Genomic DNA, 57,671 nt, shown 5'->3' with positions numbered 1-57,671 from the left:
CCAAGTTGGCGTGTTAGCCCCATTATTGTTATGTATTTTGCGTATCGGTCAAGGCATCGGCTTGGGCGGTGAGTGGGGCGGTGCAGCCTTGGTCGCTACCGAAAATGCCCCAGAAGGCAAACGTGCTTGGTACGGTACATTCCCACAATTGGGTGCACCGATTGGGCTATTTTTAGCCAATGGCGTGTTCTTCTTGCTCAGCTATTTCTTGGGTAAAGAAGCGTTAGTCGAGTGGGCGTGGCGTATTCCGTTTTTGATTTCAGTTGTGTTGGTTGGTGTGGGTTTGTGGGTGCGTTTGAGCTTGCATGAAAGCCATGTATTCCGCACCGCAGAAGCCGAGGGCAAAAAAGTCGAAGCCCCTGTTAGTAAAGTATTGACCCAACATTGGCGACCTATTTTGCAAGGTACATTTGTGATGGCAATCACTTACGTGGTGTTTTATATTATGACTGCCTTTGTCCAAGCCTACTCAAAAAGCCCTGTTAAACTGTCTGCCGATGGTCATCCGACTGGTCTAGGTATTGCACCAAACACCTTTACAGGTTACTTATTGGTAGCAGCAGTGGTATTTGGTATTTTCACCAGTATTTCAGGTATATTTGCGGATAAAATCGGTCGTAAAAAATGGTTAACCGTGGTGACGATTGCTTGTATGGTCTTTGCTTGCTTTATCCCAACCTTCTTGACGGATGGTACGACCACCAGCGTATTTTGGTTCTTGGTTATCGGTATGGCATTGATGGGCTGTTCATTTGGTCCAATGGCAGCGTTATTACCTGAATTATTCCCTACCGAAGTGCGTTATTCAGGTGCATCATTGGCGTATAACTTTGCTGCTATCGTTGGTGCTTCGATTGCTGCGACCTATGCCATCAAAATCAATGAACAATATGGTATGAAAGGGATTGCGATTTATGTATTCCTAAATGGTGTGGCTTCATTGATTGCATTATTAACCATGAAAGAAACCAAAAATGTGGATTTGATGGATTAGTTGATTGTGTAGCATATTCATGTCAATATAGGCGAATGCTAACAAAAACTTTACAATGCTAACGCTGGCTTCGGTCAGCGTTATTTTTTTGCCAAGCTATTTTCTGCTAATCTACTAAATTGTTTTTGCCAAAAAGGAAAGCCCATGAACCGCTGTACATGGTGTGGCGATAGCCCACTGTATCAAGACTACCACGACAATGAATGGGGCAAGCCCAATTTTGACGACCGCTACCTATTTGCCATGCTGTGCCTTGAGGGTATGCAAGCAGGATTAAGCTGGATAACCGTGCTAAAAAAACGTGAGCATTACTACCAAGTGTTTGCTGATTTTAACCCTGTAAAAATCGCTGATTTTGACCAAGATAAAGTTGACGAACTGATGCAAGACGCAGGGATTATCCGTCATCGTGGTAAAATCGAAGCCATTATCACTAATGCCAAAGCGTATCTAAAAATTGTAGAAACGCAACCCTTTCACGACTATATTTGGTCGATGTCACCGACAGGTACAAAACAGCCGTTGCTTAATCGTCCGCAAAATTTAGCCGATATCCCAAGCAAAACCGAAGCCTCGGATAAAATGTCAAAACGGCTGAAAAAAGACGGATTTAAATTTGTTGGCTCGACCATTTGCTATGCCTTTATGCAGGCTGTGGGGATGGTCAATGACCATGTGGTAGATTGTGATTTTGGTGGAAGTCCTAAAATTATAGTGAGTTAAATCAAAAATAAGACTTTAAAATTTTGGGCGTATTCAATACGCCCCTACAAAACTGTATTATCTCTAGTTTAAACGACCATATAAAAACCACTACCCTTCAATAAGTTTAGGGCAAGTGGTCTTCACTGCCATATCGGATTTGCTATAAACCGCTTCCACCACCATCACTGCCACGCCCACCCATATCAAGCCAAAGCTTAATAGTTTCTCGGTTGTCACCACTTCATGCAGTACCAGTAGTGATAACATAAACAGCAAGGCAGGCTCAAGATAACTTAACATCCCAAACACATTGACGGGCAATAGGTTGCTCGCTTGCATATTACTTTGCAATGCCACTGCACTGATTACCCCCAACCCGACCACCAGCCCTATCATCACCCACGACCCTGTCACCACTGCCATCGAGTTACCCTGTAGTATCAGCACCACCAAGGCAATCGGTGCAATAATGGATAAATCCACAAACAGCCCCAACAAGGCAGGTATACCTTGCCACCGCCGAATCACATAATATGTCGGATAGGTCAAACACACCCACGCTGTCGCCCATGATAGCGACCCTGCAAGCCAAATCTGCAACATCACCCCCAATCCTGCCAGCCCTATCGCCAGTGTTTTGAGGCGGTTGAGTCGCTCACCAAACACCACACACCCTGCCAACACCATCATCAATGGAAATAAAAAATAGCCAATCGCCACATTCACCGCTTGTCCATTGACAGGTGCCCACATAAATAACCAAAGCTGACTGGCTAAAATTGGCGTGGGTAGCAACAGCCACAGTTTTTGTGACAGCGTGGGTAAACTGGCAAAAAATTGTTTTAACTTAGCAAAACCACCTGTCATCAGCATAATTAAACATAGACCAAACCACATTGCTAACATTCGCCACAAAAACACCTGCGTGCCTGTCAAAGGCGTGAGCCAGTGACTATACAAATATAGCACACCAAACAGCACGTTAGATAAGACTGCCAATCCAATGCCAAATCCGACATTAAGTCTAATTGCAGAGTGATTGGATGATAAGGCTTTGGGGGAAAGTTGTTGAGTCGTGGTCATGGCGTTGCCCAATAATTGATGCAATAGTTAGTGATTTATTGGCAATTAGTATAAGCAAGATTTATGATAAATTATTTCAATTTTTATAAATTTATGATAAATTAAGCAGTTATATGCTTTTTAAAATAACTTTTTTTGCAAAAATCAACCAAGAGCTACCCATCATGCAACACGAAATTGATGACATTGATAAACGTATTTTAAATATCCTTCAAGAAGATGCCACACTACCCCTCAAAAACATTGCCGAACAAGTCCACGCCTCAGTTGCCACTTGTCAACGCCGTATCCAATACCTCATGGATAGTGGGGTAATTACCAAACAAGTGGCTATTGTAAACCCCAAACAACTGGGCTATGATTTGACTGCTTTTGTGTTGATTGAAATGGAAAAGCAAAACAACAGTATGCAGGACGGCTTTGAACGCTTGATGAATCGCTTGCCAAATGTGATGAGTTGCTATGAAATTTCGGGAGATTTTGATTTTTTATTGTTGGTACATAGCAAAAATATGTCGGATTATCATCAGTTTACACGTGACCATTTGACCTATGAAAACAACGTCAGACGCTTTAAAAGCCAGTTTGTGATGAATTTTGCAAAAGTCGGGACAAAAATTAGCCTATAAACCTTTCTAACATTCATCATCAAAATATGACCGTCCAGTCTTGTTTTGACCTTTCACTTGTCATTTTTTTGACTTATTATTTTGCTACATTTTTGTTTTTAAAAAATTATTAACCCCTTAAAAACACTATAATTTTATCAAAATATTGACAATTGGAAGTCTATTTTATGCCTCGTATGCTCGTTTGCACCTCAACTGCCTGTTTAGATTATTTAAACAAACCCTATAATGTTCGTATACTACGTATGCACGTAGGGTTTGGTAATCAGCAATATTGGGATGGTGACAACATCAATCCAGCGATGATGGCGAATTTAATGCAAAACAACCCCCAAATTATGCCAACTTCTGCACCACCAAGCGAAGAAGAACTAATCGACTTTTTCTACGACTTAATCAAAGAGGGGATTGATGAAGTATTGGTGTTATGCTTATCATCAAAGTTAAGCCTTACTTATCAACGTGTTGAAAATCTTAAAGATTTTTTTAGTAGTCGACTGAAGATTCACGTATTTGATACACGTACCACAGCTTATGGTGAGGCAGTATTAGGGCTTGCGGCCGCCAAAATGCTTCAGAATAACCAACCGATTTCTGCTATTATTCAGCACCTCAATACGTTGCGTGAAGGGCAAATTACCATGTTTGCACTGGATGATTTACGCAATTTGGTACGTACCAAACGCATTTCTGCCCCAGCAGGATTTATTGGTAATCTTTTTGATATCAAACCGATTTTACAAACCAATAACTTAGGTGAAATTATACCTTTTGCAAAAGTACGCTCTATTGAAAAAGCACTGGAAACCATGTGCCAACATGTCCATGAACAGTACCTTTTACGTCCGAATGCCTCGATTTTCTTGCTCAGTCCCACACAAACAGACAATCCGCATTTGTACTATATGCAAGATTATTTTGCCCAACGGGGGATTGATGATTTACCTGTCATGCCAATTTCTACCGTGTCCATAGCCATTGTTGGATATCGTGGTGTTGGCATTGGTATTATATAAACACTTTATTTAAAATTTTATGAAACTAAACAATGGGCTGTTTACGATAAAAAATAGTCGCAGGCAATGACAGCCCAAATACCAACGCAGACGTAACAAACAAGGCTTCAAGGGCATAATTCATCATTTGGGCAAATAACACAGGATGATAGCCTTGAAAGCCTAACTGCACAAACGTCAGCATTGCCTTATACGCAGGCACACCGGGCATCATACACAATAGTGCAGGCACAAGCACGGTTTTTGGGGTAATCAAATAGCGTTTTGCCAAATAGATTGCCAAAAATGCCGTCACTGTTGCCGAAATAAAAGTCGCAAAAGTCAAGTTCGTTCCCACCGCTAACAGCACATTGCGTAAGCCAAAGCCCAGCACCGTCATCAGCACACATTTCCACAAATGCACCCTTGGCACATTCACCATCAAGCTCCACCCCAATGTCATAATGGACGCAAAAAATATCGCTTCAAACCAGTTTATCAGCATTTGTCCGAGCATTATGCAATCCCCCATTGGTCAATGTTAAATAAAAACAATGCCAAACTAATCCCCATCCCTGCGGATAACGTCAATAAAATCACAAACATAAAGCGACCAATACCGATATTCATATAGCCTTTGAGCATATCCGATAATGAATTAATCAACGGAAAACTCGGCACAAGTAGCAAAATACTCGAAGCGATGGCGATATGAGGGTCATTACCAAAATGCCCAAGCAATGCAAAACTACTGAGCATCGAACAACAAAATGCCGTCATCCCTGCCACTACAAAGGTATTGAAATGTTGAGCCACCAAATAATGTCGCACCAACTGCCCAATCATGGCTGACACAAAGGTCATGCCCACGATTGCCAAATCACCGCCTGCGAGATGGGCAAAGCAAGCACACGACACGCCCACCATCACCGCCACGAGCCAAAATGGGTAGGTACGGCGGTCTAGGCTATCAAACCGCTCAATGGCGTGTTCAAGCGTACTGGTGACAGGCATTTGTTCTAAATCTAGCACGATACGTTGGATTTGGATGATAATATTGACGTTAATGACATGGGTGGTCGAGGCTCGAAGCGTGGTGATACAGCGGTCGCTATAGATGGTGGTGATGGTGATGCCATTAAATGCCAAGCTACATTCGACACTCGATGCCCCCAGTGCTAGCCCTAAGCGTTTACATAAATCGACAACGGTGGCGGATTCTGCTCCATATTGCATAAGTAGCAAGCCACACCGCACGCATAGCCGTGTAATTTGCTGTTGGCTTTCGTATGCCATGTAGGGCAAACGCCGTTTGGGGCGGTCGGATGGGGGTTCGACTCTGGGTGGGGTCAAAGGGTCTAGCGGGTCGAGTGCATCAGCGTATGTGGTCATTATGGTAAGTTAGAATTTTGGGGATTCAATTTGAATTAATGGATATATAAAGGCGTTTCTGAGGCTTGAATAGTAATAGTCGCCATAACAATTTCCTTTTATAAACTTAAACACACTATAAATAAACCCAGTAAATTTTACAAATCAATTTTAAACTTGACTATTTTTATCAAGATTACACGGTTTCAACCCCCATTAAATCCAATTCATGATAAAATGAGCCATCTTCATTTTACCGTAAAAAATTGCCATGTCTGCCGAAACCATCGCCCTAAAAGCCTTTAAACAAGGTACAAAAGCCCTTTTTGACTATGATAAATACTGGGCAAGTTGCTTTGAACCTGCCCCATTTTTGCCGATGAGCCGAGCCGAAATGGACTTACTCGGCTGGGATGCGTGCGATGTCATCATCATCTCAGGCGATGCCTACGTTGACCACCCCAGTTTTGGCATGGCGATTATTGGGCGGTTGCTGGAGGCTCAAGGCTTTCGAGTGGGCATCATCGCCCAGCCTGACTGGACGAGCAAAGATGCCTTTATGGCACTCGGCAAACCAACGATTGCTTGGGGCGTATCCGCAGGCAACATGGACAGTATGATTAACCGCTACACCGCCGACAGACGCATTCGCAGTGATGATGCGTATTCGCCCGATAATGCCCCAGACAAACGCCCAGACCGAGCGTCTGTCGTGTATTGTCAGCGTTGCCGTGAGGCGTATCCAGACGTGCCGATTATTTTGGGCGGTATCGAGGGCAGTCTTCGCCGAATTGCTCACTATGATTATTGGTCGGATAAAGTCCGCCGTTCGATTTTAATGGACAGCCGTGCCGATATCTTGCTGTATGGCAATGCCGAACGTGCGATTGTCGAAGTGGTGCATGGGCTTGCCAAAGGCTATTCGCTACAACAACTTGCCAAAGTGCGTGGCTCTGCCTACCTTTCGACCCAAACCAAAAAATCTTGGCAAAGCGACATGATAGAAGTCGCCAGTAACGATGTCGATACCGTGGGGCGAGTTGACCCGATTATCAATCCGTATGTGATGATGGAAGATGTGGGTGATTGTGCCATTGAGCAAGAAAAATCGCTTGAAAATCAATATAAAGGCTTTGTCGCTGATAAAGTCGAAAATAAAATCCTCAATGCCGAACAACTTAATGACGATGTGCAAGTGGTGACTTTCAAAGAATCACCTACAAAAGAAGTCTTTACAAAAGATTCGCCAAAAACCGCCCTAAAACACAAACGCCCACTTCCACCACGAGAAAAAACCGTCATCCGTCTGCCTGACTTTGAGCAAGTCAAAGCCGACCCAGTGCTATACGCCCATGCTAACCGCATTTTGCACCTTGAAACCAATCCGCATAACGCTCGTGCCTTGGTGCAACGGCATGGCGACATTGACGTTTGGCTCAATCCGCCACCAATTCCGCTGACGATGGAAGAAATGGATTTTGTATTTGACCTGCCTTACGCACGCCTGCCCCACCCAAGCTATAACGGTGCGAGAATCCCTGCCTACGACATGATTAAACTGTCGGTAAACATCATGCGAGGCTGTTTTGGCGGTTGTACTTTCTGCTCGATTACCGAACACGAAGGTCGCATTATCCAAAACCGCTCGGAAGAATCTATCTTGGGCGAAATCCAAAAAATCCGTGACACCGAACCTGCCTTTACAGGCGTGATATCCGACTTGGGCGGCCCGACTGCCAATATGTACCGCCTGCATTGTAAAGACGATGCGATTGAAAAAAACTGCCGAAAACCATCCTGCGTGTATCCTGATATCTGCGACAACCTACTGACCGACCATAGTCACCTAACCCAACTGTACCGCAAGGCTCGTGACATCAAAGGCGTGAAAAAAATCCTCATCGCCTCTGGACTTCGCTATGATTTGGCGGTGAAAGACCCCGAATATGTCAAAGAACTGGTGACCCATCATGTAGGCGGTTATCTGAAAATCGCCCCAGAACATTCTGAGCAAAATGTACTGTCAAAAATGATGAAACCGGGTATGGGAACGTATGATGCTTTTAAACAGATGTTTGACAAATTCAGCCGTGAGGCAGGCAAAGAGCAATATCTGATTCCCTACTTTATCGCCGCCCATCCTGGTACAAAAGATGAAGACATGATGAACTTGGCAATTTGGCTAAAACGCAATGGCTTCCGAGCCGACCAAGTGCAAGCCTTTTATCCAAGCCCAATGGCGACTGCCACGACCATGTACCATACTGCCAAAAATCCATTGCATAAAGTCAGCCGTGACAGTGAGGCGGTCGAAATCGTCAAATCGGGCAAACAACGAAAACTGCACAAAGCCTATCTACGCTACCACGACCCAAAGAACTGGGCGTTACTACGTGAGTCGTTAAAGACATTGGGGCGTGAGGATTTAATTGGTCATGGTAGTCAGTGCTTGATACCGCCATATAATCCAAAACTGGAGGGCGAAGACCTATATCAATCAGCGAGAAAGAAAAACAGCTCGGTGCATGGGGAAAAATCGAGTGACTCGGTAAAACGTAATAAATCGGATAATGGCAATCAAAATAAGTCTGGCAAAAAACCCACACCAAGTAGCTTTGGTAAAAAGCCTGCTAATAAGCAACCGAAAAAAGGCAACTTCCAAACCCAACATACAGGCTTGCCACCGAGGAAAATCAAATGATATTCTCAAAGCAAAGCTTGATAAAATGCTATGTCATTCCTAAAAACTGTTAAATACAATGAAAATGCCATCTTGGTTCAATTGAACCAAATGAGCTGTAATTAATATATTCCAGTATTTCATATCAATTTACTGGAAAAAATATCAATGCACACCTATTATAAATATAGTAAGAAACATCGTTTCAAACCTCAATAAAAAGGAAAAATCATGGCACGTCTAACCGTTAATACTGTAGAAACCGCCCCAGAAAAAGCCAAAGAACGTATCGAAGCGGTACAAAAAGCCAATGGCTTTATCCCTAACTTGATTGGTGTTTTAGCTAACTCACCACAAGCATTAGAGATGTACCAAGAAGTCGGTAAAATGAACAGTCGTAATAGCTTAACCGCTGAAGAAATCGAAGTCGTGCAAATCACTGCTGCTGCTCATAATGGCTGTGACTTCTGTGTCGCAGGTCATACCAAAGTTGGTACAAAGCTAAAAATGCCTGAGAATGTATTAAACGCTTTGCGTGAACGCACCGATATCGAAGACAATGCCAAATATCAAGCGGTTGCTCAATTCACCATGCAGTTGATTGACAAGCGTGGTCAAGTATCTGACGAAGAATTACAATCCATCAAAGACGTTGGCTATAATGATACCAATATTTTGGATATCGTTATGGGCGTGGCATTGGCGACCTTGTGTAACTATGCTAACAACGTGGCAAAAAATGACATCAACCCAGAGTTGCAACCATTTGCCCCAAAGAAATAATTGCTTGTTGGGATGTTTCCCTGCCTATTTAGCTAGGGTTAGCTAGGGCAAAGAAAACCGTTTATCTCAACGCAAGGTAAACGGTTTTTAACTTTTTACATAATAACAAAATCTAGGTAAACCCATGACCGCAAATTTTACCGCATACCAAGACCAATTCCACCACACAGGCATATTGCCAACGATTAGCGAATGGCAAACCGTTGATTTACCACAAAGTATTGGCAAGCTTGCTCAAGACATTCTTGACCCTGTGGCGATTGATAAAGGCTATTATCCCAAAGCTGAATTAGCCCAACTTGCCAAAGCAGGGGCATTTAGCCGTCATTTATCCAGTCAAGGTAGTGACTTTATCACCGCTATTGATAGCATGAGTGCGATTAGCCAAGTATGTGGGACGACTGGTTTTGTGGCTTGGTGTCATGATGTATGTGGGCTATATTTGGATGCTTCGGAAAATACCGCCCTTAAATCTCAGCTATTTTCGCACATGATAGGCGATAGCATGGGTGGTACAGCGTTATCCAACCCCATGAAAACTTGGGCGAATATCGAATCGATGATTCTGCGAGCCACGCCTGTGACTGGTGGCTACAAAGTATCAGGCACATTGCCGTGGATTAGTCATATCGCCCCCAATCAATATTGCGGTGCAGTGGCAACGGTGGAAAATGTTGGTGGGTCGAACTTTGATATCTTCTTTTTGCTTGCCTTTGATGAGGAACGTAAAGGTACTTGGAAGCTGAATCCATGCCCGACCTTTAGTGGTATGGAAGGCTCTAGCACTTGGCAGATTGAATTAAATGATTACTTTGTGCCTACAGATACGATTATCGCTGACCCTGCCAAGCCGTTTATTGAGCGGATTCGTGGGGCATTTGTGTTGATGCAGTTGGGGATTGGCATTGGCATTATCCAAGGGGCGATTGATGATATCCGTGCGGTTGAAGGGCAGTTAGGTCATGTCAATCAGTTCTTAGAAGACCAAGCGGACGGCTTGCAACTGGCATTAGACGGAGCGATTGCTCAAACCCATAAACTTGCAAAAACACCGTTTGAACCGTCAAAAGATTATTTGTTGGATGTGTTGGATTTGCGTATTCAAGGGGCGAAGTTGTCGCTTCGTGCGACCCAGTCTGCCATGCTACACCAAGGGGCAAGAGGCTATCTGATGACAGCCAGTCCGCAACGCCGTCTGCGTGAGGCTCAGTTTGTGGCGATAGTCACCCCTGCGATTAAGCATTTACGCTTTTTATCGCATCAGTTAATGTCTGATGTGATGCCGAGGTAATAAAAATGAACATAGACAAAGACGGCAATCCAACTGACGGACGTGGCGACTGGCGACAATACCTATGCCGTGCGTGCGGTTGGATTTATGACGAGAAGCTTGGCGACCCAGATGGTGGCTTACCTGCTGGCACACGTTTTGAAGATATTCCTGATGATTGGGAATGTCCGCTATGTGGCGTGACCAAACGTGACTTTGAACCTTTTACCCCACGCAATATCAATATCATCAAACCGCAAGTCAATCCGCTTGGCGACACAGGTGGGTTGGTCGTTATTGGTGCAGGATTGGCAGGTTGGGCGGTGATTGAAGCGTTGCGTTCGCTTGACCCGCATTATCCGATTACCCTGATTACCGCTGATAGTGGCGATAGATACCACAAACCGCAACTGTCGATTGCCATTAGCCAAAACAAATCAGTAGAACAGCTGATTCACCAAACTGCGATTAGCGAAAGCGAACGCCTTAATATCGGCTTGGTTGCCAATACCTTTGTGCTACATATCGACACCCAAAATCAGCAAGTGCGTACCACAAGGGGTGATTTTGATTATCAAGCGTTGGTTTTTGCGATTGGGGCAAAACCTGCCTTGCCAAAAAGCCTACCACCTAATTTTGTATGGCGGATTAACCATGTGGATATGTTTGCCAAACTCCAAGCCAAACTTGCCGACAAGCCCAATCAAAATGTAGCGATTATCGGTGCAGGGATGATTGGCTCAGAGCTTGCCGAAGATATTGTCAAAGCAGGGCATCATGTCACCTTGATTGACCGTAACGAATTGCCCCTTGCGGAGGTCTTGCCACCCAAGGCAAGCATAATGGTCAAAGATGCGTTAGAGCGTAATGAGATTCGCTTTTTGGGCGGTCATACGGTGAGCAATATTGACAAAAATGCCGATGATACCTATACCATTGCTTTTGCTGATGTGGATACAACCGTCATCGCCGATGAAGTGGTCGCCAGTACAGGGCTGATGGTCGATGGGCGATTGCCACAGCGAGCAGGGATTGAGTTTGTGCCACAGCAAGGCATTATCGTGGATAGTGATACTTTACAGACTTCGCAAGCCAATGTGTATGCGATTGGGGATTGCATGGCGATTGAGGGGCAGGCGTGTCGTTTTGTCGCCCCATTGCGACAGCAAGCCGATACCATTGCACATCAAGTGCTAAACCTTGAGGGCAAAACCTATCAGCACCAAGCCCCAGTTATCCGCCTCAAAACCAAGTCGGTGGCGGTGACGGTGACAGGTAGTCCATGTAAAGATACGGCATGGGAAACGCTGGTGGATGATGGAAAAACACTGATTATGCAACAACCTATAGAGGTTGGTAATGGACGAATTGAAATAACGATTTGATATTAACAACCATTATGCCAAAACTGCCTAATCCTATGGTTAAAAGTCATTAGCAGGTTAATGGTGATTTATTTATGATAAGCACCCAAACCAAATTATTTGATAGAAGCTGCAGAGTTCAGAGTAGCGTGACTCACGAAGCGTCATATTATCATCAAATATGTTTTTTTACTTAACCGAATTTTTCATGATTGGTATCTTGCCAAGTCTTTGGATAACTTTACGTTATGAAACACACCAATATCTTTCGACCATTTGATGCTAATAAACCACTGCATTTGGGTTGCCAATGTGGCAAACACGCCAATCAAGCTGAGTGTGACCATGCCAGTATAGAGATTACCAAGTTTGCTAATGTGCGTACAGACAGCCAAAGCGAGCAAACTACCACTGACATGATTGAAGCGGTGGCAGTCAAGGCATTGTTTCCACATGAGCCGACCAGACGGGCATTCTTAAAATCTGTCGGTACAGGCACAGCGATGACAGCGATTGCAAGCCTTATTCCACTTGCCAGCCTGCAAGAAGCGGCGGCATTGGATAAACTCAACCCTGAAAAGAAGACCGTGGACATTGGCTTTTTGCCGATTTTGTGTGCGACACCGTTAATCATGGCTGACCCATTGGGTTATTACCAAGAGCAAGGCATTAAGGCAAATCTACAAAAGCGTGCCAGTTGGGCGTTGGTGCGTGACCAAATGATGAACCGTGAACTGGATGCGACCCATTTTTTAGCCCCAATGCCCTTAGCAATTAGCATGGGTGTCGGGTCGGCACAGCAAGAAATGCGTGTGGCAGCGATTCAAAATGTCAATGGGCAAGCCTTGGTGATGAGCCTAAAACACCTTAACAACCGTGACCCAAAAAACTGGAAAGGCATGACCTTTGCCATTCCGTTTGAGCATTCGATTCATAACTATCTACTGCGGTATTTTTTAGCGGAACACGGCATTAATCCTGATACCGATGTCAAATTGCAACTGACCTCACCGCCAGATATGATTGCCAACTTAAAGGCAGGCAACATTGACGGTTTCTTTGGTCCTGAGCCGTTTAACCAACGTGCGGTATGGAACAAAGCAGGCTATATCCATACCTTAAGCCGTGATATTTGGAATGGTCATCCGTGCTGTTCGTTTGGGTCGTCACAAGCCTTTATTGATAGCAATCCGCAGACCTTTTTGGCGATGAATCGGGCGATTATCAAAGCCAATGTGATGGCAAATGACCGCAGTATTCGCCGTGATTTGTCAAAATTGCTATCACCGCAAAATTATCTCAATCAGCCAGAGTTGGTGTTACGCCAGTCGCTGATGGGGCGTTTTGCCGATGGGGCGGACAAAATCCAAGACGTGCCAGACCGTATGAACTTTGATGTTATGCCGTGGCAGAGCGTGGCGGTATGGATGCTCACGCAGATGAAGCGTTGGGGCTATGTCAAAGGCGATATTAACTACCGCCAAATCGCCGAAAAGGTGTTTATGCTGACCGATGCCAAAAAACAAATGCAAGCGATGGGCTATCCTATCAAAGATAATTTGAGTAAAGATGAGGCAGGGCTGGCAAGTGGTTATCCGAGTTTTGAGGTGATGGGAAAAGCATTTGACCCGAATCAACCAGATGCGTATTTAAATAGTTTTGCAATTAAACATTGAGAATTTTGATGGGATTTTTTCATGCCTAACCGCTCCATTTCAACCAAAACCAAAGGCTATTTATTATCCTTGCTAATTGTATTGGCAGGGCTAGGCATTTGGCAGTTTGCCACCTTGCCGACCAAAGTCTATGCCCCCACTGACCCCTACCGCCTAGAATATAGCGTTCTTATGGGCGATATCCCAGAGGGGACAAAAGCAGGGGCAATGGTCGCCAGTAAAGCAGGCAATTTCCCCACGCCAACCGACTTTGCCAACACTGCCGTCAAGCATTTATCCGACCCTTTTTATGATAAAGGCATGAATGACAAGGGCATTGGCATTCAGCTTGGCTATTCGCTAGGGCGTGTGTTGTTGGGCTTTTTACTTGCCATGTTGGTGGCGATTCCGTTGGGCTATTTGATTGGGATTTCACCGATTTTAAACCGTGCGTTAATGCCGTTTATACAACTGCTCAAGCCGATTTCACCACTGGCGTGGATGCCGATTGCGTTATATACCATTAAGGATTCTAACGCTTCGAGTATTTTTGTGATTTTTATTTGTTCGGTGTGGCCAATGCTGACCAATACTGCGTTTGGGGTATCATCGGTACGGCGTGAATGGCGAAATGTCGCTCGTACCCTTGAGCTGTCCGCCTTTGATACCGCACGCAAGATTATTTTGCCTGCAGCTGCACCGACCATTGTGACGGGGATGCGAATTTCGATGGGCATTGCGTGGTTGGTGATTGTGGCTGCTGAGATGTTAGTCGGTGGTACGGGGATTGGCTTTTTTGTGTGGAATCAATGGAATAGCTTGTCACTTGCCAATGTATTGTTTGCGGTATTGATGATTGGGGTTGTAGGGATGTTATTGGATTGGTTGTTTGGGTTATTGCAAAAAAGGGTGAGTTATGTCGAATAATTTAATCAACGTTGAGAATCTAAGCAAACGCTTTGGCGATAATGAGCCTGTTTTTGAAAACGTCAATTTTGACATTCGTCAAAATGAATTTATCTGTCTAATTGGACATTCTGGCTGTGGTAAAACCACCATTTTGAATGCCTTAGCAGGGCTAGACAGCGTAAGTAGTGGCACTATCACGATGGATGGTAAGCCTGTTACAAAGCCTAGCCTTGAGCGTGGTGTGGTGTTCCAAGGTCATGCCCTATTACCATGGCTCACCTTAGCGGACAATATCGGCTTTGCCCTAGAAGCTAAGTATAAGAAAGCCAAAACCCCTACTATCAGCCCAACACAGCTAAATCAAGAAATCGACACTTACCTCAACATGGTCGGACTGGCAGGTGTAAAAAGCAAAAAGCCCAGCGAACTATCAGGTGGGATGAAACAGCGTGTTGGTATCGCCCGTGCCTTTGCCACCAAACCAAAGCTGTTGTTAATGGATGAGCCGTTTGGGGCGTTGGATGCCTTGACCCGTGGTGTGATTCAAGATGAACTTGAAGACATTGTGCAAGCCACACAGCAAACAGTGTTTATGATTACCCATGACATTGATGAAGCGATTTTACTGGCTGACCGTATCTTTTTGATGAGTAATGGTCCACGGGCGTTTTTGGCAGAAATCGTGGAAAACACGATTCCTAAGCCACGTCACCGTGATAATATTCATCACCATAGCCATTATTATAAAATCCGTAATCATCTACTGGATTTTCTAGTACATCGTAGCAAAGCGTTGCAAGCCTCGCCTGACCGCCCTAATAAACCTAGAACGGTAAACTTTGACTATGAGGCATGGAGTGAGGGTTTTTAAGGTAAATAACCACTCATCGGTTGGTATTTAGCATGATTTGTTTTTCTATGCCAAATAAAATTTAATCCACCATCATCCGTTTACCAAGCCAAATTTCCGCCAATCCCAACAAGCTATCATGCTCATGCTGTGATACCGTCATATCCTGCAACATCAAAGTATGAACGCTTGACAGCACCGATTGGCGGACAGTTTGTGCCACACCCAAAAACTGCACCATCAACCCCATCAGCGATAATGGCTGAAAAATCAGCACTTGTTTTTGCACTTTTACCAACCAAAGCAACAGCTTAATACATTCTTCCGCAGAAATACCAAACTCATACAGCCGAATTTGCCGACTTAAACACTGAGCCGATGGCATGAGCCACGCTTGGACGTTTTGAGGGTCGAGGTGGTCAATATCTTGGTTTGGGTCGAGGGTCAGTTGTTCGAGCAACACCACGCTAAATAACAGCAAAATCGCTTGGTGCTTGGCACTTAACTGGTGGTTATTGATAAATTGTTGCCAAAAATCATCATTTGCCAAACGGTACAATGGGCTAAGTTTTTGCAAACTTTTTACCGATAATTCTGCCATTTCTACACCTAGCATTTTTTGTAAGCCAATGATGATACGGTACAGTTGCACCGCTTGCCATAGCGTGTGATTGGGTGGTTTTGGCAGTTGATGCGGGCTGAGTTTCTGCTCGTCTTTGGTAGTCGGTAGTTTATCCGTGGCTAAACGGCTAACATCAAACGATTGGCATTGTTCGGCAATAATTTGCGGTGATAGGCTGACCAATTTTGCCAAACCATTGAGATACACCGTCAAGGTTTGACGTTGTTTATCATCAAGTTGTGGGACATTAGCCGTTGGTGTGATGAATTTTTGTAGTTGAATCAAGGCTTTATTTAGCAACAATTCATCAAGGCGTCTATCGAGTTTGGAAGTTTCTAGCAGTAATTGCTTATCAATAGTATGAGCAAGATAGCTGTTATCTGCGGTGGTTGTGGTCGGTACGCCGAGCCATATTTGGGCTAAGTCAAATTTTGCCAGTCTGTCTATCACGATTTGGCTATGGCATAACATCACAGCCTCAATCACGGCAAGGCTTTTAAGGGGATGAAATAGGCTTTCTTCAATCACCAAAGGCGATTCCCAACCTACCAAATGCTGTGCGGTCAAGGCTTGATTCAGATTTTGGGGTAAATTGGGTACTTTAACACTAGGTGACAAAGTTTTTGCCAATAACGGCACAAGCAAAATATCCCAACCACGAATTTCCGCCACTTCCGCTCGAAAATCCCCCACGTCAAGGCGACCATCGACCACCTTGTCAGGCTGTTTCACAAAGTCAACATCGGGGCGTTCAGGCTGATTTTTATCGACCAGTTGTTGCCAAGTGCCTTGCCGTTTCTGCTCATGGATATCGGCAATCATCTGTTCATTAAGGTGTAATTGATGGGCGACTTGCTCGGCAAAGGCTCGATATTCCCCTTTATCAATCGCTTGCATCCGCTCGGCAGTGCTAGGGTGTTCTTGAAATTGACTGCTAAAATCAGCTTGAGCAGGGGCAAAAAACAAATAACTAAACTGCCCCATGCCTGCCCCAGTCAGACGTGAGCCGATACGGTCGGTTTCGATTTCACGCAAGGTCTGCACCACCGCTTTAGAGCGTGTCAACTGAAGCCCAGTCGCATCCGCCAAAAACTTGCGTTGACGAGAAAAGCCTGTTTTTATCAATTTGGCACAAAATAAACTGGAGGCACTGAGCAAATATACCCCCCAGCCCATCACACCTGTTTTGCCAGTATCTCGCCCACTCGATAACTCAAAACTACGGTCTTGTTCACGCAACCTCGCATGGGCTTGGTTTTGCTGTCGCCAATGTTCGACCCATTGCTGTTTATTATAGCCGACCATCTCAGGCGTGACACGGCTTTCGGTTTGAAGCGAGGACATGCTATGGGAGTCTGGATTGGCAATGGCAAACCAGTTGGGGTCAGCCCCATGAGCGACATGTTGTTGGGCTTGATAATCGCCACTAAACCACGCATGCACCATCTCAAGCCCTGCCAACACCACCGCCATTTTGAGGTTAAACGAGGCATCGCCATGGATAATATGGCTATATTCATGGGCAATCAATCCATACAGCCCCTCATCTGACAGCTTATCGACCGCCCCTTGCGTCACCACCATCACGGTATCATTGGCATGATGCCCTGCGACAAAACCATTAATACCTTGCTCACTGGGTATCACAAATAACGCAGGCAACGGCGTACCTGACGCAATCGACATTTGCGTGGCAAATTCATAAAACCGCCGATAATTTAGGGGTAAATCTTTGGCATCATGCACGATGATACTATGGTCGGTGAGTTTATATAAAGGTCGGTTGTTATCATCATGGATGACTTCGCCATTGCCTTGATACCATGCCAATTGATTGTCAATAAATAAGCGTTTGCCACCCAGTCTGCGAGCCAACCCTCGTCCGCCAGCACTCAAATTTTTGGCTTCGGTGACAAACCCAAAACCAAATAAACCCAACACGCCAATCCCAACAATCAGCATCTCGATAAAACGCACACCATGATGGCGATGGCTAGAAAACTTAAACACCAGTTCAATTATAAAAATGCCAACCCAAAAATGTAACGCCACGACCAAAAAAAACAACAAATACAGCCAAAAACTGCGTTGTCGATGGCTACGCTGACGAGCAAAAAAATCCATATTTGCCTCTTATCAGAACTGGCTATCGGCTCATATCCACGACAGGGGCTTGGCTAATCGCCACTTTATCATCAAATTCCAACATACTCATGGTCGGAAAAGTAAACATCCCTGTCACGATATTGTTTGGGAATACCTCACGGTCATTGTTATAGCCCATCACGCTGTCATTATAATGTTGGCGAGCAAAGCCAATGCGATTTTCGGTATTGGTCAACTCTTCCATCACCTCTCGAATGGTGGCATCGGCTTTTAACTCTGGATAGGCTTCCATCGTGGCATAAAAACCGCCCAATGCTCGTGTCAAACCGCCCTCAGCTTGGGCAAGTTGTTGCATTTGTTGGCTAGAATCAAGTTTGCCACTGGCATTTTGTTGAGCAGAAATCGCTTGATTACGTGCAGAAATCACCTTGGTCAAGGTATCTTCTTCGTGGGTGAGATAACGCTTGGCGACATTGACTAGATTGGGAATCAAATCGTGACGGCGTTTTAGTTGTACGTCAATTTGGGCGTAGGCGTTTTGGACTTGGTTTTTACCACGCACCAAACGGTTAAAAATCGACATAAAAAACAACGCAATACCTACGATAAGTGCCAAAAGAATTAAACCAAATACCATGCTATGCTCCTAATTTTTTGTAAAATCCTATTTATGATTTACGCAAAAATGCCATTTGTAGGTTGGGTGGAAGAATGACACCCAACATAAACCATTTAAATTGTTGGGTATCGCAAGCTCTACCCAACCTACGATTTGGTTAAATGCGTAAGTCCTAATCCTATTGTTAAATGATATTAAACCTAGATTTTGACAATAGTATGATATTTCATAAGTTTTAGCTATAGATTTTATCGAATAATTTTTGGCAAATTCGAGGTTTTTACTTACAAATTTTTACTTAACCGAGCTTTAAAATACTGTTATCTTAGCTAAAGATATCTTTTTCACATCTAAAATTTTTAAGTAGGTGGACAATATTAAGTTATAAAAACCGTTCGTGGTGAGCTTGTCGAACCATAACGGTTTTCCGCTACCCTTCGACAGGCTCAGGGCGAACGGAAAACTATATATAATTTTGTCCATTTACTCATGCCTCTAAATAAGTCATAAAAAGGAATATTGCCATGTCATTTTCATCCCACAATACTAAAAACCATCTGTTATCCCTTAGCGTTTTGACTGTCGCCATCAGCACCAGTCTATTAATGACAGGCTGTAGCAAAGCGTCAAAAGAAAGTGCCGAGATGCCAAGCCCAGTGATTGTTGCCCCTGCTCCAATGAATGCCAATGCTCAATCAGCCTCTTATCCTGCCATGATGCAATCGGCAGATATGCAAATGAAACGCAGTGTTAACCCCAATATCGTGATGCCACCAAAAGCCGAAAATCGTGAAAATTATCAAGATAAAAAACCCAATCCAATTCACCAAACTGCCACTGATGCCATCGCTACCTTTAGCATTGACACTGATACAGGCAGTTATGCCAATGTCAGACGTTTTTTAAATCAAGGGCAATTACCACCGACTGATGCCGTGCGTATTGAAGAGTTGATTAACTATTTTAATTACGACTTTAGCCAAGCTAAACGCCTTAATAACGCCCCATTTTTGGTGGATACCGAAACCGTACAAGCCCCTTGGAAATCGACCAATCGTCTGATTAAAGTCGCCATCAAAGCCCAAGATGACAATGTGAAAACCAATCAAGCCTTGCCACCTGCTAATTTGGTGTTTTTGGTCGATGTGTCAGGGTCGATGGATGAAGAAAATAAACTGCCATTGGTCAAATCTAGCCTCAAAATGCTGACCAAACAGCTTCGCCCCCAAGATACCATCAGCCTTGTGACCTATTCTGGTAGCACCGAAATTGCCCTACCTGCCACCAAAGGCGACCAAAAAGACAAAATCCTAACCGCCATCGAACAACTCAATGCCAACGGCTCAACCAATGGCGAAGATGCTATCAAACTGGCATACCAGCAAGCTCGTGCCAATTTTAACAAAAACGGCATTAATCGGATTTTGTTGATGACCGATGGTGATTTTAATGTGGGCGTGTCAGACACTGACCAAATGCTAGACCTTATCCGCCGTGAGCGTGACAGTGGCGTGTCGCTGTCGACCTTTGGCTTTGGGCAAGGCAACTACAACGAACACATGATGGAACAAGTCGCCGACCACGGTAACGGCAACTACAGCTATATCGATAGCTTGGGCGAGGCGAAAAAAGCCCTTGTCGATGAAATGTCCGCCACCTTTAACACAGTTGCCAAAGATGTCAAAGTACAAGTCGAATTTAACCCCAACACTGTCAAAGAATGGCGATTGATTGGCTATGAAAACCGTGTGCTTGCCACCGAAGATTTTAACAATGATAAAGTGGATGCAGGGGATTTGGGGGCAGGAAAAGCCGTGGTTGCTCTGTTTGAAATCACCCCTGTGGGTCAACAAGGGGCGATGGATGAACGCCGTTATCAAGTTGACAATAAACAAGCTGACACCAAAAAATTAACAGGCAAAAATAACGAATTGGGCTATCTTAAACTTCGCTATAAAGCCCCTAATGGTACACAGTCGCAACTGCTCGAACTGCCCATTAGCACCCAAGTGAACAAGCCATCCAGTGATTTACAATTTGCCATGTCGGTGGCAGGGTTTGGGGAGTTGTTAAGCCAAAGCAAATATGTCGGCAATTGGCAATTTAGTGACACGCTAAAACTTGCCCAAGCCAATAAAGGCAACGACCCACAAGGTACTCGCTCAGAGTTTATTAAATTGGTGGGATTGGCGGATAGCTTGGCAGGCAAATAATAGGTATCGTGACATCGTTGCAAAATTAAGACAAAGCATAAGCATTACCCACGATATGGGTGTTGGCAAGTGCCAAGAAATGACCCATAAGTCATAGCCATACTGGGCATTCAATGCTAGAATAATCAGATTTTGTATCAAACCCAAAATCTTACCGTCATTCTTGTGAACACAGCAATCCAATGTCTTTTGTATCCGCCTTTATTGACATTTTTTTTAAACAAAAGGCTGATACCATAAGACCTAACCACAAGGTAGATACTGGGTTTGTCATTAGTGTATGTTTTTGATAATTTTACTTTTTTAACCAACAAATGATAAGGACACACGATGCCGATTTATAATGCCCCCATTCAAGACATGAAGTTTATTTTAAATGATGTATTTAATGCCGAAAATTTTTGGCAACAAAACGACCAATTGGCTCATGTTGATAGCGACACGGTCAACATGATTTTGGAAGAAATGGCAAAATTTGCCAAAAACACCCTATTACCCATCAACCGTACAGGCGATGAAGAAGCCGCTCAATACCTAGGCGATGGTAAAGTTGCGACCCCAGCAGGCTTTAAAGAAGCGTTCCAATCTTATGGTGAAGGTGGTTGGATTGGCTTGGGCGGCGACCCCAATCATGGCGGTCAAGGTATGCCAAAAATGGTCACCATGCTTGCCGAAGAAATGATGTTTACCGCCAACCAATCTTTTGCCCTTTACCCTAACCTATCTGGTGGTGCGTGTATGTGTATCTACAACGCAGGGTCAGAAGAGCAAAAAAATACCTATCTTGAAAAAATCTACTCAGGTGAATGGACTGGTACAATGTGCTTGACTGAAGCCCATGCAGGGACGGACTTAGGGATTATCAAAACTAAAGCCGTGCCAAATGAAGACGGTAGCTATAGTATCACAGGTAGCAAAATCTTTATCACTGCTGGTGAGCATGATTTAGCTGAAAACATCATTCACCTTGTACTTGCCAAAACACCAAACGCCCCAGAAGGTTCAAAAGGGATTTCGCTATTTATCGTACCAAAATTTCATGTCAATGCTGATGGTTCAGTCGGTGAGCGTAATGCCGTGACTTGTGGCTCTATCGAGCATAAAATGGGCATCAAAGCCTCAGCCACTTGTGTACTAAACTTTGACGGTGCAAAAGGCTTTATGGTGGGTGCTGAAAACACAGGTCTTGCCTCAATGTTTATTATGATGAACTACGAGCGTTTGACCATGGGCTTACAAGGGATTGGCGGTGCAGAGTTGGCTTACCAAAATGCCGTTGCCTATACCACTGACCGTGTGCAAGGTCGTGCCGATAGCGGTGTCAAAGAGCCAAGCAAACCTGCTGACCCCATCGTACATCATGCCGATGTCAAACGTATGCTATTGAATGCCAAGACCATCAGCGAAGCCTCACGTTGCTTTGCTATGTATGTCGCCAAACAGCTTGACACCTATAAATACAGCGATGATAGCGAAGCCAAAAAACTGGCAAATGACCGTGTTGCCTTGTTGACTCCAGTTGCCAAAGCCTTCTTGACGGATCGTGGTTTGGAAGCTTCGATTGATGCCCAACAATGTTTTGGTGGTCATGGCTATATCCGTGAATGGGGCATGGAACAAATCGTGCGTGACACTCGTATCGCCCAAATCTATGAAGGCACAAACGGTATCCAAGCCCTTGACTTATTGGGTCGTAAAGTGGTGAAAAATGGCGGTGCATTCGTTGCTACTTATCTACAAGAAATGCGTGATTTTGCCAACAATATGCAAGCTGAACACGCTATCAAACAAGCGATTTTGACTTCTGCCGATAAACTGGAAGACTTGACCAAAGCCGTTATCGCTGATGCCAGCACGAGCAAAGATGAAATCAATGGCTGTGCAGTAGACTATTTACAAGCCTTTGGTTTTGTTAGCTTTGCGTATATGTTTGGTCTGATGGTCGAAGCGTCAAATGGTAAAGAGGGCGACTTCTATGCCAATAAAGCTAAACTTGCCGACTACTATATTGGTCGTATGTTGCCACGCCTAGACGCTCATATAGCGATGGTAAAAGCCACTAGCAAACCAATTACTGCATTTGATGCAAGCTACTTTGCAGAGAGTATTGCGTAATACCAAACCCAAAATTGAAAGTTGTAGGGGCGTATTGAATACGCCCCTATTATTTTAGATTTGGTAGGATAATATTAACATCCCCAATTATTTTAATTTCAATCCTGTCGCCAAGCGGTATACGCCCAACAATGCACTCAATACAATCGCCAAAAACCCAAGGTAAGCCAACCACGAGCGTTTACTGCCTTTACCTTGCCAAATTTGCACTTCAATCTCTTCTGCTTCAAAATTGGTCTTTTCAGTTAATAAGGCATTCATCAAATATTCTTTCCCTGCTTGGGGATTATTGGCAACCGAAAAAGGTTCTGATGGTACAAGTAATAACACTTTTTCGCCTGCATCATAGCTTTTGGTGTCATCTTCCAAAATCATTTCAGGTTTAAAACCATTTGACATTTCATTTTGAGCCCCACCCATTAATTTTACTTCAACTTCACCTTGTGATACGGCTTTTCCACGTAAGATAGCGACATAACGATAGGGATTTTTCTCATTTTCTCCCTCAAAACCAATATTTAAACTGACCTTGCTATCCATAAAAGTGGCTTTTTGTGGGGCATTATTAAAGTTTTTGACTTCATCACTGGTCAACCGAATGGCATTCACCATCGTTTCTCCAAACTCTCCTTTTCTAGGGGCGTGTGTTTCTTGCCCACAGCCTGTCAGTGTCGTGATAGCCAGCGAGAACATGGCAACAGAGATAGGTTTAACAAAATACGTCATTCTTTCGTCCTTCATCCTTCTCAATCAATAATTCATTGATTGCATTCATTCCTTTAAAAAATAACCACGGTATCACGACCTTGCATAAACTTACGCAAGGCAGGTGTACGAATATTGTCGGGCATTGAAAGTAAGGTTTCCATTGTACCGATGACCACGTCACAAGGTCGATTTTTATCTTGACTGGTTGCCTCACCAGAGCCATTGAGTAATGACACGTCATCACCAAATTTTTCCTGTAGCTTGGTCACAAATGGCGACCAATACACACTGCTGTCTAATGAATCAATGTTAGTTTTGCTACCTGTTTTATCAGCCAAGGCAAATGCCAATGCTTGCTCAGATTTATGTTGTGTCGAGCTACTCAATAAATCTTGTACCTTTTTGGGGTCAGTGTCATCATTACTTGGAAACGCAAACGTATTACAACTACCTTCTAATTTAGCATCACGAATTTGCTGTAGATAGGCTTCCGCCCATTTGCGTTGCCCTTCATCACTGACATCGTTTTTTAATAGTGCATTCAAGCGATACTTTAACATGCTATGATTGGCAATTTGATTAGCATCTGCTTGTTGAGTGCCGTTGGTTTCTGCTTGTAGCTGTTGAAATAACTTATCATCACCTTGCTTAATGGCTCGGACTAATACTAAGCTATTTAGCACCTGTTCTCGTTGAGCAATCGGTGAGCTATCAGCACTTTCCTGTGCAGACAGCCCCTCCGAGGATGCTCGCTTGCTACTGATTACCCAGTTGAACCCCAGTAATCCAACAAATCCTATGATAATAGCAATGAATAAATACTTCACTGGATATCCCTCACATGGTATTTTTGAACAAAAAAACACCGTTATTATAATACAAATGTGATAAAGATAGCATTAAAGCTTGCTATATTATAAAGATTTTTTGTGTTTTGTTATGATTTGTAGCACATTTATATCAATTGACTTAGCTTAATTGCTCAAACGCCTGTTCGTCAAATCCCACGATGATATCCCCTGTTTGAGTTACCACAACTGGGCGTTTGATGATACTGGGCTTTTCTGTCATGAGGGTGATGGCAAAATCGGTGTCGGCTTTGGCTTGGGTTTTCTGCTCATCGGTGAGGTTGCGGAAGGTTGTGCCTTTGCTATTCATGATTTTGTCGATACCGACTGTTTCGACCCAATCGCTGAGTGTGGCATGGTCAATGGCTTGTTTTTTGTAGTCAAAAAATTCGTAGTCAAGTCCTAATGCGGTGAGTTTGTCAAAGGCTTTTTTCATCGTGCTACAGTTTTTAATGCCGTAAATTTTAATTTGCATTGTTAAAACTCCTTTCGTTTATTTGTCGCAATTTCCCCCATTTTACGCTATTCTATAGGGTCTTAAAACCGCTAATATTAGCCAACTCATATCAAATCCAAAAGTCAAAGTCGTAGGGGCGTAATGCTTACGCCCTTTTTGAGATTTCAAATATTGGGCTTATGCAATAAGCCCCTATAATACGATATTTATTGGGTTTAATATGATTAACCAAATTTTATCCAACGGATAAGCCTATTTACAATTAATTAGTTACAACGAGCCAAGCACCATGAGCCAAAACATCACTTCCCAATACCAACCCCAAAACATCGAAACCGCCCAACAACAACGCTGGGAACAAGACAACCGCTACCAAGTCAATAACGCCAAAAGCGACAAACCTGCCCGCTATATGCTATCCATGTTCCCCTACCCGAGTGGAAAATTGCACATGGGTCACGTTCGCAACTACACGATTTCGGACGTATTAAGCCGTTATTACCGCTTAAAAGGCTATGAAGTCATGCAACCGATGGGCTGGGATGCGTTTGGCTTGCCTGCCGAAAACGCCGCTATCGCTAACGGTGTCGCCCCTGCGACTTGGACGTTTGCCAATATCGACAATATGCGTGGACAGTTGAAGTCATTGGGCTTGTCGATTGATTGGTCACGAGAATTTGCCACTTGTACGCCAGAGTATTACCGTTGGGAGCAGTGGTTATTTTTGCAACTTTACAAAAAAGGCTTGGTGTATAAAAAATTATCAACCGTAAACTGGGACCCGATTGATAATACCGTACTTGCCAATGAGCAAGTGGTGGATGGTCGTGGATGGCGGTCTGGGGCGTTGGTCGAAAAACGTGAAATCCCCATGTACTACTTTAAAATCACCGATTACGCTCAAGCGTTATTGGATGATTTGGACAAGCTTGAGGGGCATTGGCCTCAGCAAGTCATCACCATGCAACGCAACTGGATTGGGCGTTCGGAGGGGATGGAGTTGCATTTCCCCTACACGCTTGACGGTGAGCAAAAAACCCTAGACGTATTTACCACTCGTCCAGATACCTTAATGGGCGTGACTTATGTGTCGGTGGCAGGTGAACACCCGCTTGCTCAATACGCCAGTCAAAACAACCCTGCCTTGAAAGATTTTATTGCTGATATCAAAAAAGGCTCGGTTGCCGAGGCAGACATTGCCAAAGCCGAAAAATTGGGTATGGACACAGGTTTGACCGTCACGCATCCATTAACAGGCGAAAGTATCCCTGTTTGGGTCGCCAATTATGTGTTGATGAGCTACGGCTCAGGTGCGGTGATGGCTGTACCTGCGCATGATGAGCGTGATTTTGAATTTGCTAATAAATATGGCTTGCCGATTAAACAAGTGATTGACGTACAAGGGCAAGAGTTTGACCCAAGCACTTGGCAAGACTGGTATGGCGACAAACAAAATGGCGTGGGCATTAATTCTGACAAGCTAAATGGCAAAAACTTTTCCGAGTCATTCCAAGCGATTTTGGACGAATTAGAGCCAAAAGGACTTGCCAACAAGACCATTAATTACCGTTTGCGTGATTGGGGTGTGTCACGCCAGCGTTATTGGGGCTGTCCGATTCCTGTGATTAACTGCGAGCATTGTGGCACTGTGCCTGTGCCAGAGAGCGATTTGCCTGTAGTATTGCCGACTGATGTCGTGCCTGATGGTCGTGGTAATCCGCTAAATAGTTTATCGTCATTTACCGATGTGGCGTGTCCGCAATGTGGCTCGCCTGCCAAACGTGAAACTGATACTTTTGATACCTTTGTTGAGTCAAGTTGGTATCAAGCACGCTTTGCCTCGCCTGACTTTACAGGTGGTATGGTCGAAAAAGGGGCGGTCGATAAATGGCTACCTGTTGACCAATATATCGGCGGTGTCGAACACGCTGTCATGCACTTGCTTTACGCTCGCTTTTTCCACAAACTCATGCGTGATGAAGGCTTGGTCAGTGGCGATGAGCCGTTTGCCAACTTGCTTACTCAAGGCATGGTGTTGGCAGGGACGTTCTTGCGTGAAAATGAAGACGGTAGCAAAACGTACTACTTCCCAGATGAAGTTGAACTAGAATTTAATGACAAAGGTCAGCCAATTTCTGCCAAACTCAAAGCCGATGGACAACCTGTGACGATTGGCAAAATCGAAAAAATGTCAAAATCCAAAAACAACGGTATCGACCCACAAGCCACCATTGACGAGTACGGTGCGGACACGGTGCGACTTTACACCATGTTTACTGCCCCTGCCGACCAAACGCTTGAGTGGATTGATGATGGCTTAAAAGGTCCATTTAACTTCTTGAAAAAAGTATGGCGTTATGCGGTCGAACATGGCGAAACCTTAAAAGCCAAAGGTTTAAACGCTAAAGATTTGGCAGTAACTACCGAAAATCTATCAAAAGAGGCTAAAAACTTACGCCGTAAAACCCATGAAACCATTGCTAAATTGGATGATGATTTGGGCAAGCGTTTGGCATTGAACACGCCTGTGTCTGCCTTGATGGAACTTGCCAATGAATTGACCAATTTTAAAGTGGTTAATGATAGTGATTTGGCAGTGGCGAATGAATCAGTGGTGAATTTGCTGACTTTGCTTGCGATGTACGCCCCGCACATGGCGGAAGTGTTACTAGAAAACTTGGGCTTAAATCCGCTAGAACTTGCCTATCCAAGCGTGGATAAATCGGCATTAGTGCAAGATACCATTACGATGGTGGTGCAGGTAAATGGCAAAAACCGTGGTGAGATGGAAGTCGCTCCAAATAGCGATGCGGAAATGTTAAAAGCCGAAGCCAAGAAAATTGAAAGCGTGGCGAAATTCTTGACAGGCGATATCGTGAAAGAAATCGTTGTGCCGAATAAACTCGTTAATATTGTCGTGAAAGGTTAAATGCACCACTTTAATATTAAGCCCCTTAAGGCTCAAGACAAACAAGCATGGCTAGTTTTATGGCAAGGTTATTTGGATTTTTACCAAACAACTTTGCCACAAACCACCATTGACAGCACTTGGCAACGTATTATTGACGAACATAGCCCAATTTTTGGCTTTGGGGCTTGGCATCATAATGCGTTGGTGGGATTTGTCCATGTCGTGTTGCACCCTAATACATGGAACACGACAGATTGCTGTTATCTTGAGGATTTATACGTTAGCGATAGCGTTCGAGGGAAAGGCGTTGGTCGGCAATTAATTGAATTTGTTTATGATTTTGCCAAACAAAAAGACTGTAACCGTGTGTATTGGGTGACGAATAAAACCAATATCACAGCTCAACGGTTATATGATAAAGTGGCAAAAAAAATGGATTTTATTCAATACCGTTATAATATTGAATAATGGCGTAAAAATTGCAACTCAATCTAATTTGATTGCGAGAAAAAACAATGAAACTAAAAACCATCAACCTTATCGGCAATATCTTATTAGCCCTTAACCTTATCGCAGGTTTATTATGGCTACATTGGGCGGTTGTCATCGTGTTTGCCGTACTGCACACCCTTGTCCGCCTACAATACCTTAAAGCCGAACAACAGCTTCAAGCCCAAAACGCCGACACCACCCAAACCAGTATCGCCCCACCGATGATACGCAATGTCGCTAGCGTGATTTCTGCCGTCATCATGGCAGGGCTGATTTATGCCGTGGGCTATGGCATTCGCTACGGTGCTAACCTAATGATGGGATAAACTATGAATAATATGAAAAAAATATTACTTGCCGTGGTCGTACCCACACTTTGTTTGAGTCAATTGACCGCTTGCGGTTTTGCGTTGCGTGGCTATCAAAATACCTCTCAAACTGGCACAAGCCAAACGCAACAGCGACCTGTGACCCAACTGGCATTTGGTAATAGCGTGGAAGATATCGCCGTCAAAAATGCCTTGATAAAGCAATTTGACCAACTGTCGATTAAAACCCACGACACCGCCCCAGTTGACCCACTTAAACCCAAAAACACCCCAACCGCTACCACCCTTAGCACACCCTATATTCAAGTCAAAAATATCCGTTTGCAAACTTACCGTTTGCGTGGGATTTTGACCGAAATTCGCATGGTGATGTCGGCAGATGTCAGCTATCAAATCAAGGATAGCACAGGCAACCCCAAGAATATTACCAATAACATTCAAGTACAACGTAGCTATCAATACGACCAAGCCACGGTTGCCACAGATAATCCGCAATCCGAGCAGATTAAAGTTTGGTTATATGACAATCTTGCTCAACGTATCGCTGACCAATATGTCGCTTTAAACTTGCCAAAATAGCATTTGTCAAAATACCAAATGAACCACGCTTTTTTGACCGCCTTTAACCATGCCAAAACCCTGTCCCACCCTGCGACAGGGCTTTGGTTATTGCATGGTGATGAAGACTTGTTGGCTCAATGGCTGATTGAACGCTTACAACCGCAATGGCAAGCACATGGCATGGCGGTACAACGCATGGATATCGTGTCGGCAAAGTCTTGGCAAGAGGTTTTGGCAGAACTCAATAGCCTATCGCTATTTGATGATAGCAAGGTCATCATCGCCCAAGGCAACCACAAGCCCGACAAAGACAGTCTTGCTCAACTGCAAGACTTTGCCACCCAAAATCCCACCAACTGTCTAATTATCATCAGTGATAAATATGACAAAAAAGCTCAAACGTCAGCTTTTTTCCAGTTATGTGACAAACATGGTCAAGTGGTGGATTGTCACTTATATCAAGAAAGTCAACGAGAAGCCTTACTCAAGCAACACGCCCAAGATTTTGGCATTGATTTGCATACCGAAGCATGGCAAATGCTGATGGCTCAAACCCAAAACAACTTGCTCACCGCCTATCAAACTTTATGGCGATTGTCCTATCTATACGCCCCTACGCCCAATCAAGCCTTGGTAAGAATTGACACCCAGCAACTACAAGATGGCTTGGTCAATCAATCGCACTTTACTACCTTTGATTTATCCGATGCGATGCTGATGGGCGATGTGGCAAAGGTCGTGACGATTTTACAAGCCCTCAAACACGCTGAAGAACCCGAAAGCCTTGTGTTATGGGTGATTGCCAAAGATATGCGAAATGTGCAAAGCTTGCTGACTGGGGCAAGTTTTCAGAGTTTGGGGATTTGGTCAAGTAAGCAAGGCTTATATAATCAAGCGGTTCGGCGACATACGCCACAAACTACGCACGATTGGGCGAATTTGCTATATGATTGTGACCGTGCCATCAAAGGCTTGAGCCAAACCCCTGCTTGGGAATTGCTTTACCAAACGGCATTGGCGTTGGCTGGGGTGAGGTTGTTTTATCAACAAATATTGGGCGTATACAATACGCCCCTACAAAATCTGTCTTATTGCCAATTTAAATGACTATAAGTAAGTGAACAAAATTAAATATGGTTTTCCGTTCGCCCTGAGCTTGTCGAAGGGTAGGAAAACCGTTATGGTTCGACAGGCTCACCACGAACGGTTTTTTTATAATTTAAAATTGTTCACCTACTTATTAAACATTTTCTACTTGTTCTGTGGATGTATTGCTCTCCGCAACAAGGGTCAAGGCATCTTTTTCGGCATTCATTCGCACGGATACCACACCCCCATCAACCAATTCACCAAATAAAATCATCTCTGCCAATGGCTTTTTGATTTCATCTTGAATCAGACGGCTCATCGGTCTTGCTCCCATCAGGCGGTCGTAGCCTTTTTCTGCCAAATACTCACGCACGTCATGGTCAATTTCTAGTACGACTTTTTTATCATCGAGTTGGGCTTGCAGTTCGACCAAGAATTTATCCACCACAGATACGATGACGTTTTTATCCAATGGGTTAAACTGGATAATCGCATCAAGACGATTGCGAAACTCTGGGGTAAACATCCGCTTCATCGCCTCACCATTATCACGGCTGTGGTCTTGGGTGGTAAAGCCCATGCTATTACGGCTGATGCTATCCGCCCCCACGTTGGTGGTCATAATCAAAATCACCTGTTTAAAACTCGAAGTGCGTCCGTTATTATCGGTCAATGAACCATGATCCATGACTTGTAATAGTAGGTTAAACACGTCTGGATGGGCTTTTTCGATTTCGTCCAGTAGTAGCACACAATACGGAAATTGGTTGATTTTTTCGGTCAATAATCCGCCTTGGTCAAAGCCGACATACCCTGGAGGAGCCCCAATCAAACGTGAAGCGGTGTGGGCTTCCATATATTCGGACATATCAAAGCGTATCAACTCAATGCCCAATAGATTGGCAAGTTGGCGACTAACCTCGGTTTTACCCACGCCTGTTGGGCCTGCCAACATAAATGAACCAATTGGCTTATCATCAGGCTTTAGCCCTGCTCGTGACAGCTTGATAGCATCGGCAAGGGTTTTGATGGCTTCATCCTGCCCAAATACCAAATGCTTGAGATTGGTTTCCAAATCTTTTAAGGTCGCTTTATCATCGCTTGACACCGATTTTGGTGGAATACGAGCAATTTTGGCAACAATATGCTCAATTTGAGGCACATCAATCAAGGTCTGCGGTGTGGGTGCTTTGTCTATAGATACCGCTTCTGGGGACAAAGTTTGACTGGAGGTGGTTTTAATACCCTGTTGTTTGCTGTCATGTTGTTGCGATTCGGTTGCTTTAGTATCATCATTGCGTTGTAAACGGATAAATGCCCCAGCTTCATCAATGACATCAATGGCTTTATCGGGCAAAAAACGCTCATGGATATGTTTAACAGCCAAATGTACGGCAGTTTTTAGAGCCTCATCGGTATAACTGACTTGGTGAAACGCTTCATATTGTGACTTCAGCCCACGCAAGATTTCAATGCTATCCTCAATACTCGGCTCATTGACATCGACTTTTTGGAAACGGCGACTTAACGCATGGTCTTTTTCAAATACTTGTCGATATTCAGTAAAAGTCGTTGAGCCAATACAACGAAGCTCACCACTGGCAAGGGCAGGTTTGAGCAAATTCGACACGTCCATATTACTACTCATGGACGAGCCTGCCCCAATAATCATATGAATTTCATCAATAAATAAAATTGCATTGGGTTTGGCTTTTAGGGCATCGAGCAACACTTTCATGCGTTTTTCAAAGTCGCCACGGTACTTTGTGCCTGCCACCAACGCCCCAATATCCAAGCTATACACCACGCAACCTTGTAGCGGTTTTGGGGCTTTATTATTGATAATCAGCCACGCCAGCCCCTCAGCAATCGAAGTTTTACCAACCCCCGGATCACCCACCAATAATGGGTTATTTTTACGGCGGCGGCATAAAATTTGGGCGGTACGTTCGATTTCGGCTTGACGACCAATCAAGGGGTCAGTATTGCCTTTGGCGGCTTTTTGGTTGAGATTGACGGTATATTCGCTTAACGGGTCTTTGCTTGGACGGCTACCACTATCTTCTTCACCTGCGGTTTCGGTGGGTTTGTTTTTTGGGGTTTTATCTTGACCATGCGATAAATATTGGGTCAACTCCAAACGTGTCATCCCTTGCTTTTTAAGCAGATAAACCGCATAGGTATCATGCTCTGAAAACATCGACACCAATAAATCCGAACCTTCAACAAGGCGGGTATTGGCAACGGATTGCACATGAAAAATCGCACGTTGTAAAATACGGTCGAAACTGCGAGTTGGCTGTGGTGAATAATCATCTTTTTCATTGACCGTGGGCGTATGTTCATCAATATAGACAGTCAAATCTTGTGCCAACTGCTCAACATTCACCGCACACGCCACCAATGCCTCGACTGCGGTATCATTTTCTAATAACGCAATTAATAAATGTTCAACCGTTAGATACTCATGTGAACGCTTTTTTGCCAATTCCACCACTAAACGCAGGGTGACTTGTAATTGTAAACTTAACATAAACTTTCCTTATCATTCTGCCAAACTGAGCCGACACATAGGTACTTATTGTTTTAAAAATAGCTAGGCAGTCGGTTGCGGTTCGATTTGGGTCAGCAAAGGAAACCCCGCTAATCGAGCCTCACGATTGACGATTTGGGCTTTGGTTTCGGCAATATCTTTGGGATACACCCCTGCGATGCCCTTACCTTCGTGGTGAATCGCTAGCATAATGCCAGTGGCATCATCCAAACCATGTTTAAAATGTGTTTGTAACACAGCGACCACAAATTCCATCGGCGTATAATCATCGTTATACATCACCACGGCATAAGGTTGGGGTTTTTTGAGTTCTGGGTCAGCCAATAACACATCGTCATCATACTCACCGTCAGGTCGCCCCTCAATAGGAGCATTATCACTAAGACGAAAACCAAGGTGAAAGTCGTTAGGACGAATTGAATAGGCTGGGGTACTGGTGGGATAATGCCAATCAAAAGCGGTGGTCGTGACCAGCGCCTTGGCAACAGATGGTTTAGAAAAAACTGGACTTGATTGCGGTATCAGCAAGGTATCAACTTTTGGCATAAAACGGTTCATTGGCACTATCATTGAGAAACGAACAATAAATTTAATCAATAAAAATTAAGGCTGGGCTTGTGACGCAGGGATGTCTTTAGTTGGCACTTTATCAGTCACCGTATCTACCGCCGAAGCCACAGGGCGTTTATCCGCCTCTGGCACTTCCTCGAGGCTATACGGCATATCATCGACAGGTTGACCCAACTGCCAATTATACACTTGCTCTAAGGTCTGCCCATTCGAGGCAAATTCGATTTTAATTTGCTTTGGTAGAAAGTCTTTAGGCATCAAAAACCGCCCACGAACTCTGGCAATACCGTTAATTTTATAGCTTCTAGGCTCTAACGGCACTTCCACCATATTGACATCATCGAGCAAAGTCATTTTTGGAATCAAAGTTTTTTCTTGATTCGATGGGTCGACCATCCCAACATCAAAACGATATTCATACGCATTTTCGGGCAAGGGTACAATTTTCGCCCCAACAATTTGTAAAGGAATACCGCCACGTTTTGCCAAAGCAGCGGTCAAAAACGTCTGTTCTTGCTGTGCTTGCAAATTGGTGGTGGTCAATAACTGCATATCATTTCGTAAATTGGCTAAATTTGCCAAACTAATGTCACGCTCTTGTTGAGCCGTTGCCAGTTGTGTTTGTAACGTATCTGCTTTTAGTTTTAGGTTTTTGATATTGGTGGCAGAAATCTCTTCACCTTGAGCAATTTTTTTGGCTTGCTCATTGGCATAACTCAGCCCTCGATTGTAGCCAATGCGTTGCCCTAGCAAAATGGCAATGATAGCCACCATCAATAAACTTGCCCCAAAAATCATCAGCATACCTGACATGGTATTGGGCTGAAACCTTGGTTTGGCTTCGGTGGGTAACACAGGCGTATCAACGTTATCTGTTGGCAAATCCATAAAAAACTGGCTCATCATTAATAAAAAAGTAAATTGGTATGACGTAAGCTATTGATATAGCGTTGCCCATTATAAACAAAAACGCCCTTGAGTACAGCTAAATTTATTTAGCAAATTTTTAATAAATTTTGCCAATAGCAGGGTAATTGTCATCAATTTGTCATAAAAACCAATTTGCATAAAATTAAGGCACGACAGGCACAAGGGTCAATCCCAACGTTTCATCAAGCCCAAATAAAATGTTCATATTTTGCACCGCTTGCCCAGATGCCCCTTTCACAAGGTTATCTTGCACCACCAAAATCGTCATCATTGGGCTATTTGCCAAGGTTTGCACCGCTATCCGCAAACGGTTACTGGCTCGCACACTGCGAGTGTCAGGATACTGACCTTTTGGCAATACATCGACAAAATATTCATCTTGATAAGCTTGCTCGTAAATCTTTTGCCAATCCACCGCTTGCCCTGCTTGGGTCAAGCGTAGATGAATGGTGGTAAACATCCCACGAATCATCGGCACAAGGTGCGGTACAAAGCGAATGTCATGGGTCTGTACGGCTTTGGCATTTAAAAGTTGTTCAATGCCCTGCTCAATCTCTGGCAAATGGCGATGTCCTGCCACGCCATACGCTGAGAAATTATCTGACGTTTCGCTAAATAACAGATTCATTTTGGCTTGACGACCTGCCCCAGATACGCCTGATTTGGCATCAATCACTATCCAAGGCTCAATTAAGGCTTCGCCATACTGATTTTGCAGTTCAATCAATGGTTTAACACCTAAAATCGCCGTGGTTGGGTAGCAACCTGCATTACCCACAATCATGGTATCAGCGATATTTTGGCGGTTAATTTCTGGGATACCATAGGCTGATTGTGCCAATAAATCTGGACATTCATGTTCAAGGTCGTACCATTGTTTAAAATCTGCTAAGTTTTGCAAACGAAAATCCGCTGCCAAATCAATCACTTTGGTGTTATTATCAGTCAAAAATTTGGCGTGTTTCATTGCTACGCCATGAGGCGTGGCAAAAAATACTACGTCACATTTGGCAAGCTCATTCACGTCAAGGTCAGAAAATACCAAGTCCGACACGCCACGCAAACTGGGGAACATATCATCGACTCGTCTGCCTGCCTCGGAACGAGAAGTGAGCATGATAATCTCGGCTTGGGGATGTTGGCTTAATAAACGAATCAGCTCAACGCCTGTATAGCCTGTACCGCCAACAATGCCGACTTTAATTTTGTTTGACATAATTGTTCCTTATAATTGAAATTCATGCACCGCATCAATAAAGGCTTTGGCGTGGTCAGGATTGACCCATTGCTGAATCCCATGCCCCAAATTCGCCACATAGCCTGTCTTATCACCCACACTATAGGCATCCGCAAGCATCAAATGCGTATGTTTACGAATCTCTGCAGGGCTGGCATATAAAGTCGTGGGGTCAAGATTGCCTTGTAACGCAATGCCTTTATGCAGTTTTTTATGGATTTTGGTGAGTTCTTTTTGTTGGTCAAACACAATTTGGCGAGCCTTATCCATCGGCATCGTCCAATCCAGCCCCAACGCATCTGCACCGCTATGGGCTTGGGTATCAAGCCATAAGCCCCCACCTTTGGTAAATAGCACCACAGGAATATCAGGGTGTTTTTCTTTCAAGGTGGTGATAATTTGGGTATTGTAATGGTGCGAAAACTCGACAAACTGACGATGAGCCAACGCCCCACCCCAACTGTCAAAAATCTGTACCAGTTGAGCCCCTGCCTCAATTTGAGCGGATAAATAATCCACCACACAAGCGGTCAATTTGGCAAGCAAAGCGTGCAAGGTCGCAGGGTCGCTATACAGCATGGTTTTGGTATGGCGAAACTCCTTTGAGCTACCACCTTCGACCATATAAGTGGCAAGCGTCCACGGACTACCCGAAAAGCCAAACAATGGGGCTTTACCACCCAACGCATGACGAATACTGGTGACGGCTTTCATCACATAATCAAGCTCAGTTGCCATATTGACATTTGGCAAAGCTTGCACATCTGCCATCGTGCGGACGGTGTGTTTAAACTTAGGGCCTTCGCCCGTTTCAAAATACAAGCCCAAGCCCAACGCATCTGGCACAGTCAAAATATCGCTAAACAAAATCGCCGCATCAAGGTCAAAACGGCGAAACGGCTGAATGGTGACTTCGGTCGCTCGGTCGGTGTCTTTGCACAGGCTTAAAAAGTCGCCAGCATCTTTGCGAGTTTTGAGGTATTCTGGTAGGTAACGTCCTGCTTGACGCATCATCCACACAGGCGTGGTGTCGATGGGTTCAAAGCGGATGGCTTTTAGCAGTCGGTCGTTCTTTAATAGGGGGAAATTTTGGGTCATGGATTTTGCCTTTGGATATAATAAGTTGGGTACTGCAAATCAGCTACATTAGCAATTGGCTTTTTAGTACGTCTTTTATATTGTCGTCATACTTTCCTAAATAGGTATTCTTTAAAAAGTTCATTTCGTCATTGGGATCAAAGCTTGCCTCCCAAACCATCTCTCCAATATTTTCAGCAAATTTATGAATGTCGTAATAAACTAACTGGTTATCTGAATTATACCAATCAAATCTAGCTATTTTATCTTTCTCAGTCCAATAACTTTCCACTCTACAAATTAGCGACAATGAATCATTTATTAATCGAAAGTCACTAAATCCATTTCCTTCACCATCTTTATCATAAGTATATTTTCTGAGACCTACTACGGTAACGCTATTTGGACCGAATACCGTACATGATATAAGCCTACCCTCTCGATCAAACTCTAAAAGTTCATCCTGTAATATTCTATTATTCAAATCCATATAAACATGACGAATACTCACACCGTAACTATTGCGGTAGTAAATTTCTTTGTATTTTTTACGAGTAAAGACTTGGGTTGACAACATAATTAACTCACTTTAAATTATCACAAAACAGCCATATTATCTCGATGAATCATCACGGCTCGTTCATCGGCTGTCCCTAAAATCTGCTCAATCTCACTATTGCGTTTTTGGGCAATTCGTTTCGCCTCATGCGATGAAAAATCCACCTGTCCCACCGCAATTCTCACGCCCTCAGCATTGACACATTCCACCACATCGCCTGCATCAAAATCACCTTGCACCTCAACCACCCCCACAGGCAGTAGGCTTTTATGCTTATCGACAATCGCATCCACCGCCCCATCATCAATCACCAACCGCCCTGCCATGCGTAGATGGGCAGCGAGCCATTGTTTTTTGGCAATCATTTTATCCGCATCATTGGTAGTCAAAAGCGTGCCTAACCGCTCGCCTGCCACCACACGGCTGATGACATCCTCAATCGCCCCACTCACAATCACAGTCGGACAACCGCCCATCGCCGCCAGCCTCGCGGCACGGATTTTGGTGAGCATACCGCCACGACCCAGTTTACCGCCATCGCCTGCGATATCAAATAGATAATCCGCCATCGCTCGCTCGGTTTGTATCAAAGTCGCATTCGGATTGGTACGAGGGTTATCGGTAAACACGCCTTGTTGGTCGGTGAGAATAATATACAGGTCGGCTTTTACCATCGCCGCCACCATCGCCCCAAGGCTGTCATTATCACCAAATTTGATTTCATCGACACTCACCGTGTCATTTTCGTTGACCACAGGCAATACACGCCATTCAATCAACTGCTGTAAGGTGCTAGTGGCATTGAGATAGCGATGACGATTGGCAAGGTCATCATGGGTCAATAATAGTTGGGAAGTTTGCACGCCATATTGAATACAGGCTTGCCACCACGTTTCGATTAAGCCCATCTGTCCGATGGCGGCACAGGCTTGCAAGGCTTGGAGTTTTTTGGGGCGTTCGTCAAGGTTCATTCGTACCACGCCTTCCGCCACCGCCCCTGATGATACCAGTAACATTTGGTAGCCTTGCTTTTGTAGTTTGGCAATTTGTTTTGCCCATTCATAGATAGCGGTGCGGTCTAGCCCCTTGCCATTATTGGTGAGTAGTGACGAGCCGATTTTGACCACAATGGTTTTTGGGTCAAGCGGGCTTGTTGGCTCAACTGGGTATTGAGAAGTTTCTGTGCTAGTTTGAACAGGTGTTTGATGGGATAAAGGCAGGGTTAAATCAGTCACTTGGCTCGGCTCACAGTTCACAAGGAAGGATAATTGTAACATTTTTTAATGCTGAATAAAGAGGATTTATCCATATAACTGGCAATTTTACGCCTTAAATTAGCCATTAAATTATGTTTCACAAAAAACTGTGCATCATGGGTACATAAAAAATAGTGTTACGAATTGAAAAATATTGATGGCAAAAATATCAATGCCGACCGCCTAAGTCGACTGATGATTAATTTGCAAAAGCAGTAAAACCGATGTAGGCTAGGTCGAAGGATAAGCCCCAACCTAGCCATTAATAGCATTGGTTAATTAGGCATCCAATTCTGCCATGACTTCATCGCTAAAGTTAACATTGGTATAAACGTCTTGTACATCGTCCAAATCTTCAAGCATATCAATCATTTTCATAATTTTTTTGGCATCTTCGATGTCGGTGATATCTGCCATCGTTGAAGGCGACATGGTGACTTCGGCATTGTCAGATTTTAGTCCTGCCTTCTCTAAGGCATCCATCACTTCACCGAAGTTTTCAGGTTCGGTAATGACCAGTAGGCTTTCACCATCGTTTTCGATGTCGCTTGCCCCTGCCTCAAGAGCCACTTCCATCAGCTTATCTTCAAGCGATAAGTCTTCAAAGGTAATTTCGCCACGTTTGCTAAACAAATATGCTACCGAGCCTGATGTACCAAGGTTGCCACCGTTTTTACCAAACGCATGACGCACTTCGCCCACGGTGCGGTTAATGTTGTCAGTCATGGTTTCGACAATCACTGCCACACCGCCCAAGCCGTAACCTTCATAGGTGATTTCTTGCACATTATCATTGTCGCCACCGCCTGCACCACGCTCAATCGCACGTTTGACCGTGTCTTTGGTCATGTTGACTGAATAGGCTTTTTCGACCGCTGCACGCAGACGAGGGTTGGTCGCTGGGTCGGGTTCACCTTGTTTGGCAGCCGAAACCAACTCACGGATGATTTTGGTAAAAATTTTGCCTTTGGCAGCGTCTTGTTTGGCTTTACGGTGTTTGATATTTGCCCATTTGGAATGTCCAGCCATGTGCATGTTCCTTTTGAAATGTATTAAATATAATGACCTTTTCCATACCCATTTTTGACAAAAAATATCGTGGGTAACCCACGCTACGACTGAGGGTTAGGGAATTGGAAAGAATTCTATTAAAATGACAGCTAAATTTTGAGGCTATATTATAAACGAGGCTCACCGCTTTCGCATAGGGGGTGATGGGGAATAAGGTAAATTTGTTGCATTAAAATCCGCAAAAATCTAAGTATCTGTTTTATAATGCGGTATTACCGTGGCATAGTAGACCCTTTTACCATGAAACCTCAAAATAATAATCAAAAGACCAGTAAACAAAAAGCTGATAACAACCTAGAACCTTATCCCAAAAAACCCAACGCTACTCATCAGCTCCGCCAAGCCATTCATCTGGTAATTGATGGGACAGATACGCCCATGGGTAAGTTATTTGATGTGATATTGCTGTGTGCGATTGTGGCGAGTGTGATTGTGGTGATGCTCGATAGCGTGCTGTTATTTCAGCTAAAATATGGGCAGTTGTTTTATTATTTAGAATGGGTCTTTACCATTTTGTTTAGTATTGAGTATGGATTACGGCTGTATTCTGCCCCCAATCGTTTACGATATTTGTTTAGTTTTTATGGTATCGTGGATTTTTTATCCATTTTACCGACCTATATCACGGTGTTGACGGCTCTCAGTGTACAGTCATTGATTGTGGTGCGAGTGTTGCGGATTTTACGGATATTTCGTATTCTCAAGATGGCAGAATATATGCAACAAGCAGGTTTTTTGGCGATGGCATTACGCAGTAGCCGACATAAAATCGCTGTATTTTTTGTGTCAGTGCTGACATTGGTGACGATTTTCGGCTCAGTGGTGTATGTGGTGGAAGGGGCTGAAAATGGGTTTACCAGTATTCCTGTGAGCATTTATTGGGCGGTTGTCACCATGACGACCGTGGGCTATGGCGACATTTCACCCAAAACCCCTTTGGGTCAGACCATCGCCTCCTTGGTAATGATTATGGGTTATTCGATTATTGCTGTACCAACTGGGCTGTTTACCGCAGAACTCAATAAAACCATGCGTCCACAATTACAGCCAATTAGTTGCCCCAATTGTGGCAAGTTTGGTCATGCGATTGGGGCGGATTTTTGTGACCGTTGTGGCTATGATTTGCACGTCTAAACTTAAGCCCCTAACGAAAGAGTTCGCTATGTGTGCCAATTCTCACAAAAACCACAGTTTCTAATACGCCTATTTTACCTAGAGTATAAATCAATAAAAAATCACCGCCAATATGACATTCTCGGTGATTTTTCCAGTTACCTTTCAATTCATGGTCTAGCCATTCTGCTCCCAAAGGTTCATCATTGGCAATGAGTAGCAACATCACTTGTTTTAAGCGAACCATGTTGTAACGACCTGTTTTATTTAGGCGTTGCCAATCTGAGAGAAAATCTTTGGTAAAATCGGAACTTCTAGGCAAATTTGTACGTTTATTTGCCATGCTGTTCTAACTCATCAAATAATGCGTCTGCATCAGTGAAACGGGCTTGTTGGCGTTGGATAATTTCTTCTGATTCTTGCAAAGCTCTTGATGTTGAAGCATTTGGCACTTTCATATCAAATGGCATACCTTGTTCGTTGACAACCCGTGTCAAAAAAAATCGTACCGCCTCTGACATTGACATACCTAACTCTTTTAATGTGGATTGGGCTTGTTGTTTAATATCATCATCAATACGAATATGAAGCATACTGGTCTGTGCAGTCATATAATTTCACCATTGTGTATCGCAATTGAGATACATCATAACATATATTGATAGGCTATTTAAGATTTTTCTAATGCAGGCAACTCAATATATTCGCCCATCAATTCACTTAAATCGATGCTTACGCCCAAATTCACCAAATTCCAATATTGTCCAGAAATGGTGCGGTCAAGCATCATGGTCAAGGGTGACGGTTGAAAGCTTTGCCAATATTTTAGCGATTCCTTGGCTTTGGCGATGGCTTGATGATGGGTTTGGCTTTTGCTAAAGTCATAAGGGGCGTGTTTGGATAAATCAAACAACTCGGTAAACCCATAAGGTGTCAAACCAATTTGCAACCAATCTTGATAAAACTGCGGTGGCAATGGCTGGTCATCATCTTTTTTGACCCCCACGGCAATCAAATCCTGCTCAAGGGCAGTGACATCGCCTTTTAGGCAATGTTTGGCAAACCGTTGAAATAACGCCACTTCATCATGGCTATACGATTTAATTCCCCCAAAATCATACGCCACCACTGACCCATCAGGGCGAAAAGCAAAATTCCCCGGATGAGGGTCGCAATGTAAACGATACAGTTGAAACAACTGCCCTGCACTAAAGCGAAACAGTTGGGTAGCAATTTTTTGTTTGACTTCATTGTCCCATGTTGAGGCGACTTCGAGTTTTTCGCCCAACTCTTGCGACAAGGTCAAAATGCGTTTGCTTGAGTGGCTGGCAAATACTTTGGGGATAATCAGCCCTGTATCATTGGCATGAAAATTGGCAAAAATCGCTAAATTATGGGCTTCTTTGGTGTAGTCAAGCTCATCGTACAGGCTATTACGGATTTCGGTAAAAATCTGCTCTTGCAAACTTTTATCCATATTAATCATGCCTGTAATTTTGAGGGCAAGACGCACTTGTTTAAGGTCGCTGTCGATATTGTTATCAATATCTGGGTATTGCACCTTGACCACCACCGCCTGTCCACATGGCAATACCGCTTTATGCACCTGCCCAATGGAGGCGGCGGCAAAGGGCTGTTCATCAAACTGCAAAAACAGCTCACTCATCGGCTTGCCAAGCTCACGCTCGACTTGCTGTTTGATGGTGGCAAACGGCATGGGTGGTGCGTCTTTTTGCAGTTTTTCGAGGGCTTTGGCGACTTCGGGCGGAAATACGTCTTTGTATTGCGAGGCGATTTGACCAACCTTCATCACTGCCCCTTTCATCTCGCCAAGCGTGTCAGCGATTTGTAGCCCAACGGTTTGGAGCATTTCGCTACGGGCTTTGAGTTTGTCTTCCTCTGAGCCTGCGATGCTTTTTATCGAACTTTTGACGGCTTTCCCTGTGATACTGGCGGTCATGCCTGCGAGTTTTAAGAAGCGTGTTTTTGATGACATATTGTTATTTTCAAATAATCAAATTAGGTTGGAGATTAGCAGAAAATACCGCTAAAAGCTATGTGAATCAGATGATGCCATCAAATTTTTCGCATAAATTGGGTTTGCTTGAACTAGCAAAAACGTTCGCCCTGAGCTTGTCGAAGGGTAACGATTTTCCTATGGTTCGACAAGCTCACCACAAACGGAAAATCGTAAAAACATATTTTTTAACCATATCGTATTTTTATTTATTGTAAAAACATCTGATAGCCCAAATTATCGCTGATGTTTTCACATTCATAGCCGATTTCTTGTAAGGTGTTTTGGAGTTTTTCGGCAGTTTGTTCACCCATCTGAATCCCTGCCAAAATCCGCCCTTCCGCCGCCCCATGATTGCGATAATGGAATAACGAGATGTTAAAATCCGACCCCAATTTTTCCAAAAAGTTGAGCAAAGCCCCCGGACGCTCTGGAAAGACGATACGGAACAACTGTTCATCTTTTAACCCTGTATGCCCACCGATAAGATAGCGGATATGGGTTTTGGCGACTTCATCATCGGTCAAATCCACCACATGATAATCCGCCGTGGTCAATAATTCGTGTATCGCTTGACGTTCTTTTTGTCCTTCTTTGAGGGCGATACCGACAAAGATACTGGCAGATTTTTGGCTGGCAAGCGGATTGTCATTAAGACGGTAGTTAAACTCGGTGATATTACGCCCCTTTAACGCACGGCAAAACGCCAAAAACGCCCCTTTCTGCTCTGGAATGGTCACGCCAAATACGGCTTCTTTTTTCTCACCGATTTCGGTACGTTCTGCAATATACCGCAGTCGGTCAAAGTTCATATTCGCCCCACACACAATCACGGCACAGTTTTTGTTTTGTAATTGGTGTTCTTCGATATATTTTTTCATCCCTGCCACTGCCAACGCCCCAGCAGGCTCGACAATGCTACGGGTTTCATCATACACATCTTTGATAGCAGCACACACTTCATCATTGCTACAGGTGATGACTTGGGGGTCAACCACAGGCTCGCCTTGGTCATTTTTGGGCGAACGTACCACGTCAAAAGGAAGTTTGCCAATTTGAGCCACTGCCACCCCATCGACAAACAAGCCTACTTGAGGCAATCGCACACGCTCGCCTGTTTCGAGGGCGATTTTGAGGCAAGCGGCTTCTTCAGGTTCGACAGCAATGACTTTGACATGAGGGGCGATTGCCCCCAAAAATGCCGATACCCCAGCAATCAAGCCACCGCCACCAACAGCGACAAACACATAATCCATTTTTCGCCATTGTTGTACCAATTCCATCGCAATCGTGCCTTGCCCTGCGATGACTAATTCATCATCATACGGTGGCACAAAGGTCAAGCCATCGGTTTGGGCTTTTTCGATGGCGAAATTATTGGCTTGGTCAAAGCTATCGCCATGCAGTAGCACGTTGCCCCCCAACGCTTTGACGGCATTGACCTTGATGTCTGGCGTGGTGGTGGGCATGACGATGATGTTTTTAAGATTGAGTCGATTGGCAGAAAATGCCACGCCTTGAGCGTGATTGCCAGCTGAAGCACAAATCACACCACGAGCCTGTTCTTCAGTGGTTAGCTGGCTAATGCGATTGTACGCCCCGCGTAATTTAAACGAAAACACAGGTTGGTAATCTTCTCGTTTAAAACGGATATCATTGCCGAGGCGTTGGCTAAGTTTTTTGGCAGGTTCAAGGGGCGTTTGTACCGCTGCGTCATACACGGTGGCTTGTAAAATAAGTTTGACCCAATTTGATAACATAATATTTTCCAGTTTTATCACAGTATTTATGCAAATTTATGGTTAGATTAGGACTTTAGGGGTTAGCTTGCAAGTATTTTTACGGTAAAATAAGTTGCATTATTAATAACCAAAGGTTTTTATTTGGTTTTAGCCCATTTATTTTTATCATTTATCACGCTCGCCAACCTCAAGGAATCTTTTATGTCCACCCAACAACAGCAAAAGCAAGCAGTCGCCAATGAAGCCCTTAAATACATCGAATCAGGTATGATTCTGGGCGTTGGCACTGGCAGTACCGTTAACTGTTTGATTGAATTATTGCCAAAAGTCAATCTTAAAGGGGCGGTCGCAAGCTCGCAAGTGACCGAAGATAAACTCAAAGCCCTTGGCATTGAAGTGATGGATTTGAATTTTACAGGTGAGTTGGATTTATACATTGATGGGGCGGACGAAGTAAATGCCGACTTGCAACTGGTCAAAGGCGGTGGCGGTGCGTTGACACGAGAAAAAATCGTGGCAGCCGCCTCAAAGCAGTTTATTTGTATGGTTGATGAAAGCAAATGGGTACAAAAATTGGGCGTGGGCTTTCCATTGCCGATTGAGGTATTGCCACAAGCTCGCTCGTATGTGGCTCGTGAATTGGTCAAATTGGGCGGTGAGCCTGTGTATCGTGAAGGATTTGTCACTGATTATGGCAATCTGATTTTGGACGTATATGACCTTGACATCACTGACCCACTGGCGATGGAACAACAGCTTAATAACATGGTCGGCGTGGTGTGTAATGGCATTTTCGCCATGCAACGAGCCAACAAACTACTGATGGCAGGGGCGGATGGAGTAAAAACCTTAACTGTTTAATCCGATAATGAATGCAAAATATCATTGCTAATTTGTGAAAATTGGTTATGATAATGGTGTGTAATTTTCTATGGATTGATACAATTAAGGAACGACTATGTTAAAAGTGAATCAATATTTTGATGGTAACGTGGCTTCAATCAGTTTTCAAACTGCCACCTTGCCAGCCACCGTGGGTGTGATGAAAATTGGTGAATACGAATTTGGTACAAGCCAATTTGAAACCATGACTGTGGTCAGTGGAGCAATTTCGGTATTATTGCCAAATGCGACTGAATGGCAAACCTTTAGCCCATCTGAACAATTCACCATCGAAGCCAACCAAAAATTCAAAGTCAAAGTAGACGTTGAATCGGCGTATCTTTGTACTTATGAAGATAAATAATCTGTATTGCAAACAAAAAAAGCAACCACTTGGGTTGCTTTTTTGTTTGTAATATCAATGACATTCTTACGCCATTTGCCCAAATTTCCCTGCATTAAAATCCAAAATCGCTTGGCGGATTTCTTGCTGAGTATTCATTACAAAAGGTCCATAGCCAACAATCGGTTCATTAATCGGCTCACCACTCATTAGCACCAATTTTGCCCCATCCATCCCAGTGCTTAAGCGAATATAATCCTCGCCCTCACCGCCTTGTTCGACTTCAAAGGTAATCAATTGGCGAGCAGAAGCACGGTTTTGGCTATCTGCATTCATGGTTACATCCCCTTCACGCACCAATAACAATAAGTTATGGCTTCGAGGAATCGCCAATTCCACACTGCGATTTGGCTCTAGCACCACATCCCATAGATTGATGGGGGTAAAAGTCGTGGCAGTGCCTTTGACAGACTCGGTTTTATTGGCAAATTCACCTGCAATCAAGGTGACTTTCCCTACTGGCTGTCCACTTTCATCGGTCAGTTTGACCACAGGCATATCAGCATGGGCAAGGTGTTGGTATTTGGCAGGGGTGGTTTTATCTCTGGCAGGCAAATTCACCCAAAGCTGTACCATCTCAAAATCACCCCCTGTTTGGCTAAAGGCTTCGGAATGAAACTCCTCGTGAATCACGCCATTACCTGCGGTCATCCATTGCACATCGCCTGTTTTAATCGTACCACCACCACCGCTTGAATCACGGTGTGACACTTCACCTTGGTAGGCAATCGTCACCGTTTCAAAGCCTTTATGCGGATGCTGTCCCACGCCACGAGGTGAGGCTTGATTGGGTTCAAAAAATTGACTGGCAGCATAGTCCAACATCAAAAATGGGTCAGTGCGTTTATCCCCTGCCATGTGGCTAAACATCGGATTGACATGAAAGCCATCACCTACCCAGTGTGGGCGTGGGGCGAGGTGGACTTTATCCACTTGGCGGTAGGTTTTTTGGGTTGTTTGATTTGACATAGCTGTTTCCTTATTTTGTTATCAGATTAATATGGGGATAATGAGGGATATTTTCAAGTATTTCTTATTTAAATAATGGCAACGTAAATTTTAATTAATAAATTATAGTATTTTAGACTGATATTTTTGACCAATTAATCGTAAATATATCGGAAAAGTTTTGATGCTAATAACGACAAAGACGACATTTTATCCCTGTTTAGCCGTGATTTTCCTTGAAGCAAGTTTTATAAAATGGTATAAAGGGTAGTTAAATTGTAACTCGCAATATTTTCACTTTTTTGAGGGTAATTGGTTATGGCATTAATCGTGCAAAAATACGGTGGCACTTCAATGGGCAGTATTGACCGTATTAAAAATGTTGCCCAACGTGTCAAACGTTGGCATGACAATGGTCATCAAATCGTTGTGGTCGTATCTGCCATGAGTGGCGAAACCAACCGTCTTATCGACTTGGCTCGTCAAATTTCTACCGCACCTGACGCTCGTGAATATGACCAAATGGTATCAACTGGCGAACAAGTTTCGATTTCTTTGCTAGCAATGGCTCTTAAAGAAATTGGGGTCGATGCCATGTCAATGACAGGCGGTCAAGTAGCGATTCGCACCGATGACAGCCACATGAAAGCTCGTATTCAACACATTGATGATTCACAACTTCGCCAAGCCTTGAATGCAGGCAAAGTCGTGGTGGTGGCAGGTTTCCAAGGCATTGATGACCACGGTGATATCAACACCCTTGGGCGTGGTGGCTCGGATACCACAGGTGTCGCACTGGCAGCCGCCCTATCAGCCGATGAATGTCAAATTTATACCGATGTTGATGGCGTGTATACCACTGACCCTCGTGTCACCCCAAAAGCCAAGAAATTAAGCAAAATCACCTTTGAAGAAATGCTAGAAATGGCAAGCCTTGGCTCAAAAGTGCTTCAAATTCGCTCCGTTGAATTTGCAGGTAAATACCATGTGCCATTGCGTGTATTATCAAGCTTTGATGAAAATGTTGATGGCAATTTTGATGATAATTTTAAAAATAACGTGGGTACATTAATTACCACTGATGAGGGAGACACCATGGAACAACCTATCATTTCAGGCATCGCCTTTAACCGTGATGAAGCCAAAGTTTCAATTCTTGCCGTTGCTGACAACCCCGGTATTGCCAGTGCTATTTTAAGCCCTGTCAGCAATGCTAATATTGAAATTGACATGATTATTCAAAACATTGCTGAACATGGCTTGACTGATTTCACCTTTACGGTCAATCGTGGTGACTATGACAAAACCTTGGCTATTTTGAATGAAAACCTTGTCAATATTGGTGGTAAACAAATTCTTGGCGACAATAAGGTTGTTAAAGTATCCTTAGTCGGTGTGGGTATGCGTTCGCATGCAGGGGTTGCTAGCAAAATGTTTGAAGTGCTTGCCGAAAATCACATCAATATTATGATGATTTCTACCAGTGAAATCAAAATTTCAGTATTGATTGCCGAGCAACATCTCGAAAAAGCGGTCAAAGCATTACATACAGCTTTTGGTCTTGACCGTGTCGATGGTGAAAGCAAGGTTGCTGGTTTATAAGATTTTTGTAAATTCAGCCCTATGTTAAGGCTTATATGGCATAAAAGTGCTTTATAAGCCTTTTTTATTATTGATTTTAGATTATAATTAACATCTTTTTTCGTATTTTTTAACCAAACGCCATTTAACCCTTAAATACCAATGTTGGGCAATATCTTTTGATTAAAATCTAAAATCGTTTCTTGAATAATATTTGTTCTATTTGTTTGAAAAACACTTAACATCGTTATAATTTTAGGATTATAATGTTGAGAGTTCAGTAGTAAAGATAGTTTAGGCATTGGGCAATGCCGTATTTTAGCTAGTTATCATTGAGATAAAACAATAAATTCACTGAGATGGATATTTAACCAAAAGATAACGACATAAGGAGTGTGACATATGTTAATTCTAACTCGCCGTGTTGGCGAAACTTTAATGATTGGCGATGAAGTCAGTGTAACCGTCTTGGGTGTCAAAGGCAACCAAGTCCGCTTGGGTGTGAATGCCCCCAAAGATATCGCTGTGCATCGTGAAGAAATCTATCAACGCATCTTACATGAGCGTACAGGCGAGCCAATTTATGATGCCAATACGCCTTATGGCAATCCTGCCGAGCGTCAACCGATGGGAGGACAAGACTTCCCACAACATCGTGGTAGTCAGTATCACCAAAATGACCGTCAAGGCTTTCACCATGAGCGTCCCAAAGCTCCCATGAGCCACCTTGAAAATCGTGGTGGTTTTGGACAGCCTCAACAAAACTTCAATCCTTCATTTGACCCTTTTGAAGATGATTATTACAATCGCTAATGTTTTATTGAGGTTTTTATGAACAATATTGATAAACTTAAATTATCATCACTATTAGCACACCTTGACAATAAAAAAATTGATTTTAAAGGCGTACTTCATGTGATTGATAGTGCTTACCATTATACGCCAACCGCTTTTATCAATGGCGAAGTGCATAATGAAGCAGGTGAAAATGAAGGCAGTTGTAAAGTATTTGGTTTTGCATTGCATCATAATTTAACGCAAGTGGATACCTTAAAGCTATTTGCTGAACATTATGAGGCAGTAAAAAACACCCCCAAAGGTACTGACCATGCCAATATTCGCAATTTTTCGTTTTTTGGTTGGCAAGGATTTTTAATGCCAAAAAATTGCTTAACAGCGAAATAATTTTCAAATTATTAATTTTACAAGGTAATTGTTATGTTAATTGAATTAAGCACATTACCACCCAGCGTACAGACATTTATCCAGCAAGGTGAACCTCTTGAGTTCACCAAAAATGGACAAATTATTCAAAAGTTTATTGTTACGCCTAATAAAAAAGAATTACCATTTAACTATGACCTTAAAGCCATGCAACACGCTGTGGATGCTCCAAGACATGAAGTTCCTAAAGAAGCATTAATGGATTTAGATAGCTTTGATAAATGGTTAAGAGTTATTACACAATGAAGGTGATAATTGGTGATGATTTTGCTTTAAAGTTGGTTAATTTCCCCAATACTGATAAACAAAAAATCAGACTATTCATTTTACATCTTGAAAAACATGGCTTTGATGGTTTAACAGGACGAAATAAATCTTCTGATAACGTCCCTTTTAATGACCCTAATTGGTCAGACAAAGTTGCATATGCCCAAAAATATCAATTATGGCATTACCACATTGGCATACCAAATTATACGATGACTAATAATGGAGAACAAATCAGCGAATATATTATTCACTATATTAAAGAATCAGATAAAATCATTCTAATTTCAATGTCTTACCACCCTCCCTTTGAATTGCCAGATGAATCTATTTTAAGTTATCAAGACTGATTTGACAGCCTTCCGCCGTTGCCGAAAAAATTGTTTTAATAATTCACTACTTTGCTCTGCCATCAGCCCATATTCAACTTGCAAAGCGTGATTATAAAACCCCACTTCCTCAAATTTTTGCTGACTAATCAACATCCCTGCCCTCGGCTCGGCAGTGGCAAACACCAAACGAGATACTCGGGCATGAATCAACGCCCCCAAACACATGGTACATGGCTCAAGCGTGACAAATAGCTCACAACCTTGCGGTAGGCGATAATTGTCAAATATTTTGCAAGCATTGCGAATCGCTACAATCTCGGCATGGGCGGTGGCATCTTTGGATAGTATTGGCTGATTAAAACCTGTGGCGATAATCTCATTTTGATAAACTAGCACTGCCCCCACAGGCACTTCACCAAGCCTTGCACCATATTCGGCACAGGCAAGGGCGATTTGCATATAACTATTGTCTATATCGGAAAATTGCGAGTATTTATTATTGAAATTCAGATTCATTGGGTAATTCAAACGGTGGGTGAAAATTCATATCAACAATTTTTATCATTACTGCGGTAATTGCCAATCAATCGGGCTTTTGCCACAGCTCATCAAATAATCATTGGCTTTGGAAAACGGTCGAGTACCAAAAAATCCGCCTCGATTTGCCCCCAATGGTGAAGGGTGAGTCGCTGTCAAAATCAAATGCTTGCTAGGGTCGATAAACCGCCCTTTCTTTTGAGCATAACTGCCCCATAAAATAAACACGCAATGCTCACAATGTGTATTTACCGCCTCAATCACCGTATCGGTAAACCGCTCCCAACCTTTTCCTTGATGGCTACCTGCCTGCCCTGCTTCCACGGTTAGCATACTGTTGAGCAGTAGCACGCCTTGCCTTGCCCAATAGCTCAAATCACCATGCCGTGACGGCGGAATATTTAAATCCGTTGCCAATTCCTTCAAGATATTTTGCAGACTGGGCGGTTTGGGAATCGCCTTTGGCACAGAAAACGACAACCCCATCGCCTGCCCTGCTCCATGGTAGGGGTCTTGCCCCAAAATCACCACTTTGACCTGTGATAATGGGGTCAAATCAAAGGCATTAAACATCAAATGCTTGGGCGGATAGATTTCTTTGTTTTGGGCATACGCTTCACGCAAGAACTGCCGAATAGCGTCCATATTGGCACTGGTCAGTTCTTCGGCTAGGGCGTTTTTCCAGTCGTCAGGCATTTTGACCTTTGCCAAAACGACTTGTTTTTCGGTAGAGAGTTGTTGAATAGTCATAAATTTTTCTGTTATTAATATGAAAAAAGCCAAGTCATTGCTTGGCTTTATAGTATAACAAAATCGTCTAAAAAATTTGTTAAAATCTTATTTTATCGTTTCAATATAAAATCAAACCAGTTTGGTAGGGGCGTATTGCATACGCCCAATATCTCATATTATTTTTGGGTAATGTAAAAATGGCAAGTTTTAAAAAATCAATACAATGTAAGGTACGTTTTACGCACCACATAGATAAAATCAGCTTTTTTAAGGGTGCGTATGACGCACCTTACGATGGTTAAAACTTACCTTTTACACATTGCCTATTTTTGATTTAATGGATTATACAAACTGCTGGGTCAATTGCATCGCATCCAATTTCACCACATCACGGCTAATTTTTTCGCTCGGTGGAATCACTTGGGCTTCGCCATTCACGACCGCTTTGCCCTCTTGATTGGTCACTTGGCAATCCAATGTCACCCATTTTTTCTCATCATTTTTTTCTTTAACCGTCAAAGTTGCCGTCAAGGTATCACCAAAATGCACAGGACGGCGGAATGACAAAGTTTGATTGATATAAATTGTGCCAACGCCAGGAAACTTCGTGCCAAGCAATGCCGAAATCAAGCCTGCCGCCCACATACCATGTGCGATTTTGCCTTTAAACATACTGTTATCCGCATATTCGCTATCCAAATGGGCAGGGTTGTAGTCGTGCGTGACCATCGCAAAGGCTTTCACATCGTCTTCGGTGACGGTGCGTGTCATGCTGTCTGATTGTCCAATGCTGAGTTCGTCATAGGTGACATTGCTAAAAGTTGTCATGGTTTATCCTTATTGTTGGTAGAAAAATTGAGTAATTATTAAATTTTATTCATACTTTAACTATACCATAATTCAACGCTATTTTGATGACAAACGCCAACAATTAGCAAGTTTTTTTTGCTGTTGAAATTAAATCAATGGGTGTTTTATCTACCAAATGATGAATTTTTTGCATGATAAATCACTTGCTTTTGCTAACTGCAAGTAAAATCAAGCGTTTAAAACTTTTGCAATCCCAAGCAAATTTTTTTTGAAAAAACAAGTCTAGAATTACAAAAAAATTTGCGTTATATTGTGCAAACCAAAATAACTCACACCTAGATATAGTATTTATTTTCTTTAATTAACACTAATTATTGATTTATCATACCAACTTGCCAAATTTTCCGTTGAGCAGGTAGGTGGGGTTGTTTTTCTTTTTTTTGACTGGCTAAAGTTGGTATAACATCAACCATCCGCCAAACAATAAGGATAATGACCATGACTCGCTTTGAACAAATCCAAGTAAAAAAACGTGACGGACGACTAGAGCCGATTGATTTGGATAAGATTCATAAGGTCATTGAGTGGGCGGCGACTGGGCTTGATAATGTGTCGGTGTCACAAGTCGAAATTAGTTCACATATTCAGTTTTATGACAATATCACGACCAAAGATATCCACGAAACCATCATCAAATCGGCCGCCGATTTAATCTCGGTAGCGACCCCAGATTATCAATATTTATCCGCTCGTTTGGCGATTTTTCATTTGCGTAAAATTGCCTATGGTCAGTTTGAACCACCGCATTTGTTTGCCCATGTCAAAAAATTGACCGAAGCAGGCAAATATGATGCCCATATTTTACAAGACTATGACGAAAGTGAATTTGACGAATTAAACGCTTATATCGACCACAATCGTGATATGAACCTTGCGTATGCCGCCGTCAAGCAGATGGAAGGCAAATATTTGGTACAAGACCGAGTGAGCAAAAAAGTGTTTGAAAGCCCACAGTTTTTGTATATGCTGGTGGGGATGTGCTTGTTTGCAAGCTATGATAAATTATATGACAAAGCCACTCGTTTGGACTATATCAAACGCTTTTATGATGCGACTTCGACCTTTAAAATCTCGTTGCCAACGCCCATCATGTCAGGCGTGCGTACCCCGACTCGTCAGTTTAGCTCGTGCGTGCTGATTGAGTGCGATGACAGCCTTGACAGTATCAATGCGACAACGTCTGCTATCGTGCGTTATGTGTCCCAACGAGCAGGGATTGGTATTAATGCAGGTCGGATTCGTGCGTTGGGCAGTGCCATCCGTGGCGGTGAAGCCCAGCATACAGGCTGTATTCCGTTTTTTAAAATGTTCCAAGCGGCGGTGAAATCCTGCTCACAAGGTGGCGTGCGTGGTGGGGCGGCGACGCTGTTTTATCCGATTTGGCATTTAGAAATCGAAAATTTGTTGGTGCTAAAAAATAACCGTGGCGTGGAAGATAACCGTGTGCGTCACATGGATTATGGCGTGCAAATCAACAAAACCATGTACCAACGCTTGATTAAAAATCAAGACATTAGCCTATTTTCACCCTCTGATGTTGACGGATTGTATGAAGCGTTTTTTGCTGACCAAGCCGAATTTGAACGCTTGTATGAGCAGTACGAAAACGATGAAAATATTCGCAAACGTAAAATTTCTGCTCAAGAACTGTTCAGCCTAATGATGCAGGAACGTGCCAGTACAGGGCGAATTTATGTGCAGAATGTTGACCATTGTAACACGCACAGCCCGTTTAATCCTGCGGTCGCCCCGATTCGTCAGTCCAATCTATGTATGGAAATCGCCCTACCGACCAAATCGCTTGACAATATCAATGATGAAAACGGCGAAATCGCCCTTTGTACGTTATCTGGCATTAACTTGGGTGAAATCAATCAGTTAAGCGACATTGAAGAACCTGCCGAGTTGATTGTGCGTGCGTTGGATGCGTTGCTTGATTATCAAGATTACCCAGTCGCCGCCGCCAAAAATGGCTCGATGAAACGCCGTACTTTGGGTGTGGGTGTGATTAATTATGCCTATTATTTGGCAAAAAATGGCACAAAATATTCAGATGACTCAAAAGGTACAGACGGGGCATTGGGGCTAACCCATCGCACCTTTGAAGCGTTGCAGTATTATCTATTGCAAGCCTCCAGCAAACTTGCCAAAGAGCAAGGGGCGTGTCCTGCGTTTGGCGATACCACGTATTCACAAGGGATTTTGCCGATTGACACTTATAAAACCGATATTGATAGCTTTTGTGCCGAGCCGTTGCAACTGGATTGGGAAGCGTTACGCACCCATATCACCACGCATGGCTTACGCAATTCCACGCTGTCAGCCTTGATGCCGTCCGAAACATCAAGCCAAATCGCCAATGCGACCAATGGTATCGAACCGCCTCGTGGCTTGGTGTCGGTGAAAGCGTCTAAAGATGGGATTTTGAAACAAGTCGTGCCAGAAATCAACCGCCTAAAAGACCAGTATGAGCTGTTGTGGCAAATGCCGAATAATACAGGCTATCTGCGTTTGGTGGCGATTATGCAAAAGTTTATCGACCAAAGTATTTCTGCCAATACCAATTATGACCCTGCGAAGTTTGAAGATGGGCGTGTGCCGATGAAAGCCATGATGCAGGATTTGTTGATGGCGTATAAATATGGGGTGAAAACTTTGTATTATCATAACACTCGTGACCATGCCAATGATGCTCAAGATGATATGGATGCTGATGGCTGTGCAGGTGGGGCGTGTACGCTTTAATTAGCCCATCAACCGCCACACCACAAATAGCACCGCAATGACATAAAATAGCGGTGCTAGCCAACTACTCACCTGCCACATCGCATGACTGACAAGCATTTGAGCGATAAACAACGACCCAAAAAAACCCACCATCGCCACCCAATCTTGATGACGGCTTTTGAGCATATCGGCTCGAATTTGCTGAATCTCTCGCAGTTGCTGGTCTTGATGACCACCCAAATTAGCAAGACTTTGCAAGCTGTTATCAAGTAATGATGGCAAATCATTCAGGCTTAATAGCAACTCTGGCAGTTGTTTTCGCATATCGCCCATCTTTTTCATAGGGTCAAATTGTTGTTTTACCCATCCTGTCAAAATCGGCTTGGCAAGCGACCAAATATCCAAATCTGGGTACAAATCTCGCCCCAATCCTTCGACATGAACCAATGTTTTGAGCAGTAACATCAACTGCGGTGGAATATCCAAATGATAGCGTCTGGCGATATCCAAAATCGACATCAACACGCCTGCAAAGTCAATCTCATTAATCGGCTTGCTAATCATCGGTGATACGGTACGTTTCATATCTCGCATGAGGGCATAGCGGTCGGTATTCGGTGGAATCCAGCCTGCCCGAGCGATGATATCAACAAGCCCAGTGAAGTTATTATTCATCACGGATAATAATAGACGAGCGACAATTAACTGGTCAGCTTTGGATAATTCACCGACAATCGAGCAATCAAGGGCGATATAGCGTGGGTTAGGATTTTCTGTCCCTTTTGGCAAAGTTTCGACAAACACATTCCCTGGGTGCATATCGGCATGAAAAAAGTTATCTCGAAACACTTGGGTAAAAAATATCGTCAAGCCTTTTTCGGCAAGGCTTGCCCTATCGTAGCCCAATTCATCAAAAACATGGGTCTGCGAAATCGGCACGCCTACGATACGCTCCATTATCATCACGTTTTTACTGGCATCATACACTTCTGGCACATACATCAAGGATGAACCAAGAAAATTATTTCGCATTTGCGTGGTGTTCATCGCCTCAAGGGTCAAGTCCAACTCATTGAGCATGACTTGGCGATAATCCTCCACAATATCAATGATATGCACTGCCCTTGCTGACTCAAGGCGAGCCGAAGCCCATTGTGCCAAATCACGCAATAACTCAAAGTCAGCGACAATCTGCTCTCGAATGGTCGGACGTACGATTTTGACTACCACTTCACGCCCATCATGGGTACGAGCGGTATGCACTTGAGCAATCGAGGCGGCGGCAAGGGGTGTTTCATCAAAACGAGCAAACAGGCTTTCAAGCGACTGCCCTAACCCACCCTCTTTGGTGGATTTTTCGATTTGGGCTTTGGCTATCTTGACATCAAACGGCTTAACACGGTCTTGCAGATGCACCAACTGCTCAATAATCGCAGGTGGCACAAGGTCACGGCGAGTCGATAGTAGCTGACCGAGCTTGAGAAACAGCGTCCCCATGTCCTCTAACGCAAGCTTCACACCATTCGGATTGGGCTTGGCAAACCATGCCACAGGGTGCATAGCAATCATCCGTGCGATAGGCTCAAGCTGTGGATTTTCGTCAAGCGGTAGGTGGGTATCAAGGCGGTAATGGGCGGAAATTCGCCACAGTTCAAGTAGTCGTTTGCGGTGGGTTAATAGCACGATAGCAACTCAATGATAATTTTATAATTGCTCAGATTTTAGCATGAACGCCAAAGTTTTTTAATGTAAATATTAAGGCAATTAAGGATTTTAGCGTTTATTCAATCAGATAGTTTAACAAGGGCGTATTGAATTGAATACGCCCAATTTTTTGTTATTAATGCTCACCCATCAATTTAGCTTGCTCTTGTTTAATAGCCTCTAATTTAGCCTGTTCACGCTCGACATCGGCACGCAATTTTAGCAGTTGTTGCTTTAGGGCATCATGTTCGTCTGCACCATGATGATTGGGCGATTTCCAATCTGCCATTTCTGCGATATCGGCAAATACATCTTTGAGTGGTGTTTTAAGGTTTTGTTTCATCCCACCTATCAGCCCTGTCAACTGACTGGCAAGCGGTAGCCCGATGATGGGTTGTAGTTTGCCAATGATATCTGGGTCAAAGCCTGCCATCAGCGTTTTGACTTGCATTAGCACTTTATAATCACCTTCAATCGGTAAGTTACCTTGCGGTTCGCCCATCAGATACAGCAGATGATTGGGGTTTTCAGCGGTTACGGTACAGTTAGGCTGATTGACGATATCTGTGCCTTTGGGTTCAAACACAGATTGGCTGACAGGCTCAAAGCGGATATGATTGTCATTAAAAATTGTGTCAAATTGCAGATTGGGTTCACGCAAGACAAGGCGGAGTGATTTGGCTGTTAGGGGTTGTAGCCCTGCTTGGGTGATGGGGTCGGTGGCAAGGGCAAGATTGACGATTTTTTCCACGCCAGCTAATAATAAAACTGTGAACATCTGATTCTCTTTTAGTATATAAATTTCAGTGAGCTATTATAGTTTTCAGCGTAACGCTTTATTAAAATAATAGTTTCATCAAATTTATCAGCTAATAAATTTTGATTTAAAACATACTCTTGATGTGTAGTTTCAATAGCATAATAAATTTTATGCCCATTTGTCGTGTTGCTAATTTTCATGTCTATCATGGCAATATCTT

53 protein-coding genes and 1 pseudogene (2 of these 54 running past the window's edge) are annotated in these 57,671 nt (G+C 43.5%); 27 read left to right on the top strand and 27 right to left on the bottom strand.

Going from position 1 to position 57,671, the window contains the following annotated elements:
• Positions 1–994, top strand: the 3' portion of a protein-coding gene (locus ACK1U4_RS01080; protein ID WP_419399920.1) for a metabolite/H+ symporter. It extends 272 nt beyond the left edge of the window; only the last 994 of its 1,266 coding nucleotides appear in the window; its start codon lies off the left edge, out of view; it ends in the stop codon at positions 992–994.
• A gap of 144 nt (positions 995–1,138) precedes the next feature.
• Positions 1,139–1,717: a DNA-3-methyladenine glycosylase I gene (locus ACK1U4_RS01075; protein WP_419399840.1), complete on the top strand. Its 579-nt coding sequence runs from the start codon at positions 1,139–1,141 to the stop codon at positions 1,715–1,717.
• 90 nt (positions 1,718–1,807) lie between these two features.
• Here the strand turns inward: ACK1U4_RS01075 and rarD are convergent, their stop codons facing one another.
• Positions 1,808–2,782: an EamA family transporter RarD gene (gene rarD, locus ACK1U4_RS01070; RefSeq protein WP_419399839.1), complete on the bottom strand. Its 975-nt coding sequence runs from the start codon at positions 2,780–2,782 to the stop codon at positions 1,808–1,810.
• A gap of 164 nt (positions 2,783–2,946) precedes the next feature.
• Between rarD and ACK1U4_RS01065 the strand changes: the two genes are divergently transcribed.
• Together ACK1U4_RS01065 and ACK1U4_RS01060 are read left to right on the top strand one after the other, a co-directional pair.
• Positions 2,947–3,411, top strand: coding sequence for an Lrp/AsnC family transcriptional regulator (locus tag ACK1U4_RS01065; protein ID WP_419399838.1), 465 nt, complete (start codon positions 2,947–2,949; stop codon positions 3,409–3,411).
• A 167-nt stretch (positions 3,412–3,578) separates the two neighbouring features.
• Complete coding sequence (locus tag ACK1U4_RS01060) at positions 3,579–4,427, top strand: DegV family protein (protein ID WP_419399837.1); 849 nt, start codon at positions 3,579–3,581, stop codon at positions 4,425–4,427.
• Positions 4,428–4,452: 25 nt separating this feature from the next.
• Here ACK1U4_RS01060 and ACK1U4_RS01055 read toward each other — a convergent pair whose 3' ends face one another.
• Together ACK1U4_RS01055 and ACK1U4_RS01050 are read right to left on the bottom strand one after the other, a co-directional pair.
• Positions 4,453–4,923: a threonine/serine exporter family protein gene (locus ACK1U4_RS01055; RefSeq protein ID WP_419399836.1), complete on the bottom strand. Its 471-nt coding sequence runs from the start codon at positions 4,921–4,923 to the stop codon at positions 4,453–4,455.
• Positions 4,923–5,801 (bottom strand): threonine/serine ThrE exporter family protein, encoded by an 879-nt coding sequence (locus tag ACK1U4_RS01050; RefSeq protein WP_419399919.1) that lies wholly within the window; start codon positions 5,799–5,801, stop codon positions 4,923–4,925. The genes ACK1U4_RS01055 and ACK1U4_RS01050 overlap by 1 nt, the downstream gene beginning before the upstream one ends.
• Positions 5,802–6,048: 247 nt before the next feature.
• Here ACK1U4_RS01050 and ACK1U4_RS01045 point away from each other — a divergent pair, with 247 nt between their 5' ends.
• The 7 genes from ACK1U4_RS01045 to ACK1U4_RS01015 all read left to right on the top strand — a co-directional run bounded on the left by ACK1U4_RS01045 (position 6,049) and on the right by ACK1U4_RS01015 (position 15,309).
• The gene (locus tag ACK1U4_RS01045) at positions 6,049–8,478 is read left to right on the top strand and encodes a YgiQ family radical SAM protein (protein ID WP_419399835.1); all 2,430 of its coding nucleotides are present in this window, start codon (positions 6,049–6,051) and stop codon (positions 8,476–8,478) included.
• A 210-nt stretch (positions 8,479–8,688) separates the two neighbouring features.
• Positions 8,689–9,240, top strand: a complete 552-nt coding sequence (locus ACK1U4_RS01040; RefSeq protein WP_419399834.1) for a carboxymuconolactone decarboxylase family protein — start codon at positions 8,689–8,691, stop codon at positions 9,238–9,240.
• A gap of 124 nt (positions 9,241–9,364) precedes the next feature.
• Positions 9,365–10,531 carry an acyl-CoA dehydrogenase gene (locus ACK1U4_RS01035; RefSeq protein WP_419399833.1) on the top strand — a complete coding sequence of 389 codons (1,167 nt, stop codon included), beginning with the start codon at positions 9,365–9,367 and terminating at the stop codon, positions 10,529–10,531.
• A 5-nt stretch (positions 10,532–10,536) separates the two neighbouring features.
• Positions 10,537–11,895 (top strand): FAD-dependent oxidoreductase, encoded by a 1,359-nt coding sequence (locus ACK1U4_RS01030; RefSeq protein WP_419399832.1) that lies wholly within the window; start codon positions 10,537–10,539, stop codon positions 11,893–11,895.
• A gap of 227 nt (positions 11,896–12,122) precedes the next feature.
• A complete protein-coding gene (locus ACK1U4_RS01025) occupies positions 12,123–13,550 on the top strand; it encodes a CmpA/NrtA family ABC transporter substrate-binding protein (RefSeq protein WP_419399831.1) in 1,428 nt (475 codons plus the stop codon).
• 21 nt (positions 13,551–13,571) lie between these two features.
• The gene (gene ntrB / locus ACK1U4_RS01020) at positions 13,572–14,456 is read left to right on the top strand and encodes a nitrate ABC transporter permease (RefSeq protein ID WP_419399830.1); all 885 of its coding nucleotides are present in this window, start codon (positions 13,572–13,574) and stop codon (positions 14,454–14,456) included.
• Positions 14,446–15,309, top strand: coding sequence for an ABC transporter ATP-binding protein (locus ACK1U4_RS01015; protein ID WP_419399829.1), 864 nt, complete (start codon positions 14,446–14,448; stop codon positions 15,307–15,309). The genes ntrB and ACK1U4_RS01015 overlap by 11 nt, the downstream gene beginning before the upstream one ends.
• Positions 15,310–15,370: 61 nt before the next feature.
• Here ACK1U4_RS01015 and ACK1U4_RS01010 read toward each other — a convergent pair whose 3' ends face one another.
• Positions 15,371–18,034: a M48 family metalloprotease gene (locus ACK1U4_RS01010; RefSeq protein ID WP_419399828.1), complete on the bottom strand. Its 2,664-nt coding sequence runs from the start codon at positions 18,032–18,034 to the stop codon at positions 15,371–15,373.
• A gap of 22 nt (positions 18,035–18,056) precedes the next feature.
• Positions 18,057–18,653: a LemA family protein gene (locus ACK1U4_RS01005; protein ID WP_419399827.1), complete on the bottom strand. Its 597-nt coding sequence runs from the start codon at positions 18,651–18,653 to the stop codon at positions 18,057–18,059.
• Positions 18,654–19,159: 506 nt separating this feature from the next.
• Between ACK1U4_RS01005 and ACK1U4_RS01000 the strand changes: the two genes are divergently transcribed.
• Together ACK1U4_RS01000 and ACK1U4_RS00995 are read left to right on the top strand one after the other, a co-directional pair.
• The gene (locus tag ACK1U4_RS01000; protein ID WP_419399826.1) at positions 19,160–20,848 is read left to right on the top strand and encodes a vWA domain-containing protein; all 1,689 of its coding nucleotides are present in this window, start codon (positions 19,160–19,162) and stop codon (positions 20,846–20,848) included.
• A 330-nt stretch (positions 20,849–21,178) separates the two neighbouring features.
• Positions 21,179–22,963, top strand: coding sequence for an acyl-CoA dehydrogenase family protein (locus ACK1U4_RS00995; RefSeq protein ID WP_419399825.1), 1,785 nt, complete (start codon positions 21,179–21,181; stop codon positions 22,961–22,963).
• Positions 22,964–23,050: 87 nt separating this feature from the next.
• On the opposite strand, the gene ACK1U4_RS00990 is transcribed toward ACK1U4_RS00995, so the two are convergent.
• From ACK1U4_RS00990 to ACK1U4_RS00980, 3 genes are all read right to left on the bottom strand, one after another.
• Positions 23,051–23,689, bottom strand: a complete 639-nt coding sequence (locus tag ACK1U4_RS00990) for a hypothetical protein (protein WP_419399824.1) — start codon at positions 23,687–23,689, stop codon at positions 23,051–23,053.
• Positions 23,690–23,742: 53 nt separating this feature from the next.
• The gene (locus ACK1U4_RS00985) at positions 23,743–24,498 is read right to left on the bottom strand and encodes a hypothetical protein (protein ID WP_419399823.1); all 756 of its coding nucleotides are present in this window, start codon (positions 24,496–24,498) and stop codon (positions 23,743–23,745) included.
• Between the two features lie 142 nt (positions 24,499–24,640).
• The gene (locus tag ACK1U4_RS00980) at positions 24,641–24,994 is read right to left on the bottom strand and encodes a Spx/MgsR family RNA polymerase-binding regulatory protein (RefSeq protein WP_419399822.1); all 354 of its coding nucleotides are present in this window, start codon (positions 24,992–24,994) and stop codon (positions 24,641–24,643) included.
• A gap of 271 nt (positions 24,995–25,265) precedes the next feature.
• Here ACK1U4_RS00980 and leuS point away from each other — a divergent pair, with 271 nt between their 5' ends.
• The 5 genes from leuS to holA are packed head-to-tail and all read left to right on the top strand — an operon-like array spanning position 25,266 to position 30,376.
• A complete protein-coding gene (gene leuS, locus ACK1U4_RS00975) occupies positions 25,266–27,905 on the top strand; it encodes a leucine--tRNA ligase (protein ID WP_419399821.1) in 2,640 nt (879 codons plus the stop codon).
• On the top strand, positions 27,906–28,355 hold the full coding sequence (locus tag ACK1U4_RS00970) for a GNAT family N-acetyltransferase (RefSeq protein ID WP_419399820.1): 450 nt from the start codon (positions 27,906–27,908) through the stop codon (positions 28,353–28,355).
• 47 nt (positions 28,356–28,402) lie between these two features.
• Entirely contained in the window at positions 28,403–28,705 is a 303-nt protein-coding gene (locus ACK1U4_RS00965; RefSeq protein WP_419399819.1) for a hypothetical protein, read from the top strand.
• Between the two features lie 3 nt (positions 28,706–28,708).
• The gene (locus ACK1U4_RS00960) at positions 28,709–29,287 is read left to right on the top strand and encodes a hypothetical protein (RefSeq protein WP_419399818.1); all 579 of its coding nucleotides are present in this window, start codon (positions 28,709–28,711) and stop codon (positions 29,285–29,287) included.
• A gap of 18 nt (positions 29,288–29,305) precedes the next feature.
• Positions 29,306–30,376, top strand: a complete 1,071-nt coding sequence (gene holA, locus ACK1U4_RS00955; protein ID WP_419399817.1) for a DNA polymerase III subunit delta — start codon at positions 29,306–29,308, stop codon at positions 30,374–30,376.
• A gap of 133 nt (positions 30,377–30,509) precedes the next feature.
• Here holA and clpA read toward each other — a convergent pair whose 3' ends face one another.
• From clpA to ACK1U4_RS00915, 8 genes are all read right to left on the bottom strand, one after another.
• The gene (gene clpA, locus ACK1U4_RS00950; protein WP_419399816.1) at positions 30,510–32,891 is read right to left on the bottom strand and encodes an ATP-dependent Clp protease ATP-binding subunit ClpA; all 2,382 of its coding nucleotides are present in this window, start codon (positions 32,889–32,891) and stop codon (positions 30,510–30,512) included.
• Positions 32,892–32,954: 63 nt separating this feature from the next.
• A complete protein-coding gene (locus ACK1U4_RS00945) occupies positions 32,955–33,458 on the bottom strand; it encodes an ATP-dependent Clp protease adaptor ClpS (protein ID WP_419399815.1) in 504 nt (167 codons plus the stop codon).
• A 57-nt stretch (positions 33,459–33,515) separates the two neighbouring features.
• Entirely contained in the window at positions 33,516–34,370 is an 855-nt protein-coding gene (locus tag ACK1U4_RS00940; RefSeq protein ID WP_419399814.1) for a hypothetical protein, read from the bottom strand.
• 184 nt (positions 34,371–34,554) lie between these two features.
• Entirely contained in the window at positions 34,555–35,628 is a 1,074-nt protein-coding gene (gene argC / locus ACK1U4_RS00935) for an N-acetyl-gamma-glutamyl-phosphate reductase (RefSeq protein ID WP_419399813.1), read from the bottom strand.
• 9 nt (positions 35,629–35,637) lie between these two features.
• Complete coding sequence (hemE, locus tag ACK1U4_RS00930; RefSeq protein WP_419399812.1) at positions 35,638–36,747, bottom strand: uroporphyrinogen decarboxylase; 1,110 nt, start codon at positions 36,745–36,747, stop codon at positions 35,638–35,640.
• Between the two features lie 43 nt (positions 36,748–36,790).
• Entirely contained in the window at positions 36,791–37,303 is a 513-nt protein-coding gene (locus ACK1U4_RS00925; RefSeq protein WP_419399811.1) for a hypothetical protein, read from the bottom strand.
• Between the two features lie 20 nt (positions 37,304–37,323).
• The gene (proB, locus tag ACK1U4_RS00920) at positions 37,324–38,562 is read right to left on the bottom strand and encodes a glutamate 5-kinase (RefSeq protein ID WP_419399810.1); all 1,239 of its coding nucleotides are present in this window, start codon (positions 38,560–38,562) and stop codon (positions 37,324–37,326) included.
• A gap of 258 nt (positions 38,563–38,820) precedes the next feature.
• Positions 38,821–39,570 (bottom strand): YebC/PmpR family DNA-binding transcriptional regulator, encoded by a 750-nt coding sequence (locus ACK1U4_RS00915; RefSeq protein ID WP_419399809.1) that lies wholly within the window; start codon positions 39,568–39,570, stop codon positions 38,821–38,823.
• Positions 39,571–39,852: 282 nt separating this feature from the next.
• Between ACK1U4_RS00915 and ACK1U4_RS00910 the strand changes: the two genes are divergently transcribed.
• On the top strand, positions 39,853–40,746 hold the full coding sequence (locus ACK1U4_RS00910; RefSeq protein ID WP_419399808.1) for an ion transporter: 894 nt from the start codon (positions 39,853–39,855) through the stop codon (positions 40,744–40,746).
• A gap of 10 nt (positions 40,747–40,756) precedes the next feature.
• Here the strand turns inward: ACK1U4_RS00910 and ACK1U4_RS00905 are convergent, their stop codons facing one another.
• The 4 genes from ACK1U4_RS00905 to ilvA form a co-directional block, all read right to left on the bottom strand.
• Positions 40,757–41,068, bottom strand: a complete 312-nt coding sequence (locus tag ACK1U4_RS00905; protein ID WP_419399807.1) for a type II toxin-antitoxin system YafQ family toxin — start codon at positions 41,066–41,068, stop codon at positions 40,757–40,759.
• On the bottom strand, positions 41,058–41,336 hold the full coding sequence (locus tag ACK1U4_RS00900; protein ID WP_419399806.1) for a type II toxin-antitoxin system RelB/DinJ family antitoxin: 279 nt from the start codon (positions 41,334–41,336) through the stop codon (positions 41,058–41,060). Before ACK1U4_RS00900 ends, ACK1U4_RS00905 begins: the two co-directional genes overlap by 11 nt.
• Positions 41,337–41,395: 59 nt before the next feature.
• Positions 41,396–42,721 carry an ABC1 kinase family protein gene (locus ACK1U4_RS00895; protein WP_419399805.1) on the bottom strand — a complete coding sequence of 442 codons (1,326 nt, stop codon included), beginning with the start codon at positions 42,719–42,721 and terminating at the stop codon, positions 41,396–41,398.
• 230 nt (positions 42,722–42,951) lie between these two features.
• Positions 42,952–44,502 carry a threonine ammonia-lyase, biosynthetic gene (gene ilvA, locus ACK1U4_RS00890; RefSeq protein WP_419399804.1) on the bottom strand — a complete coding sequence of 517 codons (1,551 nt, stop codon included), beginning with the start codon at positions 44,500–44,502 and terminating at the stop codon, positions 42,952–42,954.
• 183 nt (positions 44,503–44,685) lie between these two features.
• On the opposite strand from ilvA, the gene rpiA reads away from it, so the two are divergent.
• Together rpiA and ACK1U4_RS00880 are read left to right on the top strand one after the other, a co-directional pair.
• Positions 44,686–45,345, top strand: a complete 660-nt coding sequence (gene rpiA / locus ACK1U4_RS00885) for a ribose-5-phosphate isomerase RpiA (RefSeq protein ID WP_419399803.1) — start codon at positions 44,686–44,688, stop codon at positions 45,343–45,345.
• A gap of 97 nt (positions 45,346–45,442) precedes the next feature.
• Complete coding sequence (locus ACK1U4_RS00880) at positions 45,443–45,730, top strand: pyrimidine/purine nucleoside phosphorylase (protein ID WP_419399802.1); 288 nt, start codon at positions 45,443–45,445, stop codon at positions 45,728–45,730.
• A gap of 66 nt (positions 45,731–45,796) precedes the next feature.
• Here the strand turns inward: ACK1U4_RS00880 and ACK1U4_RS00875 are convergent, their stop codons facing one another.
• A complete protein-coding gene (locus ACK1U4_RS00875; RefSeq protein ID WP_419399801.1) occupies positions 45,797–46,738 on the bottom strand; it encodes a pirin family protein in 942 nt (313 codons plus the stop codon).
• A 297-nt stretch (positions 46,739–47,035) separates the two neighbouring features.
• On the opposite strand from ACK1U4_RS00875, the gene ACK1U4_RS00870 reads away from it, so the two are divergent.
• The 5 genes and pseudogenes from ACK1U4_RS00870 (at position 47,036) to ACK1U4_RS00850 (ending at position 50,139) form a co-directional block, all read left to right on the top strand.
• Positions 47,036–48,319, top strand: a complete 1,284-nt coding sequence (locus tag ACK1U4_RS00870; protein WP_419399800.1) for an aspartate kinase — start codon at positions 47,036–47,038, stop codon at positions 48,317–48,319.
• Between the two features lie 381 nt (positions 48,320–48,700).
• Positions 48,701–48,865: pseudogene (gene csrA / locus ACK1U4_RS00865) on the top strand (carbon storage regulator CsrA); the annotation flags it as partial.
• Positions 48,866–49,129: 264 nt separating this feature from the next.
• Complete coding sequence (locus ACK1U4_RS00860; protein WP_419399799.1) at positions 49,130–49,483, top strand: HopJ type III effector protein; 354 nt, start codon at positions 49,130–49,132, stop codon at positions 49,481–49,483.
• Between the two features lie 33 nt (positions 49,484–49,516).
• Positions 49,517–49,768: a hypothetical protein gene (locus ACK1U4_RS00855; protein WP_419399798.1), complete on the top strand. Its 252-nt coding sequence runs from the start codon at positions 49,517–49,519 to the stop codon at positions 49,766–49,768.
• Positions 49,765–50,139 (top strand): hypothetical protein, encoded by a 375-nt coding sequence (locus ACK1U4_RS00850; protein ID WP_419399797.1) that lies wholly within the window; start codon positions 49,765–49,767, stop codon positions 50,137–50,139. Before ACK1U4_RS00855 ends, ACK1U4_RS00850 begins: the two co-directional genes overlap by 4 nt.
• Here ACK1U4_RS00850 and ACK1U4_RS00845 read toward each other — a convergent pair.
• The 3 genes from ACK1U4_RS00845 to ACK1U4_RS00835 all read right to left on the bottom strand — a co-directional run bounded on the left by ACK1U4_RS00845 (position 50,122) and on the right by ACK1U4_RS00835 (position 52,218).
• A complete protein-coding gene (locus tag ACK1U4_RS00845) occupies positions 50,122–50,637 on the bottom strand; it encodes a nucleoside deaminase (RefSeq protein WP_419399796.1) in 516 nt (171 codons plus the stop codon). The two genes, ACK1U4_RS00850 and ACK1U4_RS00845, sit on opposite strands and share 18 nt — an antisense overlap.
• 48 nt (positions 50,638–50,685) lie before the next feature.
• Positions 50,686–51,408: a uracil-DNA glycosylase gene (gene ung / locus ACK1U4_RS00840; RefSeq protein ID WP_419399795.1), complete on the bottom strand. Its 723-nt coding sequence runs from the start codon at positions 51,406–51,408 to the stop codon at positions 50,686–50,688.
• A 324-nt stretch (positions 51,409–51,732) separates the two neighbouring features.
• Positions 51,733–52,218: a MaoC/PaaZ C-terminal domain-containing protein gene (locus tag ACK1U4_RS00835; RefSeq protein WP_419399794.1), complete on the bottom strand. Its 486-nt coding sequence runs from the start codon at positions 52,216–52,218 to the stop codon at positions 51,733–51,735.
• 480 nt (positions 52,219–52,698) lie between these two features.
• On the opposite strand from ACK1U4_RS00835, the gene nrdA reads away from it, so the two are divergent.
• Positions 52,699–55,005 (top strand): class 1a ribonucleoside-diphosphate reductase subunit alpha, encoded by a 2,307-nt coding sequence (nrdA, locus tag ACK1U4_RS00830; RefSeq protein ID WP_419399793.1) that lies wholly within the window; start codon positions 52,699–52,701, stop codon positions 55,003–55,005.
• Here the strand turns inward: nrdA and ACK1U4_RS00825 are convergent, their stop codons facing one another.
• The 3 genes from ACK1U4_RS00825 to ACK1U4_RS00815 all read right to left on the bottom strand — a co-directional run.
• The gene (locus ACK1U4_RS00825) at positions 55,006–56,670 is read right to left on the bottom strand and encodes an ABC1 kinase family protein (protein ID WP_419399792.1); all 1,665 of its coding nucleotides are present in this window, start codon (positions 56,668–56,670) and stop codon (positions 55,006–55,008) included.
• Positions 56,671–56,827: 157 nt separating this feature from the next.
• A complete protein-coding gene (locus ACK1U4_RS00820; RefSeq protein WP_419399791.1) occupies positions 56,828–57,469 on the bottom strand; it encodes a ubiquinone biosynthesis accessory factor UbiJ in 642 nt (213 codons plus the stop codon).
• An 11-nt stretch (positions 57,470–57,480) separates the two neighbouring features.
• On the bottom strand, positions 57,481–57,671 hold the 3' portion of the coding sequence (locus ACK1U4_RS00815) for a hypothetical protein (RefSeq protein WP_419399790.1). The gene runs 298 nt beyond the window's last position; only the last 191 of its 489 coding nucleotides appear in the window; its start codon lies off the right edge, out of view — the gene reads right to left on this strand; its stop codon occupies positions 57,481–57,483.

The sequence above is a fragment of the Moraxella sp. TY6 genome (genome assembly GCF_048551375.1).
In the GTDB taxonomy this organism is placed as follows: Bacteria; Pseudomonadota; Gammaproteobacteria; order Pseudomonadales; family Moraxellaceae; genus Faucicola.
The sequence above is the reverse complement of the archived record's forward strand: the minus strand, read 5'-3'. Positions and strand labels throughout refer to the sequence as shown.

Excerpts from the sequence above, each read along its gene's own strand:
- ACK1U4_RS01075 (WP_419399840.1), top strand. The coding sequence starts at position 1,139 with ATGAACCGCTGTACATGGTGTGGCGATAGCCCACTGTATCAAGACTAC.
- rarD (WP_419399839.1), bottom strand. The coding sequence starts at position 2,782 with ATGACCACGACTCAACAACTTTCCCCCAAAGCCTTATCATCCAATCAC.
- ACK1U4_RS01065 (WP_419399838.1), top strand. The coding sequence starts at position 2,947 with ATGCAACACGAAATTGATGACATTGATAAACGTATTTTAAATATCCTT.
- ACK1U4_RS01060 (WP_419399837.1), top strand. The coding sequence starts at position 3,579 with ATGCCTCGTATGCTCGTTTGCACCTCAACTGCCTGTTTAGATTATTTA.
- ACK1U4_RS01055 (WP_419399836.1), bottom strand. The coding sequence starts at position 4,923 with ATGCTCGGACAAATGCTGATAAACTGGTTTGAAGCGATATTTTTTGCG.
- ACK1U4_RS01045 (WP_419399835.1), top strand. The coding sequence starts at position 6,049 with ATGTCTGCCGAAACCATCGCCCTAAAAGCCTTTAAACAAGGTACAAAA.
- ACK1U4_RS01040 (WP_419399834.1), top strand. The coding sequence starts at position 8,689 with ATGGCACGTCTAACCGTTAATACTGTAGAAACCGCCCCAGAAAAAGCC.
- ACK1U4_RS01035 (WP_419399833.1), top strand. The coding sequence starts at position 9,365 with ATGACCGCAAATTTTACCGCATACCAAGACCAATTCCACCACACAGGC.
- ACK1U4_RS01030 (WP_419399832.1), top strand. The coding sequence starts at position 10,537 with ATGAACATAGACAAAGACGGCAATCCAACTGACGGACGTGGCGACTGG.
- ACK1U4_RS01025 (WP_419399831.1), top strand. The coding sequence starts at position 12,123 with ATGAAACACACCAATATCTTTCGACCATTTGATGCTAATAAACCACTG.
- ntrB (WP_419399830.1), top strand. The coding sequence starts at position 13,572 with ATGCCTAACCGCTCCATTTCAACCAAAACCAAAGGCTATTTATTATCC.
- ACK1U4_RS01015 (WP_419399829.1), top strand. The coding sequence starts at position 14,446 with ATGTCGAATAATTTAATCAACGTTGAGAATCTAAGCAAACGCTTTGGC.
- ACK1U4_RS01010 (WP_419399828.1), bottom strand. The coding sequence starts at position 18,034 with ATGGATTTTTTTGCTCGTCAGCGTAGCCATCGACAACGCAGTTTTTGG.
- ACK1U4_RS01005 (WP_419399827.1), bottom strand. The coding sequence starts at position 18,653 with ATGGTATTTGGTTTAATTCTTTTGGCACTTATCGTAGGTATTGCGTTG.
- ACK1U4_RS01000 (WP_419399826.1), top strand. The coding sequence starts at position 19,160 with ATGTCATTTTCATCCCACAATACTAAAAACCATCTGTTATCCCTTAGC.
- ACK1U4_RS00995 (WP_419399825.1), top strand. The coding sequence starts at position 21,179 with ATGCCGATTTATAATGCCCCCATTCAAGACATGAAGTTTATTTTAAAT.
- ACK1U4_RS00990 (WP_419399824.1), bottom strand. The coding sequence starts at position 23,689 with ATGACGTATTTTGTTAAACCTATCTCTGTTGCCATGTTCTCGCTGGCT.
- ACK1U4_RS00980 (WP_419399822.1), bottom strand. The coding sequence starts at position 24,994 with ATGCAAATTAAAATTTACGGCATTAAAAACTGTAGCACGATGAAAAAA.
- leuS (WP_419399821.1), top strand. The coding sequence starts at position 25,266 with ATGAGCCAAAACATCACTTCCCAATACCAACCCCAAAACATCGAAACC.
- ACK1U4_RS00970 (WP_419399820.1), top strand. The coding sequence starts at position 27,906 with ATGCACCACTTTAATATTAAGCCCCTTAAGGCTCAAGACAAACAAGCA.
- ACK1U4_RS00965 (WP_419399819.1), top strand. The coding sequence starts at position 28,403 with ATGAAACTAAAAACCATCAACCTTATCGGCAATATCTTATTAGCCCTT.
- ACK1U4_RS00960 (WP_419399818.1), top strand. The coding sequence starts at position 28,709 with ATGAATAATATGAAAAAAATATTACTTGCCGTGGTCGTACCCACACTT.
- holA (WP_419399817.1), top strand. The coding sequence starts at position 29,306 with ATGAACCACGCTTTTTTGACCGCCTTTAACCATGCCAAAACCCTGTCC.
- clpA (WP_419399816.1), bottom strand. The coding sequence starts at position 32,891 with ATGTTAAGTTTACAATTACAAGTCACCCTGCGTTTAGTGGTGGAATTG.
- ACK1U4_RS00945 (WP_419399815.1), bottom strand. The coding sequence starts at position 33,458 with ATGCCAAAAGTTGATACCTTGCTGATACCGCAATCAAGTCCAGTTTTT.
- ACK1U4_RS00940 (WP_419399814.1), bottom strand. The coding sequence starts at position 34,370 with ATGGATTTGCCAACAGATAACGTTGATACGCCTGTGTTACCCACCGAA.
- argC (WP_419399813.1), bottom strand. The coding sequence starts at position 35,628 with ATGTCAAACAAAATTAAAGTCGGCATTGTTGGCGGTACAGGCTATACA.
- hemE (WP_419399812.1), bottom strand. The coding sequence starts at position 36,747 with ATGACCCAAAATTTCCCCCTATTAAAGAACGACCGACTGCTAAAAGCC.
- ACK1U4_RS00925 (WP_419399811.1), bottom strand. The coding sequence starts at position 37,303 with ATGTTGTCAACCCAAGTCTTTACTCGTAAAAAATACAAAGAAATTTAC.
- proB (WP_419399810.1), bottom strand. The coding sequence starts at position 38,562 with ATGTTACAATTATCCTTCCTTGTGAACTGTGAGCCGAGCCAAGTGACT.
- ACK1U4_RS00915 (WP_419399809.1), bottom strand. The coding sequence starts at position 39,570 with ATGGCTGGACATTCCAAATGGGCAAATATCAAACACCGTAAAGCCAAA.
- ACK1U4_RS00910 (WP_419399808.1), top strand. The coding sequence starts at position 39,853 with ATGAAACCTCAAAATAATAATCAAAAGACCAGTAAACAAAAAGCTGAT.
- ACK1U4_RS00905 (WP_419399807.1), bottom strand. The coding sequence starts at position 41,068 with ATGGCAAATAAACGTACAAATTTGCCTAGAAGTTCCGATTTTACCAAA.
- ACK1U4_RS00900 (WP_419399806.1), bottom strand. The coding sequence starts at position 41,336 with ATGACTGCACAGACCAGTATGCTTCATATTCGTATTGATGATGATATT.
- ACK1U4_RS00895 (WP_419399805.1), bottom strand. The coding sequence starts at position 42,721 with ATGTCATCAAAAACACGCTTCTTAAAACTCGCAGGCATGACCGCCAGT.
- ilvA (WP_419399804.1), bottom strand. The coding sequence starts at position 44,502 with ATGTTATCAAATTGGGTCAAACTTATTTTACAAGCCACCGTGTATGAC.
- rpiA (WP_419399803.1), top strand. The coding sequence starts at position 44,686 with ATGTCCACCCAACAACAGCAAAAGCAAGCAGTCGCCAATGAAGCCCTT.
- ACK1U4_RS00880 (WP_419399802.1), top strand. The coding sequence starts at position 45,443 with ATGTTAAAAGTGAATCAATATTTTGATGGTAACGTGGCTTCAATCAGT.
- ACK1U4_RS00875 (WP_419399801.1), bottom strand. The coding sequence starts at position 46,738 with ATGTCAAATCAAACAACCCAAAAAACCTACCGCCAAGTGGATAAAGTC.
- ACK1U4_RS00870 (WP_419399800.1), top strand. The coding sequence starts at position 47,036 with ATGGCATTAATCGTGCAAAAATACGGTGGCACTTCAATGGGCAGTATT.
- ACK1U4_RS00860 (WP_419399799.1), top strand. The coding sequence starts at position 49,130 with ATGAACAATATTGATAAACTTAAATTATCATCACTATTAGCACACCTT.
- ACK1U4_RS00855 (WP_419399798.1), top strand. The coding sequence starts at position 49,517 with ATGTTAATTGAATTAAGCACATTACCACCCAGCGTACAGACATTTATC.
- ACK1U4_RS00850 (WP_419399797.1), top strand. The coding sequence starts at position 49,765 with ATGAAGGTGATAATTGGTGATGATTTTGCTTTAAAGTTGGTTAATTTC.
- ACK1U4_RS00845 (WP_419399796.1), bottom strand. The coding sequence starts at position 50,637 with ATGAATCTGAATTTCAATAATAAATACTCGCAATTTTCCGATATAGAC.
- ung (WP_419399795.1), bottom strand. The coding sequence starts at position 51,408 with ATGACTATTCAACAACTCTCTACCGAAAAACAAGTCGTTTTGGCAAAG.
- ACK1U4_RS00835 (WP_419399794.1), bottom strand. The coding sequence starts at position 52,218 with ATGACAACTTTTAGCAATGTCACCTATGACGAACTCAGCATTGGACAA.
- nrdA (WP_419399793.1), top strand. The coding sequence starts at position 52,699 with ATGACTCGCTTTGAACAAATCCAAGTAAAAAAACGTGACGGACGACTA.
- ACK1U4_RS00820 (WP_419399791.1), bottom strand. The coding sequence starts at position 57,469 with ATGTTCACAGTTTTATTATTAGCTGGCGTGGAAAAAATCGTCAATCTT.